Annotated in this window: 49 protein-coding genes and 2 tRNA genes (2 of these 51 cut by a window edge); 36 read left to right on the top strand and 15 right to left on the bottom strand. The window is 61.4% G+C overall.

Annotation, left to right across the window (positions count from 1 at the left end; translation table 11 throughout):
• Positions 1 to 2,003: the 5' portion of an FUSC family protein gene (locus PQR40_RS05235; protein WP_408508554.1), read on the bottom strand. 208 nt of this gene lie to the left of the window's left edge; only the first 2,003 of its 2,211 coding nucleotides appear in the window; its start codon is at positions 2,001 to 2,003; the stop codon falls past the left edge of the window.
• 11 nt (positions 2,004 to 2,014) lie between these two features.
• On the bottom strand, positions 2,015 to 3,652 hold the full coding sequence (locus tag PQR40_RS05230; RefSeq protein ID WP_408508553.1) for an efflux transporter outer membrane subunit: 1,638 nt from the start codon (positions 3,650 to 3,652) through the stop codon (positions 2,015 to 2,017).
• 155 nt (positions 3,653 to 3,807) lie between these two features.
• On the opposite strand from PQR40_RS05230, the gene PQR40_RS05225 reads away from it, so the two are divergent.
• Positions 3,808 to 4,746: a LysR family transcriptional regulator gene (locus PQR40_RS05225; RefSeq protein WP_408228695.1), complete on the top strand. Its 939-nt coding sequence runs from the start codon at positions 3,808 to 3,810 to the stop codon at positions 4,744 to 4,746.
• 234 nt (positions 4,747 to 4,980) lie between these two features.
• Positions 4,981 to 5,139 (top strand): hypothetical protein, encoded by a 159-nt coding sequence (locus PQR40_RS05220; RefSeq protein ID WP_408228698.1) that lies wholly within the window; start codon positions 4,981 to 4,983, stop codon positions 5,137 to 5,139.
• 130 nt (positions 5,140 to 5,269) lie between these two features.
• On the opposite strand, the gene PQR40_RS05215 is transcribed toward PQR40_RS05220, so the two are convergent.
• The 5 genes from PQR40_RS05215 to wrbA all read right to left on the bottom strand — a co-directional run bounded on the left by PQR40_RS05215 (position 5,270) and on the right by wrbA (position 9,687).
• Positions 5,270 to 5,989 (bottom strand): SOS response-associated peptidase, encoded by a 720-nt coding sequence (locus PQR40_RS05215; protein ID WP_408228701.1) that lies wholly within the window; start codon positions 5,987 to 5,989, stop codon positions 5,270 to 5,272.
• A 225-nt stretch (positions 5,990 to 6,214) separates the two neighbouring features.
• Complete coding sequence (locus tag PQR40_RS05210; RefSeq protein ID WP_408228703.1) at positions 6,215 to 7,021, bottom strand: metallophosphoesterase; 807 nt, start codon at positions 7,019 to 7,021, stop codon at positions 6,215 to 6,217.
• Between the two features lie 51 nt (positions 7,022 to 7,072).
• Positions 7,073 to 8,491 (bottom strand): FAD-binding oxidoreductase, encoded by a 1,419-nt coding sequence (locus PQR40_RS05205; protein WP_408508552.1) that lies wholly within the window; start codon positions 8,489 to 8,491, stop codon positions 7,073 to 7,075.
• Between the two features lie 51 nt (positions 8,492 to 8,542).
• Positions 8,543 to 9,034 carry a DUF2069 domain-containing protein gene (locus PQR40_RS05200; protein WP_408508567.1) on the bottom strand — a complete coding sequence of 164 codons (492 nt, stop codon included), beginning with the start codon at positions 9,032 to 9,034 and terminating at the stop codon, positions 8,543 to 8,545.
• 50 nt (positions 9,035 to 9,084) lie between these two features.
• On the bottom strand, positions 9,085 to 9,687 hold the full coding sequence (gene wrbA / locus PQR40_RS05195) for an NAD(P)H:quinone oxidoreductase (RefSeq protein WP_408228712.1): 603 nt from the start codon (positions 9,685 to 9,687) through the stop codon (positions 9,085 to 9,087).
• Between the two features lie 119 nt (positions 9,688 to 9,806).
• Here wrbA and PQR40_RS05190 point away from each other — a divergent pair, with 119 nt between their 5' ends.
• Positions 9,807 to 11,120 carry a YihY family inner membrane protein gene (locus PQR40_RS05190; protein ID WP_408333592.1) on the top strand — a complete coding sequence of 438 codons (1,314 nt, stop codon included), beginning with the start codon at positions 9,807 to 9,809 and terminating at the stop codon, positions 11,118 to 11,120.
• 26 nt (positions 11,121 to 11,146) lie between these two features.
• Here the strand turns inward: PQR40_RS05190 and PQR40_RS05185 are convergent, their stop codons facing one another.
• The 3 genes from PQR40_RS05185 to PQR40_RS05175 form a co-directional block, all read right to left on the bottom strand.
• Positions 11,147 to 11,467 carry an Mpo1-like protein gene (locus PQR40_RS05185; RefSeq protein WP_012433756.1) on the bottom strand — a complete coding sequence of 107 codons (321 nt, stop codon included), beginning with the start codon at positions 11,465 to 11,467 and terminating at the stop codon, positions 11,147 to 11,149.
• A 199-nt stretch (positions 11,468 to 11,666) separates the two neighbouring features.
• Positions 11,667 to 12,512 carry an alpha/beta fold hydrolase gene (locus PQR40_RS05180; RefSeq protein ID WP_408508551.1) on the bottom strand — a complete coding sequence of 282 codons (846 nt, stop codon included), beginning with the start codon at positions 12,510 to 12,512 and terminating at the stop codon, positions 11,667 to 11,669.
• Complete coding sequence (locus tag PQR40_RS05175) at positions 12,509 to 13,933, bottom strand: O-acetylhomoserine aminocarboxypropyltransferase (protein WP_408508550.1); 1,425 nt, start codon at positions 13,931 to 13,933, stop codon at positions 12,509 to 12,511. The genes PQR40_RS05180 and PQR40_RS05175 overlap by 4 nt, the downstream gene beginning before the upstream one ends.
• Before the next feature lie 250 nt (positions 13,934 to 14,183).
• Here PQR40_RS05175 and PQR40_RS05170 point away from each other — a divergent pair, with 250 nt between their 5' ends.
• The 4 genes from PQR40_RS05170 (at position 14,184) to PQR40_RS05155 (ending at position 19,574) form a co-directional block, all read left to right on the top strand.
• Positions 14,184 to 14,648, top strand: coding sequence for a CBS domain-containing protein (locus PQR40_RS05170; protein WP_408205742.1), 465 nt, complete (start codon positions 14,184 to 14,186; stop codon positions 14,646 to 14,648).
• Between the two features lie 145 nt (positions 14,649 to 14,793).
• Positions 14,794 to 16,731, top strand: a complete 1,938-nt coding sequence (locus tag PQR40_RS05165) for an MFS transporter (protein WP_408228725.1) — start codon at positions 14,794 to 14,796, stop codon at positions 16,729 to 16,731.
• Between the two features lie 219 nt (positions 16,732 to 16,950).
• A complete protein-coding gene (aroC, locus tag PQR40_RS05160; protein WP_408333589.1) occupies positions 16,951 to 18,051 on the top strand; it encodes a chorismate synthase in 1,101 nt (366 codons plus the stop codon).
• Between the two features lie 47 nt (positions 18,052 to 18,098).
• Positions 18,099 to 19,574, top strand: coding sequence for a tetratricopeptide repeat protein (locus PQR40_RS05155; protein ID WP_408333586.1), 1,476 nt, complete (start codon positions 18,099 to 18,101; stop codon positions 19,572 to 19,574).
• A 135-nt stretch (positions 19,575 to 19,709) separates the two neighbouring features.
• On the opposite strand, the gene PQR40_RS05150 is transcribed toward PQR40_RS05155, so the two are convergent.
• Positions 19,710 to 21,383, bottom strand: coding sequence for an electron transfer flavoprotein-ubiquinone oxidoreductase (locus PQR40_RS05150; protein ID WP_408228734.1), 1,674 nt, complete (start codon positions 21,381 to 21,383; stop codon positions 19,710 to 19,712).
• Positions 21,384 to 21,571: 188 nt separating this feature from the next.
• Here PQR40_RS05150 and PQR40_RS05145 point away from each other — a divergent pair, with 188 nt between their 5' ends.
• On the top strand, positions 21,572 to 22,348 hold the full coding sequence (locus tag PQR40_RS05145) for an SDR family oxidoreductase (protein ID WP_408228737.1): 777 nt from the start codon (positions 21,572 to 21,574) through the stop codon (positions 22,346 to 22,348).
• Between the two features lie 246 nt (positions 22,349 to 22,594).
• Complete coding sequence (locus tag PQR40_RS05140) at positions 22,595 to 23,026, top strand: acyl-CoA thioesterase (RefSeq protein ID WP_408228740.1); 432 nt, start codon at positions 22,595 to 22,597, stop codon at positions 23,024 to 23,026.
• Between the two features lie 129 nt (positions 23,027 to 23,155).
• Here PQR40_RS05140 and PQR40_RS05135 read toward each other — a convergent pair whose 3' ends face one another.
• Positions 23,156 to 23,701: a LuxR C-terminal-related transcriptional regulator gene (locus tag PQR40_RS05135; protein WP_408228743.1), complete on the bottom strand. Its 546-nt coding sequence runs from the start codon at positions 23,699 to 23,701 to the stop codon at positions 23,156 to 23,158.
• Positions 23,702 to 23,974: 273 nt separating this feature from the next.
• On the opposite strand from PQR40_RS05135, the gene PQR40_RS05130 reads away from it, so the two are divergent.
• The 27 genes from PQR40_RS05130 (at position 23,975) to PQR40_RS05000 (ending at position 53,035) form a co-directional block, all read left to right on the top strand.
• Positions 23,975 to 24,679, top strand: coding sequence for a CoA transferase subunit A (locus PQR40_RS05130; RefSeq protein ID WP_408228746.1), 705 nt, complete (start codon positions 23,975 to 23,977; stop codon positions 24,677 to 24,679).
• Between the two features lie 2 nt (positions 24,680 to 24,681).
• Positions 24,682 to 25,323: a CoA transferase subunit B gene (locus tag PQR40_RS05125; RefSeq protein ID WP_074282763.1), complete on the top strand. Its 642-nt coding sequence runs from the start codon at positions 24,682 to 24,684 to the stop codon at positions 25,321 to 25,323.
• Positions 25,324 to 25,671: 348 nt separating this feature from the next.
• Entirely contained in the window at positions 25,672 to 26,583 is a 912-nt protein-coding gene (locus PQR40_RS05120; protein WP_408508549.1) for an alpha/beta fold hydrolase, read from the top strand.
• 96 nt (positions 26,584 to 26,679) lie between these two features.
• A complete protein-coding gene (locus tag PQR40_RS05115; protein ID WP_028200195.1) occupies positions 26,680 to 27,033 on the top strand; it encodes a RidA family protein in 354 nt (117 codons plus the stop codon).
• 73 nt (positions 27,034 to 27,106) lie between these two features.
• Positions 27,107 to 29,350, top strand: coding sequence for a RelA/SpoT family protein (locus PQR40_RS05110; RefSeq protein WP_408508548.1), 2,244 nt, complete (start codon positions 27,107 to 27,109; stop codon positions 29,348 to 29,350).
• Positions 29,351 to 29,491: 141 nt separating this feature from the next.
• Positions 29,492 to 29,568: transfer RNA gene (locus PQR40_RS05105), tRNA-Val, on the top strand.
• Between the two features lie 250 nt (positions 29,569 to 29,818).
• Positions 29,819 to 31,726, top strand: a complete 1,908-nt coding sequence (gene thrS, locus PQR40_RS05100; RefSeq protein WP_408228758.1) for a threonine--tRNA ligase — start codon at positions 29,819 to 29,821, stop codon at positions 31,724 to 31,726.
• 49 nt (positions 31,727 to 31,775) lie between these two features.
• Positions 31,776 to 32,300: a translation initiation factor IF-3 gene (gene infC / locus PQR40_RS05095; protein ID WP_325044246.1), complete on the top strand. Its 525-nt coding sequence runs from the start codon at positions 31,776 to 31,778 to the stop codon at positions 32,298 to 32,300.
• 248 nt (positions 32,301 to 32,548) lie between these two features.
• Positions 32,549 to 32,746, top strand: a complete 198-nt coding sequence (gene rpmI / locus PQR40_RS05090; RefSeq protein WP_074282768.1) for a 50S ribosomal protein L35 — start codon at positions 32,549 to 32,551, stop codon at positions 32,744 to 32,746.
• Between the two features lie 29 nt (positions 32,747 to 32,775).
• Positions 32,776 to 33,135 carry a 50S ribosomal protein L20 gene (rplT, locus tag PQR40_RS05085; protein WP_006052502.1) on the top strand — a complete coding sequence of 120 codons (360 nt, stop codon included), beginning with the start codon at positions 32,776 to 32,778 and terminating at the stop codon, positions 33,133 to 33,135.
• Between the two features lie 157 nt (positions 33,136 to 33,292).
• Complete coding sequence (gene pheS, locus PQR40_RS05080) at positions 33,293 to 34,306, top strand: phenylalanine--tRNA ligase subunit alpha (protein ID WP_074282769.1); 1,014 nt, start codon at positions 33,293 to 33,295, stop codon at positions 34,304 to 34,306.
• Positions 34,307 to 34,448: 142 nt separating this feature from the next.
• Complete coding sequence (pheT, locus tag PQR40_RS05075) at positions 34,449 to 36,884, top strand: phenylalanine--tRNA ligase subunit beta (RefSeq protein ID WP_408333575.1); 2,436 nt, start codon at positions 34,449 to 34,451, stop codon at positions 36,882 to 36,884.
• A 69-nt stretch (positions 36,885 to 36,953) separates the two neighbouring features.
• On the top strand, positions 36,954 to 37,364 hold the full coding sequence (locus PQR40_RS05070) for an integration host factor subunit alpha (protein ID WP_325044244.1): 411 nt from the start codon (positions 36,954 to 36,956) through the stop codon (positions 37,362 to 37,364).
• Positions 37,365 to 37,410: 46 nt separating this feature from the next.
• Positions 37,411 to 37,812 (top strand): MerR family transcriptional regulator, encoded by a 402-nt coding sequence (locus tag PQR40_RS05065; protein ID WP_408228764.1) that lies wholly within the window; start codon positions 37,411 to 37,413, stop codon positions 37,810 to 37,812.
• Positions 37,813 to 37,875: 63 nt separating this feature from the next.
• Positions 37,876 to 37,952, top strand: a tRNA-Pro gene (locus PQR40_RS05060).
• A gap of 500 nt (positions 37,953 to 38,452) precedes the next feature.
• Positions 38,453 to 39,031 carry a UbiX family flavin prenyltransferase gene (locus PQR40_RS05055; RefSeq protein ID WP_408228767.1) on the top strand — a complete coding sequence of 193 codons (579 nt, stop codon included), beginning with the start codon at positions 38,453 to 38,455 and terminating at the stop codon, positions 39,029 to 39,031.
• A 421-nt stretch (positions 39,032 to 39,452) separates the two neighbouring features.
• Positions 39,453 to 40,541 (top strand): BTAD domain-containing putative transcriptional regulator, encoded by a 1,089-nt coding sequence (locus PQR40_RS05050; protein ID WP_408508547.1) that lies wholly within the window; start codon positions 39,453 to 39,455, stop codon positions 40,539 to 40,541.
• 597 nt (positions 40,542 to 41,138) lie between these two features.
• Positions 41,139 to 41,933, top strand: a complete 795-nt coding sequence (locus PQR40_RS05045; RefSeq protein ID WP_408508546.1) for an alpha/beta fold hydrolase — start codon at positions 41,139 to 41,141, stop codon at positions 41,931 to 41,933.
• 115 nt (positions 41,934 to 42,048) lie between these two features.
• Positions 42,049 to 43,578, top strand: a complete 1,530-nt coding sequence (locus PQR40_RS05040; protein WP_408508545.1) for a class I adenylate-forming enzyme family protein — start codon at positions 42,049 to 42,051, stop codon at positions 43,576 to 43,578.
• Positions 43,575 to 45,116, top strand: a complete 1,542-nt coding sequence (locus PQR40_RS05035; RefSeq protein ID WP_408508544.1) for a UbiD family decarboxylase — start codon at positions 43,575 to 43,577, stop codon at positions 45,114 to 45,116. Before PQR40_RS05040 ends, PQR40_RS05035 begins: the two co-directional genes overlap by 4 nt.
• A gap of 82 nt (positions 45,117 to 45,198) precedes the next feature.
• Positions 45,199 to 46,059, top strand: a complete 861-nt coding sequence (locus PQR40_RS05030; RefSeq protein WP_408228782.1) for an enoyl-CoA hydratase/isomerase family protein — start codon at positions 45,199 to 45,201, stop codon at positions 46,057 to 46,059.
• Positions 46,060 to 46,219: 160 nt separating this feature from the next.
• Entirely contained in the window at positions 46,220 to 47,521 is a 1,302-nt protein-coding gene (locus PQR40_RS05025) for an MFS transporter (RefSeq protein ID WP_408333564.1), read from the top strand.
• A gap of 87 nt (positions 47,522 to 47,608) precedes the next feature.
• Positions 47,609 to 48,766, top strand: a complete 1,158-nt coding sequence (locus tag PQR40_RS05020) for a porin (RefSeq protein WP_408508566.1) — start codon at positions 47,609 to 47,611, stop codon at positions 48,764 to 48,766.
• 63 nt (positions 48,767 to 48,829) lie between these two features.
• Positions 48,830 to 49,822 carry a fumarylacetoacetate hydrolase family protein gene (locus PQR40_RS05015; protein WP_408228788.1) on the top strand — a complete coding sequence of 331 codons (993 nt, stop codon included), beginning with the start codon at positions 48,830 to 48,832 and terminating at the stop codon, positions 49,820 to 49,822.
• Positions 49,819 to 50,433: a VOC family protein gene (locus PQR40_RS05010; RefSeq protein WP_408508543.1), complete on the top strand. Its 615-nt coding sequence runs from the start codon at positions 49,819 to 49,821 to the stop codon at positions 50,431 to 50,433. Before PQR40_RS05015 ends, PQR40_RS05010 begins: the two co-directional genes overlap by 4 nt.
• Positions 50,434 to 50,449: 16 nt before the next feature.
• Positions 50,450 to 52,405, top strand: coding sequence for a thiamine pyrophosphate-binding protein (locus PQR40_RS05005; protein WP_408333558.1), 1,956 nt, complete (start codon positions 50,450 to 50,452; stop codon positions 52,403 to 52,405).
• A 9-nt stretch (positions 52,406 to 52,414) separates the two neighbouring features.
• Positions 52,415 to 53,035 (top strand): c-type cytochrome, encoded by a 621-nt coding sequence (locus PQR40_RS05000; protein ID WP_408333555.1) that lies wholly within the window; start codon positions 52,415 to 52,417, stop codon positions 53,033 to 53,035.
• 181 nt (positions 53,036 to 53,216) lie between these two features.
• On the opposite strand, the gene PQR40_RS04995 is transcribed toward PQR40_RS05000, so the two are convergent.
• The 3 genes from PQR40_RS04995 to PQR40_RS04985 all read right to left on the bottom strand — a co-directional run.
• On the bottom strand, positions 53,217 to 54,347 hold the full coding sequence (locus tag PQR40_RS04995) for an acyl-CoA dehydrogenase family protein (RefSeq protein ID WP_408228800.1): 1,131 nt from the start codon (positions 54,345 to 54,347) through the stop codon (positions 53,217 to 53,219).
• Between the two features lie 12 nt (positions 54,348 to 54,359).
• Entirely contained in the window at positions 54,360 to 55,568 is a 1,209-nt protein-coding gene (locus PQR40_RS04990) for an acyl-CoA dehydrogenase family protein (RefSeq protein WP_408228803.1), read from the bottom strand.
• A gap of 98 nt (positions 55,569 to 55,666) precedes the next feature.
• On the bottom strand, positions 55,667 to 57,671 hold the 3' portion of the coding sequence (locus PQR40_RS04985; protein ID WP_408508542.1) for a 3-hydroxyacyl-CoA dehydrogenase NAD-binding domain-containing protein. It continues 116 nt past the right edge of the window; 2,005 of the gene's 2,121 nt are visible here — the last part of the coding sequence; its start codon lies beyond the right edge, outside the window; the stop codon is at positions 55,667 to 55,669.

Below are 57,671 nucleotides of genomic sequence, written 5' to 3'. Positions count from 1 at the left end.
CGGTCGAAGCGGTCCGCGCGCGGACGTTCGAATAGCGCGGACACCGCGTTGCGCATCGCGCGCAATGAGACGCGCCAGGGCATCGTCTGCGCATAGCGCGCGTCGCGGGGCAGGGCCGCCACTTCGCGGCGCAGGTCGATCATCGCGTTACCCACTTCGAGCACCGAGAAGAGCCAGCGCAACGTGTCGCGTTTGAGTTCGGGTTCGTTCTGCGCGAGCGCGTTGATCTGGAACATCAGATCGCGTGCGCCGCTCTCGAAGCGTGAACGTACCCGGCGCATGCCCGTGCGGCTTGCCAGCACCACCTGACGGCGCAGGTCCACCAGCAGGCGGTTGCGCAGCCACGGCGTCGAAGGCGGCAGCAGCACGGCAAAGGCGACCGCGCACACCAGCATCGACAGCACCAGCGCAATCGCGTCGTTAATGGTGCCGCTCGGGTCGTAATGAATCAGGTTGTCCGGACCGGCCAGGAAACAGAAGAAGATGCAGTAGCCGACACCGTAGCCGGCCAGTGCCGGGCGCGTCGTCATGAACACGCCGAGCAGCAGGAATGGCGTGAGCGCGGCGCACAGCAGCGGAAAGCCGTCGATGTGCGGATACACGCCGTACACCGCGATCATGCCCATCACCGAGGCGACCAGCGTGCCGCCCGCCATCTGGAAGGCCGTGCGCTTCGGATTCGGCGACGACGACGCCAGCGCGCAGACCGCCGCGGCGTCCAGCGTCAAGGTCGAGCCGCTCGGCCACGCCGTCGCGATCCAGAATGCGCCGAGCACCATCATGACGATGGTCGCGCGCAAGCCGGCCACGCCCGCGGCGATTGCGTTCGTCTTCGGTTCGTAGCGCTCGATCCAGCGCTCGCGCTCGTGTGTGTCGACAGCAAGCGACGCATAAGTAGCTGCGTACGCGTGCAGATCGTCGATAAAGCGGTACAGCAGTTCAGCGCCGGTGTCGAAGTCGAGCAGCGGTGCGTCCGGCCGCGTTTCCAGGGCGGCGCGTGTCGCGCGGACCCGCTTGGGCAACTCCGCTTTGTACGCGTCGAGCTGCGCGGCGGCGTGGGCGGCATCCGTGGCGCTCAACACCGGTTCGCCGGATTTCGCGAGCAACGGGGCGATTTCCTTGAAGTACGGCTCCAGCGCTTCGATCGCGACGGTCGCGCCGCTCGTGTTCGCGTCGCGCAGCCGGTTCATCAACTGATGCAGCGCGTGAAAGCGTGTCGATGCGGTCATGAACTCGCTGTTCAGACGCGCCAGACGGCCGCCACGCATCCGCGAATCGGGGCCTTCGAATACGGCGACACTGCGCGCCGCTTCGAAACCGACGATGTCGGCGACAAAACTCGCATTGGTCGCTTCGATCTGCGCGCGGTCGTTGCGGCCGGCCAACGAGGCCGACACATACTCGACGAATGCCGAGAAACGCGCGCGCACGGTGCCGCGCATCTGCAAGCCGGCGAATTGCGGAAACACGAGGCCACTAACGGCGCCCGCGCAGACGATGCCGACCACTACTTCAGCCACCCGCGTGAGCGCGCTCAGAAACGCGCCGTCCGGATGCTGCGAAGCGGGGATGCCGATCAGCGCCGCGGTATAGCCGGCCAGCACGAAACCGTACGACTTGAAGTTGCGATTGCGCGCAGCGCCCGCGGTGCAGATGCCGACCCAGATTGCGGTTGTGGCGATGAACAGTTCCGGCTGTTGTGCGAACAGACCGATCAACGCAAGCATGACGACGAGACCGACCAGCGTCCCGCAGATCCGATAGAAGCTCTTGGCGAACACCATCCCGCTTTGCGGCTGCATCACGATGAACACGGTGGTCATCGCGGTGCGCGGCTGGGGCAGGTCGAGTTTCATCGCGATGCCGAGCGCCAGGAAACAGGCGGCGAGCGCTTTGAACAGATACACCCACGTGAGGCCGTCGGTGCGCGCCCAGTCGGCGGCAGCCGAATAGAGCGCGGCAAACGATGCCGGACGCGAGGCGGGAGAGGGGGAGGCTGACATGGTCCGCGTCCTTACTCAGTAGCTGCTGCGGCGGCCGGGCTTTGCGCTTGCGCCGTGGCGGCAGCAGGTGCGGTGCTATCCGCATGACTCGCCGAACCGGCCTGCGTCGGCGCGTCCGAAGGCTTGCCCGTGGCGGTCGAACCTGCCGCCGCCGCTTTACCCTTACCATGCGCCGGCAACGTTTCGTTCGCCTGCGGACCATTAGCCGGTTCGTCGAGTCCACCACCCAAGGCCGTGACCAGCGACGCATGCGCGCCCAGCCGTTCAGCCTGAATCTTCGCGACGCCTTCCTGCGCGCGCAGCAACTGGCTTTGCGCGACCAGCACGTTCAGATAGTCGGTCAAACCGCGCCGATACCCTTCGCGCGACAATTCATAGTTCTTGCGAGCCGCTGCGACCGAACGGTCGGCGTCTTGCGCCTGGGTCGCGAGCGAACGGATCCGGATCACCTGATCGGAGATGTCCTTCAGCGCGCCGACAATCGACTGGTTATAGCGATCGACCGCCTCGTCGTACCCTGCCGATGCCGCACCAAGCTGCGAGCGCAGACGTCCGCCGTCGAGGATCGGCAGCGACAGCGCCGGACCCGCGCTCCAGCTATGCGACGGGTCCTTCAGGAACTGGAACAGCGGTCCCATTGCCGCATAACCGCCGATCGATGCCAGCAGGTTGATGTCCGGATAGAAGCTGGCCTTGGCGACGTCGATGCCACGCGCTTGTGCCGCCACCGTCCAGCGTGCCGCGACCACGTCGGGCCGATGGCCGATCAGGTCCGCGGGCAGTGCGCCTGGCAAAGCGGCGGGTGCGTTGTCGAGCGAGAGCGTCGGACGCTGGATCGCATCGCCCGCGCCCGGCCCCTTGCCGGCCAGTGCGGCCAATTGATTGCGGCCGAGCGCAATCTTTTCCTCGATCGCGTCGATCTGGCGTTCGTATTCCGGCATTGGCGTTTCGGCCTGGCTCACTTCGAGTTGCGTGCCGATGCCGCCTTTCAGACGCCGGTTCGCCAGGTCGACGATCTGCTGCTGTTGTTGCAGCGTGGATTTGGCGATATCGAGCAGCGCATAGTTCATCGACATCTCGATGTACGTGCGCACCACGTTGCCTTCCAGTTCGAGCTGGGCGGCGCGGAAGTCCGCCGCGCTCGCGTGGGCGGCGTCGAGCGCGCGCTCGGCGGCGTTCTTGTCCTTGCCCCAGAGATCGAGGTTGTACGACAGACCCAGCGTGCCGGTGTTGTTCCACGACTGCTCGCCCGCGAGCGGGCCGGGGCCGTAATAGAGGTTGTCGGCCCATTTCTGACGCTGGATCGACAGGCTGCCGTTCACTTGCGGCGACAGCGCCGAACGGGCGACTCCCGCCATCGAAACGGCTTCGCGCACGCGCGCCTGGGCGACAGCGAGATTCGGATTGTCTGCCTGCGCGGTTTCGATCCATTCATTGAGCTGCGGATCGTTATAGGCGCGCCACCAGTCGGCGGCCGGCCATTGGGCGTCCGCGTTGGCGGCCCGGATGGCGTTGCCTGCGTCGAGCGAGGAGGGCTCGATTCCGCGGTCTTGCGGCGCGATGCCTCCGGTACTGGCACAGCCGGCGATTGTTAATAGGATCGTAAGAACCGCGGCTGCGGCGATCCCTTTCTGTACCGGAGACTGCACGATTTCCTCCAAAATTGGCTATAGAAGCATGTGCGTCATTATATTTTTTGATTGATTGGGGAATAACCGGTAAAGATGCAAGGCATTTTTACGCGATATGAGATAATCGCCTTTGCGAATCGTGTAACAATCGCTCCGGGTCAGTAAGGAAAATTATGGATACGCTTCAAAACATGCGCGTATTTGTCCGGGTCGTCGAAGCGGGCAGCTTTACGGGTGCCGCGCAACACCTGAACACGACCACGGCGTACGCGTCGCGCGCGGTTTCCGATCTGGAAGCGCACCTGCGCACGCGTCTGTTGAACCGCACGACGCGCCGTATCGCGCTGACCGAGGCAGGTGAGCGCTATCTGCAGCGCTGCGAGCAGATCCTCGCGTACGTGGATCAGGCTGAAGCGGAAGCCAGCGACGCCCACGCCCGCCCCTCCGGCAAACTCAAGGTCCACGCCATGACCAGCTTCGGCCAGCACTATGTTGTGCCGGCCGTGGGCCGCTATCAGGAGCGCTATCCGGATGTCCATGTCGAGCTGACGCTCGCGCAGCGCATGCCCGATCTGCTCGACGAAGGTTTCGACGTGTCGCTGACGCTGGCAACCGGCCTGCCGGATTCGGGGCTGGTGTCGCAGCGACTGGGCAGCGCGTTCAGCATCGCATGTGCGTCGCCGGCCTATCTGGAGCGGCACGGCGTGCCCCAAACGCCCGCGGACCTCGCGCACCACACCTGCCTGCAATTGGTCACACCGGTGTTTCCGATCGACAAATGGACGTTTGACGGCCCGAACGGCGAGGAAACGATTGCCCTCGGCCCGGCCACCTTCCAGGTGAATGTCGCGGAAGCCATGGCGGTCGCGGCGTGCAAGGGCATGGGGGTCGGACTGATTCCGATTTACTCGGCGATCAGCGGTTTGCGTAGCGGCGAGCTCGTGTGGCTATTGCCGGAATACACGTCGCAGGAAATGAATCTGTATGCGTTGTATCCGTCCCGGCAGTACCTGGACGCGAAAATCCGCACCTGGGTCGAATTCCTGCGCGACGAACTGCCCGGCACGCTGGCCGTCGATCAGGAAGAATTGCGCCAGTTCGCTCGCGGCTGAAGTAGCGCCACGTGGGCGGTTGACCATTGTTGACGGTTCCAGGCCGCTTCAGCGTGACAGCCTGTTACACAAGTGCCGCGTCGCAACATTTCCTTACTTCTGCGTCGCGGTCGATTTGCTAACGTGTCGTTCATGCGCTGCCGCATTCAGCGGGGGGCGCTTAAGCCGGGCGCGCTTAGTTAGCCGCCGTTCGGCAAATCGCAACAACCGCAACAACCGAAGGACGAGGAATTCATGGATACGCATCTGATGATCGGCGTGGCCGTCATGTTGGGACTGATCGGAATCGCCGCATCGCGCGATCTGCTGCGCCGTCTGCGTGACCAGCAGCCGCAACTGGTGCCGATCAAGGTCGAGCGCCCTGATTTGCAGGAACAACGGCGCGATCGTTGAGCCTTGGCGCGTGGCAATTGAGCTTGCCGGTGCGTTTTTTCGGGGCGCCTTTCGCGTTACCGGAATTTACTGCGTAGGTGTGGTCAGGTTCCCAATCAGTTTCGCTCCGCGTTGCGCCGCACCTTCTGCTTCAGTGCAGCGCTTCGATCAGACCCGGCTCGTCAGTGAGCGTGCGGTCTACGTCCGGACTCACCCGGTGCCAGCGAAACCGCGCGGCGGGTAGGCAGGCGCTGCGTGCGAGCTGTTCGAGTTCGTCGGACTGCAGGGCCGGATCCAGCCAGCGGCGTGCCGCCTCCGGCGCTAATACCAGTGGGCGCTGGCCGTGCACATCGATCAGGCCCGCGTCGGCGGTGGCCGTCACGATTACCAATCCCATGCCCTCCGTCTGCGGTTCCGTGCCGCGTACGCTCGACAGGGCCGCGAGGTACATTGGTACGTCGCTTTTCAGATGCACGAAGTAAGGCTGGCGGACCGCTGCGTTGGCTTCCGCCGCACTATCCCCGTTTGATGTTCCGGGCGCTGCTTCCATGCGCCATTCGAACCAGCCGTCTGCCGGCACCAGTACCCGTCCAGTTTTCCATAGGTCTTTGAAGTAGGGCGTATGCGGTGCGGTTTCGGCTCGCGCGTTGATCGTCTGCGGCAGATGCTGCTCGCGCGCCCACGCTGGGCAATAACCCCAGTGGATGGCGTGCAGCGTTTGGTCCGGATAGATCGCCAGCGGGTGAGTGCCCGGCGCGAGGTTGTAGCCGGGGCGGCGGTCGGCGGCGTCGAACAGCATGAGCGGATCGGCGAGGCCAAGCTGTTGCGCGTACAGATGCGGATCGCGGTACTGGCTGATTCGACCACACATGAGTGACCTCCGGAGATGACCGGCCTGGCGGGTTTCACCGATTCGAGCTATCCGGGCGATTTGACGCGATGCTGATGTGCCAGCACGCCAGCACGCCAGCACGCCAGCACGCCAGCACGCCAGCACGCCCACGCGTCCACACGCCGGCAAGACACGAACCCGACGACAGCAACAGCGTAGTGCTTGCCGCCTGGCCGCGCTACCCAGATCGGCCCCAAGCCGACGCTATATCTCTACGACCTTATCCCACGTGAACTGTGGATTCTCCGGCTGACCGGTGCGCCGGTCGAGATAGCCGCGTGGATTGCAGACCACGCGCGTGCCGTTCACGGTGTAATCGAATGGCGTATGCGTATGTCCGTGAATCCACAGTGCGACGGGCGAGCGCACCAGTTCCGGCAAATGATTGACGAACCCGGCCGACACGCGGTCCTCCGCGTAGCGCTCGGCCAGACTCATCCGATGCGGCGCGTGATGCGTGACGACGATCGTCTTGCCGTCGAACGGGCTGGCCAGCTCGCTTTCGAGCCAGGCACGCGCCTGGCGGTGGAGCGCGAAGGAATCGTCAGGGGTGAAGTCGCGTGGCGAGTCCCGGGTGTCGTGTGGCCAATTCATCTGGATCAGGCCGCGGAAGTCGAGCATCACCCGGCGCGATGCCTCGATGGATTCGGCGAGCGAGTCAGGATCCGCGCCGTATAACGCGAAGTCGGTCCACAACGTGGTGCCGAGTACGCGCCAGCGGCCTTGCGGGTCGACCAGCGTGGCATTGTTCAGCACGTGCACGTTGTCGACTTGCGCGGCTGCGTCGTAGAGGGCTGTTTCGAGCGCGCCGAATTCGCCGTCGTAGTACTCGTGATTGCCGGGCACATAGACCACCGGCACGGCGCCGTCGAAAGTCTGCGCGGCCCAGCGCGGGCCGGCTGCGTGATTGTGGATGTCGCCGGCCAGCACGATCAGATCCGCGTGCGCATGCGGGATCAACTCGGGCTCGTCGTTCTCCAGATGCAGATCGGACAGCACGCGAATCTTCACGACGACGACTCCTGCAATGAGCCTCGCACCCAACGGCGAGGGCTTCAAACCTTAGCGTAGCACCTTGCCCGGATTCATCAGGTTCAACGGGTCGAGCGCGCGTTTGACGGCGCGCATCAACTGCACCTCGACGTCCTGCTTGTAATGCATCGCCTCGTCGATCTTCAACTGGCCGAGGCCGTGTTCCGCGCTAATGCTGCCACGATGCCGGTGCACGCTGTCGTAGACGATCTGGTTGATCGGGCTTTGCCAGATGTCGAGGAATGCCTTCGCGTCGTCGCCCTCGGGCGCCTGCACGTTGTAGTGCAGGTTGCCGTCGCCGAGATGGCCGAACGTGACCATGCGCACACCCGGCACGGCCTGCGCGATCGCCGCGTCGGTTTCCTCGATGAAGTGGCCGATGCGCGAAATCGGCACAGCGATATCGTGCTTGATGTTCAGGCCTTCCTCAGCCTGCGCGAGGGGGATGTGTTCGCGCAGATTCCAGAATGCCCGTGACTGTGTGAGATTTTCCGCAACTACCGCGTCTTCGACCAGACCTTCGTCGAGCGCGGTTTCCATCAGGCGTTCAAACAGTCCGCGCGCATGCTCCTCACTCTCGCTATCTGACAGTTCCAATAGCACGACTTGCGCGTGCGATTCGGCGAACGGATAGCGCATCTGCTCGAAATGCCGGCCCACTAGCCGCAGACAGAAATCGGACATCAATTCGAAGCCGGTCAGAAGCGGTCCGGCGACGCGCTGCGTGAGCGACAGGAAATCGAGTGCCGCATGCGGCGATGCGAGCGCGGCGAGCGCCGTGACGCGCGCGGCCGGTTGTGGATGCAGCTTGAGCACGGCGGCGGTGATGATGCCAAGCGTGCCTTCCGCGCCTATGAACAGATCGCGCAGGTCGTAGCCAGTATTGTCCTTGCGCAGTCCGCGCAGGCCGTCCCACAGTTCACCTTGCGGCGTGACTACTTCGAGGCCCAGGCACAGCTCGCGCGTGTTGCCGTAGCGCAGTACGCCGGTGCCGCCCGCGTTGGTGGCGAGATTGCCGCCGATCGTGCAGCTGCCTTCGGCGGCGAGGCTCAGCGGAAACAGGCGGCCGGCTTCCTCGGCGTGCTTCTGTACTTCGGCGAGGATGACGCCGGCTTCGACCGTGACCGTATTGTTGTGCGGATCGATGTCGCGCACGCGATTCAGACGCCGCAGACTGATGATCGCCTGCGCGCCGCTTTCGTCCGGCGTGGCGCCGCCGGCCAGACCGGTGTTGCCGCCTTGCGGCACCAGCGCGATGCTATGTTCGACGGCGAGCTTGACGAGCGACGCGACTTCGCCAGGCGTGGCCGGGCAGAGCACCGCGCAGGCCGCGCCGGTGTAGCGGCGGCGCCAGTCGGTGAGGTAGGGGGCGGTGTCATGCGGGTCGGTCAGCACCTGGGCGGCGCCGATGGCTTCGCGGCAAGCAGTGAGGAAAGCGGCTTGGGTCATGTTTGGTCGGTCTGAATGGTCGGCGGATAGGTTACGCGGAAAACGCTATTTTCATCGTGCGCGTCCCTCGACATGCTCGGCGTTCTGCTTTGCGTTCTCTTTTGCTGCCCGTTTGGCGGCGCGCTTGAACGGTGCGACATATGCCAGCGTGCAGACGAAAAAAACCACGGTTAGGGCGGTTTCGAGCCAGCCGAGGCGCGCGCTCAGACCGCGGTCGCTCCAGCCGCGGACGATGCCCTCGGCAAAATACAGCAGGATCAACATCGACGCCCATTGCAGCGTGTAAAGCCGGTGCCGCCACACGCCGGGCAGGGCGAGCAGCAGCGGCACGGCTTTGAGCACTAGCGCCGAGCCGCCCGGGCGCAGCGGCGCGAGCCACCATTCCCACGCAACGGACAAAACGATCAACGCGAGCAGGGCCGCCGTTGCGCCGAAAGCGGCGGCGCGATTTTTCGGCACGGGCATGACGGTTGCGCGCTTAGGGGCGTTCGTTGCGGAATCCGCCGGGAACGAGCCGGCATGCTGCGGGTTGCGCTCGCTCACGGGCGGCGCAGAATTCGCGTCGTTCGCGGCCTGCGGGGCATTCGGCTCGTTCACGGCCGTTCACTCATGGACGCCGCCGTGCGGGCAACGCGTGCGCCGAGGGCTATTGCAAGCGTCTTTTCGTCGGCGGAGATGCCCTGTTCGGCCGTGCCCGCGCGTGCGAAATGCGACGCGCCGTAGGGCGTGCCGCCGGTTTGCGTGGTGGAGAGCGCACTCTCGGTGTACGGAATGCCGAGGATCAGCATGCCGTGGTGTAGAAGCGGCAGCATCATGGATAGCAGCGTGGATTCCTGGCCCCCGTGCAAACTGCCGGTGGACGTGAACACGCAGGCCGGTTTGCCGGACAGCGCACCCGAAAGCCACTGCGGCGTGGTGCCGTCGAGAAAATATTTCAGCGACGCGGCCATATTGCCGAAGCGGGTAGGCGAACCGAGTGCGAGACCGGCACATTCCTCGAGGTCGCGCAGTTCGACATAGGGCGGCCCTTCCGCGGGAATATCCGGCTGGGTCGCTTCGCAGACGGTGGAAACCGCCGGCACGGTGCGCACGCGCGCCTGCATGCCGGGGACGCTGTCGACGCCGTGCGCGATCGCCAGCGCAAGCTCGCGCGTAGCGCCATGACGGCTGTAATAGAGCACGAGAATGTCTTTCATAGGCCTCATCGGTGAACGGGTATTATAGGGGCTGGGTCCGCTGCACAGGCCATCCATAGCCATTCGGCCAGGCCTCGCGCACTGTCCTGAAACACCGTTTTTGATGCAAGGAGGTGGGTTTGTTGTCCAGGGTGCGTTTCGATCTCGATACGCTCAAACGGCTCGCGCAGTTTGCCGCGAAGCGCAGTAGCGAAGACCGCATTCCACAGGTGGCCGGCAGCCTCACGTTCACCACCATGCTTTCGCTGGTGCCGCTCGCCACGGTCGCGTTCGCGCTGTTCACCGCGTTTCCGATTTTCAGCTCGTTTCAGATGTCGCTGCAGATTTTCCTCGCCGACCATCTGATGCCTGCGCAGCTCAACAGTCAGATTTTCGATTATCTGAATCAGTTCGCGTCGAAGGCCAAGGGCCTCACGACCATCGGCATGATTTTTCTGTTCGTCACCGCCGTCATGACGATGATGACCGTGGAATCCGCTTTCAACGTGATCTGGCGGGTGCGCAAGGCACGGCCGATCGCGCAGCGCATTCTGGTCTACTGGGCGATCATCACGCTCGGCCCGATTCTGATCGGCGTGAGCCTGTCGATTTCTTCCTACCTGTTCACGCGCTCCATGGCGTTCACGGCGGCCCAGCATATTCCGCCGGTGATCGACTGGGCGCTGACCGGCGCCTCGCTGCCATTGACAGCACTCGCCTTCACGATGCTTTACGTGTTTTTGCCGAACTGCCGGGTGGAATGGCGTGACGCGGTGATCGGCGGGATTACTGCCGCGATCGCGTTCGAACTCTCCAAGCGCGGTTTTGGCTATTACGTGCGCCGGATTCCCACTTATACCGCGGTGTACGGCGCATTTGCCGCCGTACCGCTATTCCTGCTGTGGATGTACCTATGCTGGTTCATCGCGCTGGCCGGCGCAATGATCGCGTCGGCGCTGCCGGCGATCCGCATCGGGCAGTTTCACCGGCCGATTTTCGAGGGAAGCGATCTGTTCGATTCGCTTGAACTCCTCGCGCGGCTTTCGGAAGCACGGGAGGCCGGCAAGCGCGGCTACACGGTGCAGGAGCTCTCGCGCATGCTTCGCCGTGAGATGGATACCACGGTCAAGCTGCTGCAAAAACTTGAGGAGATCGAGTGGATTGCGCGCTTGCAGGAGGACGGCGCGCGTCCGCACTTCTTGCTGCTGGCGAATCCGGCGCAGATCACAGTCGAGCGCCTGTTCGATCTGTTTGTGATCGATCGCGCGGAACTCGAATATCAGCTTGAACTGAACTCTACGCGGGTGGATGGCCAAACGCTCCTGGCGGCGCTGGAAAACGACAAGCTGAAGGTAACGCTCGCTGTGCTGCTGGCGGCGCGTGCTGCCGCGCGGGCGGCGCGCGCGCAGGAAAGCGAGCAGGGCACTTCTTCCATGCCGCATCAGGCTGCATGAGCAGGCCGCCTGAAGCGGCAGCGAAACTACAGCGAAATCTTCCCGACGCAGATGTCCTTGAACATCACCCAGTCGCCCATCAGGCTATAGAGCGGATGCCGAAAGGTAGCCGGCCGGTTCTTTTCGAAGAAGAAATGCCCGACCCAGGCAAAGCCATATCCACAGATTACGGCAGCTGGCAGCCATAGCCAGTCACCGGTGGCGAGCGCCATGGCGAGGCAGCCGATCACACCGAGCGAACCCACGAAATGCAGCCGCCGCGATACCGTGTTGCGATGCTCGCTCAGGTAATACGGGTAGAACTCCGCGAAACTCGCGAAGTGATCGGTGTGCGCGGTTTGAGCCATCACGGCCTCCGAATGTCGACGCTACTCGATTCCGTGCCCGTCGCTCCCAGGTTGCTTCGGCGCGCGCCGACATGCCCGGAACGCGCTCAAAACAGGACAGGCTTGACCCATTGTGCGGCTATCGGGCCATGCGTGCAACCTGGCCATTCGGCCGATGGCGGCCCTGTGCCGGTGCGGCTATCGTGACCACTCGCAGCGACTATCGAACGCGGTGTGGAACGGCGCCGGCGGCTTTCGTGGCGAAGCTGAACAGCGCGTCGAGCGTGGCATCGGGCTGCTCGGTCATCAGGGCATGCCCGGCTTCGAGCACAACAGTGTCGACCGGCACGCCGGCTTGAGAGAGCGCGTCGGCGAGCGCTTTGGCCGCGCGTGGCGGCGTCATCGCATCGCGCCGACCCACGATCAATCGCGTCGGGCAACGCACCTGAGCCGCGCGTGCGAGGCCATCCGCGTAGCTATTGCAGGCGGTGAAGTCGGTGTGGAACAGGTGCGGCTCGCCGTGCGCCGAGACACGCTCCATCAGCCGCTGGTTCATGCCGTGCAGCCAGAAGCCCGGGCCGGGGCACGACGGCTTGGCGGCGAGCGTCGAGTGCGACCATTGATTGACCATGCCGATTGCATCGGGCTCGCGATGCAGGGCGGCGTCGAGCAAGGCGTCGGAGACGGCCATCGGCGCGGCGGTGGCGAGCAGCGCCAGGTGCGTTACGCGCTCCGGATAGCGGCCGGCGAAGTCGAGTGCAATCAGCGAGCCCATGCTGTGGCCGGCCGCGAATGCGCGCTGCACGCCGGCGGCGTCAAGAAGAGCGGCCAGCCAGTCGGCCATTGCTGCCACGGTGGTGAGCGCCGGGCCGGCGCTGCGGCAGTGTCCGGGCAGGTCGACCGCCAGTACGCTGAAGCCATGATGCGCGAAGTAACGTGTTTGCAATGCCCACACGCTATGGTCATGTTCGGCGCCGTGGATGAAGACGGCGGTCGGCAGGCTGGGGTCGAATGGTTTGCCGCCGGTGTACGCGTAGGCGGGCTTGCCTTGAACGGTGAGGATCATGCGGACTCCGGGCGGGGTTTGGTGGCGTCGGCGGACGGTCGGCCTGGGTTGCCTTGGGCCGGAGCGGCGGATGAGCCGGATGCGCTATTTTTCGCCGCGCCGGACGGACCGGCTGGCCCACTCCCAGGCGCCCCGCTCGCTTTCTGCGCTGCTTTTAGCGCCCGCTTGAGGTCGTCGATCAGATCGTCGGGGTCTTCAAGGCCGATAGACAGGCGGATCGTGCCTTCGGCGATGCCTGCGGCGGCGAGCGCGGCGGCGTCCATGCGGAAGTGCGTCGTCGATGCGGGATGGATGACCAGCGAGCGCGCGTCGCCGACGTTCGCGAGATGGGAGAACAGCGAAAGCGCTTCAATGAAGCTGCGCCCGGCGGCGCGGTCGCCGCGCAGATTGAAGCTGAACACCGCGCCCGCGCCGCGTGGCAGCAGACGCTTCGCGAGCGCGTGGTCCGGATGCGACGGTAGTTCCGGATAGGCGACGGCTTCGACGGCAGGGTGTGCGCACAGAAATTCGACCACCTTGCGCGTATTCGCGACGTGCCGTTCCATCCGTAGCGGCAGTGTTTCGATGCCTTGCAGTAGTTGCCAGGCAGCCTGGGGATGCAGGCACGCGCCGAAGTCACGCAAGCCCTCCCGGCGCGCGCGCAGGAGGAACGGCGCGACCGTGCTTTCTTCGGCGAACACCATGCCGTGAAAGCCCTCGTACGGCTCGGTAAATTCGGGGAAGCGGCCGGACGCGTCGAAGTCGAACGTGCCGCCGTCCACGAGTACGCCACCGATCGTGGTGCCGTGGCCGCCGAGGAATTTGGTTGCCGAGTGATAGACGAAGTCGGCGCCATGCTCGAACGGCTTGAGCAGGTAGGGTGTGGTGAAGGTCGAATCGACCAGCAGCGGCACGCGGTGTTCGTGCGCGAGTTGCGCCACCGCGGCGATATCGAGCACGTCGAGGCCGGGGTTGCCGAGTGTCTCGCCGAACAGCAGGCGCGTGTTCGGGCGCAGCGCGGCGCGCCACGCGTCGAGGTCGCCCGGTTTGACGAAGGTCGTCTCGATGCCGAAGCGCCGCAGCGTGTAGTGCAGCAGGTTATGTGAGCCGCCGTACAGCGCGCTGGAGGCGACGATATGGGCGCCGGCGCCCATCAACGTGGCGATCGCCAGATGGAGCGCGGCCTGGCCGCTGGCTGTACCGATCGCGCCCGCGCCGTTTTCCAGCGCGGCAACGCGTTCCTCGAACACGGCCACGGTCGGATTCGAGATGCGCGAATAGACGTGGCCGGCGCGTTCCATATTGAAGAGCGCCGCGGCGTGGTCCGAGTCGTGGAACGAAAACGAGGTAGTCTGGTAAATAGGCGTGGCGCGCGCGCCGGTGGTCGGGTCGGGCGCGGCGCCGGCGTGCAGCGCAAGCGTATCGAAACGGTTGGCGGACATCCTGGGCGGCGGGGCCACGGACGGCCTCGCGAAAGGTGAAAGTGGCGGCCATCCTATCACCGGCATGGATCGCTTCAAGCGCGGTTTTCCCGCGGGTTGGCCTATGTTTGTGCGCCGAACGGCGCCGGGCTGACCCTGCAAACGCCCGCGGCGCCTTGGTGGGCGGGCCGCTTTCCTTTTATGGACCTTTCCGCTAGGATCGAAAGTCATTCAGGCAATATCAGCTTAGCGGGTATCACGGAGACAGAACATGCGAGTCAGCGACATTCTTAAAGTCAAAGGCAACACCCTTTTCACGGTTACGCCGGATACCACGCTGCACGACGCAGTCAACACAATGGCCGAGCACGATATCGGCTCGCTGGTCGTGATGGAATACGGCGACCTCGTCGGCATGCTGACGTTTCGTGAAATTATTCTGACCTTGAGCAAGCATGGCGGCAGCCTCGGTACCTCCACGATCCGCAAATTGATGGACGACCATCCGCTGACCTGTACTCCCGAAACGGACGTCAACGAGGTTCGTCGCATGATGCTCGAGCATCACGTGCGCTATTTACCGGTGCTGGAAAGCCGCACGCTGATGGGCGTGATCTCGTTCTACGACGTCGCGAAGGCGGTGGTCGAAGAGCAGGGCTTCGAAAACCGCATGCTCAAGGCCTACATCCGCGACTGGCCGGAAGAACAGCCGGAACAGCAACCGGCGCCGCGCTAACTAACTAACGCGCGGTGGCTCACCGCGGCGCTCGCGCCGTTGCCGTGAGTATGAAGATGCGGTCAAGGCGCGCGCGAAAGCGTGCGCTTTTTTTGTGCCCGGTCCTTTCCCCTTTGTTGCGCTTTTTGGCCGTTCTCCGAACTTCATGAACGATCGTCCGTTACCTGCCGCCCGCCGTGCTGCCCGTTCTCATGAGGCGCACGAGTCCCAGTTCCGCCTGCTCGGCCAGCGCCGCTTCGCGCCGTTTTTCTGGACCCAGTTCCTCGGCGCGATGAACGATAACGTTTTCAAGATCGGCTTCACGTCGCTGGTCACGTATCAGGCCGCGCGCTTTTCCGGTGTCGATCCGAAAACGGCCGCGTTCCTGATCTCGGCGATTTTCATTTTGCCGTTTGTGCTGCTGTCGGCCACTTCCGGGCAGATCGCAGACAAGTACGACAAGGCCATGCTCACGCGTTTCGTCAAGAGCTTCGAAATCGTCGTGATGCTGATCGGCGGCGCGGGCTTCTGGCTGCACAGCGCGCCGTTGCTGTATCTGTGCACGTTTCTGATGGGCGTGCATTCGACCGTGTTCGGACCGGTCAAGTATTCATACCTGCCGCAGCATCTGTCGAAGTCGGAACTCGTCGGCGGTAACGGAATGGTCGAGATGGGCACCTTCGTCGCGATCCTGATCGGCACGATCGTTGGCGGCGTGGGCGCGGGTTTCGTCGAGCATGGCGCCGTGGTGCTGGCCTGCGCATGTGTCGGGATTGCGTTGGGGGGGCGGCTCGTGTCGAACTTCGTGCCGGTCACGGCGGCGCCGCAACCCGATCTGCGCATCAACTGGAATCCGGTCAGCGAAACGTGGCGCAACCTGAAGCTCGCGCGCGAAAACCGGACGGTGTTTCTGAGCCTCCTGGGAATTTCCTGGCTGTGGTTCGTCGGCGCGACCTTTCTGTCTTCATTTTTCAGCTTCGCGAAAAATGTGCTGTCCGCCGATCCGGACGTGGTGACCGTGCTGCTCGGCACGTTCTCGATCGGCATCGGCCTCGGTTCGCTGATGTGCGAAAAGCTCTCGAAGCGGCGCATCGAAATCGGCCTTGTACCGCTCGGCTCGATCGGCATGAGCGTGTTCGCGATCGATCTGTTTTTCGCGAGTCACGCGTTGCCGGCGGCGGGGCATCTGCTGAGCGTCGGCGAATTCCTGGTGCGGCCCGCCCATTGGCGCGTGCTGGCCGATCTGTTCCTGCTGGCCATGTTCGGTGGCTTCTATAGCGTGCCGCTCTATGCGCTGATCCAGAGCCGCAGCCAGCCGACTCATCGCGCGCGCATCATCGCCGCGAACAATATTCTGAATTCGCTGTTCATGATCGTCTCGGCGTTGATGGCGATGGGACTGACCGCAGCGGGTTTCAGCATTCCAGCGATTTTCCTCGTGACCGCGCTGTTGAACATTGTCGTCGCGACCTATATTTATTCGCTCGTGCCCGAGTTTTTGCTGCGTTTTATCGCCTGGGTGCTGGTGCATACGTTCTACCGGATTCGTCTGGTTCATGCCGAACGGATTCCGGAAGAGGGCGCGGCCGTGCTGGTGTGCAACCACGTGAGCTTTGTCGATGCGATCGTCATCATGGCCGAGAGCCCGCGACCGATCCGTTTCGTGATGGACCACCAGATCTTCAAGACGCCGTTCGCCGGCTGGGTGTTCAGGCAAGCGAAGGCGATTCCGATCGCGCCCGCCCACCAGGATCCGGAGCTGCTGACGCGTGCCTATGAGCGCTGCGCTGAGGCGCTCGCCGAGGGCGACCTGGTCTGCATCTTCCCGGAAGGCAAGCTGACGAAGACCGGCGAGATGAATCCGTTCCGCCACGGCGTGACCGAGATCGTCCGTCGCACACCGGCGCCGGTAATACCGATGGCGCTGCGCGGCTTGTGGGGCAGCGTGTTTTCGCGCGCCAACGACGTGCGCTGGCCGCGGCCGATCCAGAAGGGTGTGATGAGCCGGCTGACGCTGGCGGTGGGTGAGCCGATCGAGCCAGCGCAGGCGACGCCGGAGGTGCTGCAGCAGATTGTCACGGAGTTGCGGGGGGCGCGGAAGTAGCGCGGCCGGATGACGGCTTGCCGATCGGGCCCTTGGCGCAAGCTGCGGCGATATGGAATTCGCGGTTGGATTCCGTTGCGGCAGGAATTTCTGCGCATCCATGCGGGCACGCCCCCGTCGGAGACTTGTCCGAAAGGCATAGACCGCTGCGCACGGCGGTCCTAGCCCCTTGAGGGCTGGCATAATAGTGCCTTCCCCGCATTTCTTTGGACGACGCCCATGTCCGGCAACACGCTCGGTACGCTTTTCACTGTCACGACCTTCGGCGAATCGCATGGTCCCGCTATCGGCTGCGTGATTGACGGCTGCCCGCCGGGCATGGCGCTTGGCGAAGCCGATATCCAGCTTGAACTCGACCGCCGCAAGCCCGGCACGTCGCGCCACGTCACGCAGCGTCAGGAAGAAGACAAGGTCGAAATCCTGTCGGGCGTGTTCGAAGGCCAGACCACCGGCGCGCCGATCGCGCTCCTGATTCGCAATACGGACCAGCGCAGCAAAGACTACGGCAACATCGCCGACACCTTCCGCCCTGGCCATGCCGACTACACCTACTGGCAGAAATACGGCATTCGCGACTATCGTGGCGGCGGCCGTTCGTCGGCTCGTCTGACCGCGCCGACGGTGGCGGCCGGCGCGGTAGCGAAGAAATGGCTGCGCGAAAAATTCGGTACCGAGATCCGCGGCTACATGGCGGCGCTCGGCGAGATCGACGTGCCGTTCGTCGACTGGGCACACGTGCGTGAGAACCCGTTCTTCGTGCCGAATGCGGAGATCGTGCCGCAGCTCGAAGCGTACATGGACGCGCTACGCAAAGACGGCGACTCGATCGGCGCACGCATCAACGTCGTGGCTTCCGGCGTGCCGGTCGGACTCGGCGAGCCGCTGTTCGATCGCCTCGATGCGGACATCGCGCACGCCATGATGGGCATCAATGCGGTGAAGGGCGTCGAGATCGGCGCGGGCTTTGCCAGTGTCGCGCAACGCGGTTCGGTGCACGGCGACGAATTGACGCCGGAAGGCTTCGTCGGCAATCACGCGGGCGGCGTGCTCGGTGGCATTTCGACCGGGCAGGACGTCACCGTGTCCATCGCGATCAAGCCGACGTCGAGCATCCGCACGCCGCGCCGCTCGATCGACAAGGCGGGGCAGCCGGCTATCGTCGAAACGTTCGGGCGTCATGACCCGTGTGTCGGTATCCGTGCCACACCAATTGCTGAGTCCATGCTCGCGCTGGTACTGATCGACCACGCGCTGCGCCATCGTGCGCAATGTGGCGATGTTGCAGTGAGCACGCCGAAGATTGCGGCAAGCGCGCCGTAAAGGGCGCTTTCTGAGCGTCTTTGTACTGTGCGCGCAGCATCGTTTCAATGACCGATACGAACATCGAGCCGGTAGATGACTATCTCGCGGACCTGCGTGCGCGTGCTGCCGCGCCGCATGCCGGCGCGGCTGACTGCCTTGCGTTTGGTCAAGCGCTTTTGCAACACGCCGGCCGCGATAAAGCTCGTCGGCGTGAAGCGCTTGCAGCGCTGGTGCGCGCCTATCAGCTCGATCCCTCCTGTGAACCCGCGCTGCTTCACACGATCGCGCAGACGGGGTTCATCGTACGCGACTGGTCCCTCGTCGACTCTGCAACCGCGCGGCTTCTCGAACGAAACAGCGAAGACGCCAACGCGCTGATCTGGCGCGCCGCCGCCGTGCAACAGCGCAATGACTTCGACACGGCCGAGCGGCTACTGCGCGAAGCGGTGCGTGTCGTGCCCGGCAATCCGGTGGCGCTTCACAAACTCGCTTTGTGCATCAAGGAGCAGGCGCGATTTGCCGAGGCGGAAGCGTTGCTCAGACAAGTGCTGGAGTTGTCGCCGGATAACGTGCATGCGCTGTTCGATCTGTCAGAACTCGAAATCCGCACAGGGCGTTTCACCGAAGGCTGGGCGCATTACGAATCGCGCGTTGCATTCGGCGACGATTTGAATAACGCGCAGCATGCGCTCGCTTCGATCAGCGCGCATTGGCAGGGCGAATCGCTGGAAGGCAAAACGCTGATCGTGTACGGCGAGCAAGGCAACGGTGATTGCCTTTGGGCGGTGCGCTTTCTGCCGTTGCTGGCGCAGCGGGCGCGACGCGAGGGCGGCCGGGTGATTTTCGGTCACGACGGGTCGTTGCGGCATCTGTTCGAACGGATGCTGCCTGCTGACTTGCCGCTCGAAACAAGTCTTGAGACGCGGCCTGATTTCCATTGCGGGTTGATGAGCTTGCCGCTGCGGCTTGGCGTTTTCGATGCAACAGGGTGGGGTGCGCGGTATCTGAACGCCGAGCCCGCACTTGTGCAGGCATGGCGTGAGCGGGTCCATGCGCATACGGCCGGCCGGTCCGGTAGTCGAAAAGTCGGTTTGGTGTGGAACGGCAATCCGGAGCATATCCGCGACATGCGGCGGTCAGTGCCTGTCGAGCAATTCGAGCCGTTATTGAGCGTGCCGGGCGTGACGTGGTTTGCGTTGTCGCCGGGGCGCAGCGAGACGGTCGCGCAGTGGCGGGCCAGGCGTCTCGATGTTGTCGATTTGACCCACCATTTTCAGTCCGGCTTCGACGACGTCGCTGCGTTGCTGGCGAATCTGGATCTGGTCGTCACGATTGATAGCGGGCCGGCGCATCTGGCCGGCGCGCTAGGCGTGCCGACGTGCTTAATGATCGACCATGTGTCGGCATGGTTTTGGGGCGATGAATCGCGCACCACGGCCTGGTACGATTCTATTGAGATCTTTCGGCAACCTGAGATTGGTGCGTGGGCGCCTGTGCTGGCTAAAGTGCGGGAGCGGATTGAAATGACGCGGGGCGTTTGAGCTTTTGCCTGGCGGCGCTTTTGACAATACGCCGGCGGCGCATGCCTCGTTATCTTTTTCCTGCTCGAAGCGATTTGACTGCGTGCCGCACGCGGACGGACAAACAAGCTCCGCGTACGGCAATCAAACTCCGAATCACATATTCGGATAGTTAGGCCCGCCGCCGCCCTCAGGCGTCACCCACACGATGTTCTGGGTCGGGTCCTTGATATCGCAGGTCTTGCAGTGCACGCAGTTCTGCGCATTGATCACCAGACGCTCGCTGCCATCATCGTTCTTCACGAACTCATAAACCGCGGCTGGGCAGTAACGCGCTTCCGGACCGGCATAGGTCTGCCAGTTCACGTTCACCGGCACTGAAGGATCTTTCAGCGTCAGGTGAGCCGGCTGGTTCTCTTCATGGTTAGTGTTCGAGATGAACACTGAAGAGAGCCGGTCGAACGTCAGCTTGCCATCCGGCTTCGGATAGACGATCTGCTTGCACTGCGAAGCGGGTTTGAGCATCTCGTGGTCCGAGTGCTGGTGATGCAGCGTCCAGGGCACGTTGCCGCCGAGCAGCTTCTGTTCGACGCCGACCATCAAGGTACCGAGGTACAGGCCCTTGCTCATCCACTGCTTGAAGTTGCGCGCACGATGCAGTTCCGTGTGCAGCCACGAAGTCTTGAACGACTCCGGATAGGCCGTCAGCTCATCGCTGGTGCGGCCGGCTTGCACAGCCTCAAATGCTGCATCAGCCGCCAGCATGCCGGTCTTGATCGCCGCATGCGAACCCTTGATCCGCGACGCGTTCAGGAAGCCGGCATCGTCGCCCACCAGCGCGCCGCCCGGGAACACCAGCTTCGGCAGCGACAGCAGGCCGCCCGCAGTAATCGCCCGTGCGCCGTACGACACGCGTTTGCCGCCTTCGAGCACTGCGCGGATCGCCGGATGGGTCTTATAACGCTGGAATTCCTCGAACGGTGACAGATACGGGTTCGTGTAGCCGAGGCCGACCACGAAGCCCACCACCACTTGGTTGTTGTCCATGTGATAGAGGAACGAGCCACCGTACGTATCGTTTTCGAGCGGCCAGCCGGCGGTATGCATCACCAGACCCGGCTTGTGCTTGCCCGGATCGATTTCCCACAGTTCCTTGATGCCGATCCCGTAGACCTGCGGATCGACGCCTTCGCGCAGCTTGAATTTGTCGTTCAACTGGCGGCCCAGATGCCCGCGCGCGCCTTCGCAGAACAGCGTGTACCTGGCGTGCAATTCCATGCCGAGCTGGAAATTCTCGGTCGGCTCGCCGTCCTTGCCGATGCCCAGGTTGCCGGTGGCGACGCCTTTGACCGACCCATCGTCGTTATACAAAATCTCAGCAGCTGGAAAGCCCGGGAAGATTTCCACGCCCAGTGCTTCGGCCTGCTGACCCAGCCAGCGCGTGACGTTCGCGAGGCTGATCACGTAGTTGCCGTGGTTCTTGAAGTTTTCCGGGAGTGCCCAGGTCGGCACGCTCTTCGAACCGGTTTCGGTAAGGAACAGGAACTTGTCTTCGGTCACGTCCACCGTCAGCGGCGCGCCTTTTTCTTTCCAGTCCGGAATCAGTTCGGTGATGGCGCGCGGATCCATCACCGCGCCCGACAGGATATGAGCCCCGATCTCCGAGCCTTTTTCCAGTACGCACACGCCAATCTCGACGCCTTTTTCAGCCGCCAGCTGCTTCAGGCGGATCGCTGCGGACAGGCCAGCCGGGCCACCGCCGACGATCACCACGTCGTATTCCATCGACTCGCGCGGACCGTACTGCTCAATGAGACTTGCGGGGGTCATTGATGCTCCTCTTACCGTTAGAATGCTTTTTTCGGGATCGTATTGTGGGCGATGGTTTCCGCCACTGCAACCAGATGAGCATAGATTAGCACGATCGTTCTATTTCTATGATGCGGTATGACCCGCAGTGACGGTCCTACCGCACCTGTCAACCGCGTCTGTAACAACAACCGAACAAGGGAACGACTATGGGCCGTTCGATCAATCTGGAAGGCAAGGTCGCGCTGATCACCGGCGCCTCAAGCGGGTTGGGGAAGCGCTTTGCTCAAGTATTGTCGCAGGCCGGCGCTAAGGTCGTGCTGGCGAGCCGCCGAACCGAGCGCCTGAAGGAATTGCGCGCCGAGATCGAAGCCTCCGGCGGTGCCGCCCACGTTGTATCTCTCGACGTTACGGATTACCAGAGCATCAAGTCGGCCGTTGCTCACGCGGAAACCGAGGCGGGCACGATCGACATTCTGGTGAACAATTCAGGCGTGTCGACCACGCAGAAGCTCACGGAAGTCACGCCGGCCGACTTCGAATACGTGTTCGACACTAACACGCGCGGCGCTTTTTTCGTTGCCCAGGAAGTCGCCAAGCGCATGATCATGCGCGGCAATAGCGCGCAGAAGCCGTCATACCGGATCATCAATATCGCGTCGATGGCGGGCTTGCGGGTGCTGCCGCAGATCGGCCTGTACTCGATGAGCAAGGCCGCCGTCGTCCATATGACGAAAGCCATGGCGCTGGAATGGGGCCGGCACGGCATCAACGTGAATGCCATCTGCCCGGGTTATATCGATACCGAGATCAACCATCATCACTGGTCGACCGAGCAGGGACAGAAGCTGGTGTCGTTGCTGCCGCGTCATCGTGTCGGCAAGCCGGAGGATCTGGATGGCCTGTTGCTGTTGCTCGCGGCCGACGAATCGCAGTTCATCAATGGCTCGGTGATTGCCGCCGACGATGGGTTCGGGCTCTCCTGAGCGCGGCTTTTGGGGCGCCCGTTGGTGGGCCTCTATGCAACTTTTGCGCCGCTGCCGTGAGGCTTTGCCGTGCTTCATACCAGTGCCGCTTTGGACTGCCGCCGCCTCGGATTATCCCGCAGTCGAAGAAACTGTTTTACGTGCGCGGACCTTCCGCCGAAAGCATGCCCGCGTTATGTTGTTTGTCATCTCTGCGCCGGCCCACACGCCGGTTTCAACCTCGTTTCAACCCGTTAAAGAAGTACGATGAGCGATTTTCACGCAGTTTTTGAGATGTCGATGCCGATCCGCTGGGGCGACATGGATGCATTCGGCCATGTGAACAACACGGTCTATTTCCGTTACATGGAGCAAGTGCGGATTTCCTGGTTCGAACAACTGGGTCTGGTCGGCAGCAACGCCGATGGGCAGGGACCGGTGATCGTCAATGCGTCGATGGAGTTTCTCAAACAGCTGCACTATCCCGGCGATGTAATCGGCCGGATGTCCGTGGCCACGCCCGGCCGCAGCAGCTTTGACACTGCATTCGAGCTCGTGCGCGCCGACGAGCCGGACACCGTTTATGCCCGTGGCGCTGCGCGTTGCGTGTGGATCGACTACGCCGCAGGCAAGTCGGTGCCGGTTCCGGACATGTTGCGCGCGACCATCGAGCGCGCGGCGCTGGTCAAGGCGGCGTAGTGGCAACTTTGCGTCAAATCCGCAGCGCGAGTTAGCGTCGCGCGCGTTACAGGCCGCCTCAGAGCCGGTTTTCCAGCGCCCGGCTTTATGCCCGAGCCGCCAAAGCCGAGGCGCTCAACGCCCGAGCCCTCAGTGCCCGAGCAAACGCTGCAGCAGCTCGGTCGCGTTCCCCGTATCGTATTTGCGCATCAGCCGCGCGCGGTAGACATCGACCGTGCGCGGGCTGATATCCAGCGCCCGCCCGATCTGCTTGCTGGTTTTACCCGTCACCAGCTGCGCGGCGATTTCCCGTTCGCGCGGCGTCAATTCGACCGCCACGCGCCGCGTCGCGCTCAAATCCTCGAAGGTCCACACACCGGCGGCATGCGCGTCGGCGCGTTCCTGTGCGCGGCCGGTCACGTGGCACCAGAACAATTCCCCGTTGGCCCGCTTCATGATCCGGTCGTCAGCGTAGCTGCCTTGCGCGGTCATGATCGGTGGAATTCGCGCTCCGATCCGCTCGAATTCGTCCGTCGACGGATATAGCACCTGGAACGACTGGCCGAGCAGCGCCTCGCGCGTGCAGCCGAATATCGACGCCAGCTCGTCGTTGCAGTCTTCAATGATCCGTTCGCGTGACAGTACGAGTCCGATCGGGGCGAGGTGAAACGCGGTTTGGTAATCCAGTGCGGGCATGGGTTGGAGGCAAGTACTTATGTATTTTTGCGTATTGTGCCGCATGGCGCGCCCAGCGTACCCTTTCGGGCATATCACAACGCGGCGAAGCGTCCGCAGCAGGCGTAGGCGCCAAGCAGGGCAGCCTGAGCGCATGGGCTGCCGCGGATGACTAGAATGACGTGTCGGGCGTTTGTCCGCTGAACGTCATATCGAGGTCGCAACGATCCGGCAGCCGGCGTACCGGCGGCCGGTGCCCCGGTTTCGGGTTTCCATAAAGGAAGGGACATACTGATGAACAAGGTCTATCCAGGCGCCGCCGAGGCGCTGAAAGACATCGTCAAGGACGGGCAGACGTTTGCCGTCGGCGGTTTCGGGCTGTGCGGCATTCCCGAGGCGCTGATCGCGGCGCTGCGCGATTCGAAGGTGCAAGGCATCACCTGCATCAGCAACAATGCGGGCGTCGACGGTTTCGGCCTCGGTCTGTTGCTCGAAACGCGCCAGGTCAAGAAGATGATTTCGTCGTACGTGGGCGAGAACAAAGAGTTCGAACGCCAGTATCTGGCCGGCGAACTCGAACTCGAATTTACGCCGCAAGGCACGCTCGCCGAAAAGCTGCGCGCCGGTGGTTCGGGCATTCCGGCCTTCTTCACGAACACGGGCTACGGCACGCTGATCGCCGAGGGCAAGGAAACCCGCCAGTTCGGCGAGAACCACTACGTGCTCGAACATTCGCTGACGGCCGATGTCGCTTTGGTCAAGGCATGGAAGGCTGACAAATCGGGCAACCTGATCTATCGCCGCACCGCGCGCAACTTCAACCCGATGTGCGCGATGGCCGGCAAGATTACCGTCGTGGAGGTCGAGGAAATCGTTGAGATGGGCGAACTCGATCCGGATGCGATCCACACGCCGGGCATTTTCGTGCAGCGCATTGTGCTCAATGCGAATCCGGAAAAACGCATTGAACAACGCATCGTGCGCGCGAAAGGAGACTGATCATGGCATGGACTCGTGACGAAATGGCCGCACGCGCGGCGAAGGAATTGCAGGACGGTTTCTACGTCAACCTCGGTATCGGCTTGCCGACGCTGGTGGCGAACCACGTGCCGGCGGGCGTCGAAGTGTGGCTGCAGTCGGAGAACGGCCTGCTCGGCATCGGCCCGTCGCCGACCGAAGAAGAAGTGGATGCCGATCTGATCAACGCCGGCAAGCAGACGGTGACCACGTTGCCGGGTTCGTCGATTTTCTCGTCGGCGGATTCGTTCGCGATGATTCGCGGCGGCCACATCAACCTGGCGATTCTGGGCGCGATGCAGATCAGCAAGAAGGGCGATCTGGCCAACTGGATGATCCCGGGCAAGATGATCAAGGGCATGGGCGGCGCGATGGATCTGGTCGCGGGCGTCAAGCGCGTGGTCGTACTGATGGAACATGTCGCGAAGGGCGACCAGCACAAGATCCTCGAAGAATGCACGTTGCCGCTGACGGGCGTGGGCGTGGTCGATCAGATCATCACTGATCTCGGCGTGATCGAAGTCACGGAAGATGGTCTGAAGCTGACTGAGCTGGCGCCGGGCGTCAGCGTTGAGGAAATCAAGGCGAAGACGGGCGCGCCGCTGGATGTGAGCGCGGTGAGCTGAAGGGTGGTGTGAGCCGTCCACTTCGGTCTTTGTGACGGAAGCTGGCGGCAACGCGAGTTGCCTTGTGGGTCGCGGGGCGGCTTGCGAAGCGAATTGAAGCGAGGTTGTAAACGGGCGAGGCGCGAGTCTCGCCCGTTTTGTTTTGATGCCGTCTTTTCGTGCCGTTTTGCGCTGCCCGCATCGGCGCGCCGGCGCCGCGGCGTTACCCTGGAGCGTCCTGGCGCGTCTTAGGCCGTTTGGCCGATCCTTGCCGCGCGGCAAAGCGGTTTACAATCGTTTCAAGATTCGACGTTCATTCCCCGCCGCTTGGTCTGCGCCGAGCCCATAGCGCTTTTGCAAGGAACCCAGATGACCGAGACGTCCGCTTCCACCGCCGAGCGGCCCGCGCCCCGCCAACGTTATGTGCAGTGCGCGAGCGCCGGTGGCCTGCACCGGATCGCCTACACCGAGTGGGGCGACCCCGCTAATCCACGTGTGCTGCTGTGCGTGCACGGCTTGACGCGCTCCGGGCGCGATTTCGACCGCCTCGCGGCGGAATTCGCCGGCACTTACCGCGTGGTGTGTCCGGATGTGGCGGGGCGGGGCTTGTCTTCGTGGCTCGCCAACCCCAACTTCTATAGCGTGCCGCAGTACGTCGCCGATATGGTTACGCTGATCGCACGCCTGAACGTCGAAACGGTCGACTGGTTCGGTACCTCGATGGGCGGTTTGATCGGGCTCGCGCTGGCCGGCCTGCCGGAAACGCCGATTCGTAAAATGTTGTTGAACGACGTCGGACCGCATCTGGAGCCGGTGGCGGTGCAGCGCATCGGCGAATACCTTGGCAAGCCCGTGCGTTTCGAAACGCTGCAGCAGGGCATCGATTACGCCGCGTTGCTTGCGCAAACCTTCGGTCCGCTCACGCCAGAGGAGTGGCGCGAGATCAATACGCCGCTTTTGCACGAGCAGGACGGCGCATGGTTGTTCCGCTACGACCCGCGGATCGCACAGCCGTTTGCCGCGACAACCGAAGAGGCGGCCAAACTCGGCGAGGCCGCACTGTGGCATTCGCTGGCTGCGTTTCAGGGGCCGGTGCTGGTGGTGCGCGGCGAGCAATCGGATCTGCTCTCGCGCGAGACCGTCGCGAAGATGGTGGAGGCCGGGCGTGCTGTATCCAGCACCGAAATTGCGGGCGTCGGGCATGCGCCGGCGTTTCTGTCGGCCGATCAGATCGACCTCGCGAGGCGGTTCTTTATCGGGCCGCCCGCTGACGCGTCATAATATCGAGTTCCGCGCGGCGTCCTCTATTGGACGCAATGCGTGGGTGCAATGCGGAACGCATTTGCGATCAATTTTCAACCAACCCCAGGATTCTTCATGGCAGTCATTCGTCACCACGTCGGCAAGCGCCTCTCGGAAACCGCTGTGTACAACGGCACCGTGTACCTCGCCGGCCAGATCGCCGAAGACGCGGATCAGGACATCACGGGTCAGACGCGCGAAGTGCTCGGCCACATCGACCGTCTGCTCGAAGAAGTGAACAGTGACAAGTCGCATTTGCTGTCCGTGCAGATCTACATCTCGGACATGGTGCACTTCGCCGGCATGAACGCAGTGTGGGACGAGTGGGTCGCACAAGGTGCCACGCCGCCGCGCGCTACCGTCGAAGCGAAGCTCGCTAACCCGAAGTGCCTCGTCGAAATCGTCGTGGTCGCGGCGCAGCGCGATTGAGCCTGGCTGAGCCTGGCCTCGCAGTTGTTGTTGAAATTCCGTTGATCCGTCTGGCCCAGTGGGCCGTCGCACCATGACTACCGAAATCGTTACGAGCACGCCGTCCCCCATCCCTTCCTTCGACGAAGCGATGGCGTTCGTGCGCGAACACGCGGGCGAAGTGCGGCTCTCATCGGGCGAGTTGCTGGCGGATCATGCGGGGGGTACGGCGTCGATCATGCGCACGCTCAACGTCGATCCGCCAGCTGTGCTGGCGGCGGCCTTGTTTGCGCTGACGCCGCATTTGCAGGACCCTGAGCGCGTGATCGCCGATAACTTCGGCGAAGAAGTCGCGCAACTGGTCGGCGACGTGCGCAAGTTGCTGCGCCTGGGTACGGTGAGCTTGCGCGCCGCGCAGAATGCGATGCCTGAAGCCGGGCGCGATGCGCAGGCCGCGCGCCGAGCGCAGGTCGAGGCGCTGCGCAAGATGCTGCTCGCGTTCGCGCAAGATATTCGCGTGGTGCTGATACGGCTAGCGTCGCGCTTGCAATCGCTGCGTTATTACGCGGCGGCGAAAATCACGCCGTCGCCTGATGTCGCGCGCGAGACGCTCGATATTTACGCGCCGCTCGCCAACCGTCTGGGCATCTGGCAACTGAAATGGGAGCTCGAAGATCTCGCGTTGCGTTTCGAAGAGCCGGTCACTTACAAGCGCATCGCCAAGCTGCTCGACGAGAAGCGCGTGGAGCGCGAGAGTTATGTCGCGCAGGCGATCGAGCGGCTGCAGCGCGAGTTGGCTGCGGCGAATGTGCAGGCCGAAGTTAGCGGCCGACCCAAACATATCTATAGCATCTGGCGCAAGATGCGCGGCAAGGAGCTGGATTTCGCCGAACTGTACGACGTGCGCGCGTTTCGCGTGATCGTGCCGGACATCAAGGATTGCTACACCGTGCTCGGCATCGTGCACAACCTGTGGCAGCCGGTGCCGAAAGAGTTCGACGACTACATCTCGCGGCCGAAGCCGAACGGCTACAAATCGCTGCACACAGTTGTGATCGGCGACGACGGCCGGGCGTTCGAAGTGCAGATCCGAACGCAGGAGATGCATCAGTTCGCCGAGTATGGCGTGGCGGCGCACTGGCGTTATAAGGAAGCGGGCGCGCGTGGTTACGGTGGCCAGTTCAGCGCCAATGAGAAGTACGACGAGAAGATCGCGTGGTTGCGTCAGCTGCTCGCGTGGAAAGACGAAGTCTCGGAAGGCGAGCATGGCGAGAAGCGCGCGGCGCAGCCGTGGGAGCAACTGCGGCAGGCTACGCTCGACGACGACCACATCTACGTGCTCACGCCGCAAGCGCGCGTGATTCCGTTGCCGCACGGCGCGACTCCGGTGGACTTCGCGTATCACCTGCATAGCGAACTGGGGCACCGCTGCCGCGGCGCGCGTGTCGACGGTGCGATGGTGCCGCTCAACACACATCTGCAGAACGGTCAGACTGTCGAGATCGTCGCGGTGAAAGAGGGTGGTCCGTCGCGTGACTGGCTCAACCCGCAACTCGGATATTTGCAGAGCCATCGGGCACGGCAGAAAGTGCGCGCGTGGTTCAACGCGGTCGAAGTGCAGGAGCACATCGCGAGCGGCCGTGCGATGGTCGAAAAAACCCTGCAGCGCGAAGGCAAGACGTCGGTCAATCTCGATCAGCTCGCCGCCAAGCTTGGCTTCAAGGCCACTGACGACCTGTTCTCGGTGGTCGGCAAAGAAGAGTTCAGTCTTCGGCTCGTTGAGCAGGCGCTGCATGATGCGCCGCCGCCTGAGCCCATAGTCGAAGCGCCGGAACACTTCGAGAAGCGTAGTAGCGGCGCGAGCGTCGCACGCGGGGCTTCCACGGGCGTGCTGGTGGTTGGCGTCGACGCGTTGCTTACGCAACTCGCGCGCTGCTGCCGGCCCGCACCGCCTGACGACATCAGCGGGTTTGTCACGCGCGGCAAGGGCATGTCGATTCACCGCAGCGATTGCCCGACCTTCCTGCGCATGGCCGATCGCGCGCCGGAGCGTGTGTTGCAAACCGCATGGTCGGCAGATGTCATGAGCGGCCGCGGGCAATCGGTCTATCCTGTCGACCTCAGCATTGAGGCAACGGATCGGCAAGGTCTGCTACGGGATATCTCCGAAGTTTTCGCGCGCGAGAAGATGAATGTGATCGGCGTGAAAACGCAGTCGCGCCGTAACGCCGCCTTCATGCAATTCACGGTCGAGGTATCGAGCGCGGCGCAAATTCAGCGCGCGTGTGCGTTACTCGGTGAAGTAACGGGCGTGATGCGCGCTTCACGCAAGAATTGAAGCTCGGGCGAGATGGCGGGGGTGCCAGCAGGTATCGATTAGGCGCGGCTAGACGCGCCCGCGCGTGTGAGTAGAAATTTAAAGTCGGTGCATAAAAGTACTTGCCAAGCGGTGTGGCGCTCCATATAATCTCGTTTCTTCAGGCTCGTAGCTCAGCTGGTTAGAGCACCACCTTGACATGGTGGGGGTCGTTGGTTCGAGTCCAATCGAGCCTACCAACGAAAGAGAAATTCCGGTTTTGCCGGGGTTTCGCAAACTGCAGTAAGCGCCTCGGCGCAAAAAGGCGAGTAGGGTATGACACCGCGAACGTTGACCGAAATTACTTCGGAGCGACGCTAGTCGAGGACCACTTTCGCCAATGTAGTTTGCAGGAAATGTGAATGCGGCCCCTCGAAAGCGGGGCCGCATTTTTTTTGGCTTATTTGATGGTTGTATGTGCCGCCGCCGGTCGGCACCACGGAGAACGCAATGGTTTCGATACGTCTGCCTGACGGTTCTGTTCGACAGTACGAGCATCCGGTGACCGTCGCCGAAGTGGCCGCCTCGATCGGCCCCGGCCTCGCGAAGGCCGCGCTCGGCGGCAAGATCGACGGTGAACTGGTCGATACGTCCACGCTGATCGATCACGACGTGGCGCTTGCCATCGTCACCGAAAAAGACGCCGACGGTCTCGACATCATTCGCCACTCCACGGCGCACTTGCTCGCGTACGCGGTGAAGGATCTGTTTCCGGAAGCGCAAGTCACGATCGGTCCGGTTATCGACAACGGCTTCTACTACGACTTCGCGTACAGCCGTCCTTTCACGCCTGAAGATCTCGAGAAGATCGAAAAGCGCATGCAGGAGCTCGCGAAGAAAGACGAGCCGGTTTCGCGCCGCGTGGTGTCGCGCGACGAAGCAGTGGACTACTTCAAGAGCATCGGCGAAAAGTACAAGGCCGAGATCATTGAGTCGATCCCTGTTACCGACGAAATCAAGCTGTACTCGCACGGCAGTTTCACCGACCTGTGCCGCGGTCCGCACGTGCCGTCTACCGGCAAGCTGAAGGTCTTCAAGCTGATGAAGCTTGCGGGCGCCTATTGGCGCGGTGATTCGAAGAACGAGCAGTTGCAGCGCATCTACGGTACGGCCTGGACGAAGAAGGAAGACCAGGAAGCGTATCTGCACATGCTCGAAGAGGCGGAAAAGCGCGACCACCGCAAGCTCGGCAAACAACTCGATCTGTTTCACATGCAAGACGAGTCGCCGGGCATGGTGTTCTGGCATCCGCGTGGCTGGACACTGTGGCAGCAGGTCGAGCAGTACATGCGCCGCCGCGTGAATGACGCCGGCTACCTCGAGATCAAGACCCCGATGATCATGGACCGCTCGCTCTGGGAAGCGTCGGGCCACTGGCAGAACTATCGTGAAAACATGTTCACGACCGAATCGGAAAAGCGCGACTACGCGATCAAGCCGATGAATTGCCCGGGTCATGTGCAGGTGTTCAACCACGGTCTGCGCTCGTATCGCGATCTGCCGCTGCGTTACGCGGAGTTCGGTTCGTGCCACCGTAATGAATCGTCGGGCGCGCTGCATGGACTGATGCGCGTGCGTGGATTCGTGCAGGACGATGCGCACATTTTCTGTACCGAAGACCAGTTCATCAGCGAATCGATCGCGTTCAACACGTTGGCGATGAGTGTCTACAAGGATTTTGGCTTCGACAACGTCGAGATCAAGCTGTCGCTGCGCCCGGATTCACGTGCCGGCACCGATGAGACGTGGGATCGTGCCGAGCAGGGCCTGCGCGACGCGCTGACGGCCTGCGGCGTGACGTGGGAAGAATTGCCGGGCGAGGGCGCATTCTATGGCCCGAAAGTCGAATATCACATCAAGGACGCCCTCGGCCGCTCGTGGCAGTGCGGCACCTTGCAGCTCGATATGGTGTTGCCGGAGCGCCTGGGCGCCGAATACGTCGCCGAAGACAACGGCCGTCGCCGCCCGATCATGCTGCACCGGGCAATCGTCGGATCAATGGAGCGCTTTCTCGGTATTCTGATCGAGCACCATGCTGGTGCAATGCCGTCGTGGCTCGCGCCCATGCAGGTTGTGGTGATGAATATCGCGGAAAATCAGACCGAATATGCACAGTCGCTAGCCCAATCGTTGCAAAAACAAGGGGTTAGAGTAGAGGCCGATTTGCGCAACGAGAAGATTAGCTATAAAATACGGGAGCACACGCTAGAAAAGGTGCCGTACCTGCTCGTGGTCGGCGACAAAGAGCGTGAAGCCCAAACGGTAGCCGTGCGTGCCCGTGGTGGTGTCGATCTGGGTGTGATGCCTCTCGATACCTTCATTGAGCGTCTGCGCCAGGACGTGCAGTCGTTCAACTGAGCCACTTGGCAGCCCGGCTCGTTTTTTTAATTTTTAGAGGAAACGTAACATCGCTACTGATAAGTCTGCGCACCGCATCAACGGTGAGATTACAGCACCCGAGGTGCGTCTGGTCGGAGTCGAGAACGAACCGCTCGGCATCGTGAAACTCGCTGATGCGTTCCGCATGTCGGAACAGCAAGATGTGGATCTGGTCGAAATCGCTCCGCAAGCGGTGCCGCCGGTCTGCCGTTTGATGGATTACGGCAAGTTCAAGTACTCGGAAGCGAAGAAGCAGCACGAGGCCAAGCTCAAGCAGAAGGTCGTCCAGGTCAAGGAAGTCAAGTTCCGCCCGGGCACCGATGACGGCGATTACAACGTCAAGCTGCGCAACCTCATCCGCTTCCTCGACGACGGCGACAAGACGAAAATCACGTTGCGTTTCCGTGGCCGCGAAATGGCTCACCAGGAAATCGGTATGCGCGTGCTTGAGCGCCTGCGCACGGACCTTGACGAAGTCGGTCAGGTCGAGCAGATGCCGAAAATGGAAGGTCGCCAGATGATCATGGTGATCGCTCCGAAGAAAAAGAAGTAAGCGATTGGAGCGGCGGCGCGCCGTACGGTGCGCGCTCCGGTTGTTCGCGATTGAAACGATGCTGTGCCGGGTGTCCGGCGCGGTATCGGCAGGTTTCGGAGCGGTGCCTATGCAAATAGGCGCCGCGTCCTGAAAAGCGGCCGCCGGCGGTATTGGTGGTCTGCATACCAAGTGGAATGGGTTTCGAAGGGCGGGTAATGGCCATCTGGTCGACCGCACACCCATATCCATCTAATAATGGAGTTGTCATGCCGAAGATGAAGACCAAGAAGAGTGCTGCGAAGCGCTTCGTGGTGCGTCCGGGCGGTACCGTCAAGCGCGGTCAAGCCTTCAAGCGCCACATTCTTACCAAGAAGACCACCAAGAACAAACGCCATCTGCGCGGTTCCACGTCAGTTCATGAGTCAGATATGAACTCCGTGCGCGCAATGCTGCCGTTCGCTTAACCCTTAACTAAAACTCACAGGAGCTAATTATGCCTAGAGTCAAACGTGGGGTTACCGCACGGGCCCGTCACAAGAAGATCATCAAGCTGGCCAAGGGTTACCGCGGCCGTCGCAATAACGTCTATCGCATCGCCAAGCAGGCGGTCATGCGCGCAGGCCAATACGCCTACCGCGATCGCCGCAACAAGAAGCGTGTGTTCCGTGCATTGTGGATCACGCGTATCAACGCGGCGGTGCGTCAGCACGACATGACGTACAGCGTGTTCATCAACGGCCTGAAGAAGGCTTCGATCGAACTCGACCGCAAGGTGCTGGCCGACATGGCTGTGTTCGACAAGGCTGCTTTTGCTGCGATCGTTCAGCAGGTGAAAGCCGCCGTTGCAGCCTGATTGCGCTTTGGGCAATTAAACTGCGTGGTTCGTTGCAGTGAATATCCGGTAGTCTCGGTGACGCTGCAGCAAAAACGGGGCTCCTCACCGAGCCCCGTTTTTGTTGGTAGAGCCAGTTTTGCTTCGATAGAACACTGACGTTGAAATGATGGGATCAATGGATCTGGACCAGATTGTCGCCGACGCGCAAAAAGCCTTCGCAGAAGCCTCTGACGTCACCACCCTCGAGAACGAGAAAGCGCGCTTTCTCGGCAAATCGGGTGCGCTGACCGAGCTATTGAAGGGCCTTGGCAAGCTCGATCCCGAAACGCGCAAGACCGAAGGCGCTCGGATCAACCTCGTCAAGCAACAAGTGGAAGCCGCGTTAACGGCCCGCCGTCAGGCGCTGGCCGACGCGTTGCTGAACCAGCGCCTCGCCGCTGAAGCCATCGACGTCACGCTGCCCGGCCGTGGCACCGGTGCAGGCAGTCTGCACCCAGTCATGCGCACATGGGAGCGCGTCGAACAGATTTTCCGGTCGATCGGATTCGACGTGGCCGACGGCCCCGAAATCGAAACCGACTGGTACAACTTCACCTCGCTGAACAGCCCGGAGAACCATCCGGCGCGTTCAATGCAGGACACTTTTTACGTCGACGGCAAAGATGCCGACGGCCGTCAACTGCTGTTGCGCACGCACACCAGCCCGATGCAGGTGCGCTACGCTCGCACCAACACGCCGCCGATCAAGGTGATCGTGCCGGGCCGCACGTATCGTGTGGACAGCGATGCAACGCATTCGCCGATGTTCAACCAGGTCGAAGGGCTGTGGATCGACGAGAACATCAGCTTCGCGGACCTGAAGGGCGTCTACTCCGACTTCCTCAAGAAATTCTTCGAGCGCGACGATATTCAGGTGCGCTTCCGTCCGTCGTACTTTCCGTTCACCGAACCGTCGGCTGAAATCGACATGCTGTTCGAAACGGGCAAGAACGCCGGCAAGTGGCTCGAAATTTCGGGCTCCGGCCAGGTTCACCCCACGGTGATCCGCAACATGGGTCTCGACCCCGAGCGCTATATTGGTTTTGCTTTTGGCAGCGGGCTCGAGCGGCTCACCATGTTGCGTTACGGCGTGCAAGACCTGCGTCTGTTCTTCGAAAACGACCTGCGTTTCCTGCGTCAATTCGCGTGAACTGGCGCGTACGAACGCGACAAGCATAGAGCGCGGCACTGCACGCAGTGCCGCAGCAGCGTCCCCGGCAGTGCTCGTTAATGACGGGCATCGAAGCATCTGCCGGACGTGGACCTAACCTGATCAGAACGTACACAGAACCATGCAATTCCCGGAATCCTGGCTGAGAACCTTTGTCGACCCGCAACTGACGACCGATGAGCTGTCGCACGCGTTGACGATGGCGGGTCTCGAAGTCGAAGACCTGCGGCCGGCTGCGCCGCCGACCTCGAAGATCGTCGTCGGCCAGGTGCTGGAAGTCGTCAAGCACCCCGACGCAGATAAGCTCAACGTGTGTCAGGTCGACGCTGGTACGGGCGTGACGCTGAACATCGTGTGCGGTGCGCCGAATGTCGCGCCCGGCATCAAGGTGCCGGTTGCGTTGGTTGGCGCGCAACTGCCGCCGGCCGAAGAGGGCGGCACGCCGTTCGCGATCAAGCTCTCGAAGCTGCGCGGCGTGGAAAGCCAGGGCATGCTGTGCTCGGCGCGCGAACTGAAGCTCTCGGAAGATCATAGCGGCCTGATGATCCTGCCGGAAGATACGCCGATCGGCCAGGACATCCGCGAAACGCTCAAGCTCGACGACACGGTTTTCGAAATCAAGCTGACGCCGAACAAGGCGGACTGCCTGTCGGTGTTCGGCGTGGCGCGCGAAACCTCGGCCATCACCGGTGCGCCGCTGCGCCCGCTCGAGATCAAACCGGTTGAAGTCAAGCTCAACGAAACGTTGCCCGTCAAAATCTCGGCGCCCGATCTGTGTGGCCGTTTTTCGGGCCGCGTGATTCGCGGCGTGAATGCGCGCGCGAAGTCACCGCAATGGATGGTGCAGCGTCTCGAACGCTCGGGTCAGCGCAGCATCTCCGCGCTCGTCGACATTTCGAACTATGTGATGCTCGAACTGGGCCGCCCGTCGCACGTGTTCGATCTGGATAAGATCCACGGCGGCATGGACGTGCGTTGGGGTCGTAAGGGCGAAACGCTCAAGCTGCTGAACGGCAACACTGTCGAACTCGACGAAACCGTCGGCGTGATTGCCGACGAACAGCACATCGAAAGTCTCGCCGGCATCATGGGCGGCGACAGCACGGCAGTCACGCTCGACACCACCAACATCTATCTCGAAGCTGCGTTCTGGTGGCCCGATAGCATTCGCGGGCGCTCGCGTAAGTACAACTTCTCGACCGATGCAGGCCATCGTTTCGAGCGCGGCGTCGATTACGCGACCACCGTCGAACACATCGAACGTATCACTCAACTGATCCTCGATATCTGCGGCGGCGAAGCCGGCCCCGTCGACGATCAGACCGTCAACGTGCCGAAGCGTGAGCCAGTGAAGATGCGGGTCTCGCGTGCGAACCGCATCATCGGCATCAAGATCGATGCGGACGAAATCGCGCAAATATTCACGCGCCTCGGCCTCACCTTCGAACGCGAGGGCGATACGTTCTCGGTGATGCCGCCGTCGTACCGCTTCGATATCGAAATCGAAGAAGACCTGATCGAAGAAGTTGCGCGAATTTACGGCTTCGAAAAGATTCCCGCACGTCCGCCGGTCGCGACCAGTGAAATGCTGCCGACCAACGAAACGCAGCGCTCGATTCACGTGATCCGTCATGCACTCGCCGCGCGCGACTACGCGGAAACGGTCAACTTCAGTTTCGTGGACGCCGAGTGGGAGTCGGACTTTGCCGGCAACGACAAGCCGGTACGTCTGTTGAATCCGATTGCAAGCCAGTTGTCGGTGATGCGTACCACGCTGTTCGGCAGCCTGATCAATGTGCTGCGCACGAATCTGAACCGTCGCGCGGCCGATCGCGTACGCGTGTTCGAAGCCGGCCGCGTCTTCCTGCACGATCCGTCGATCAAGGCAGGCGAGCTGACGGTAGAAGGTTTCGCGCAGCCGAAGATGATCGGCGGCCTCGCCTACGGTCCCTCGCTCGAAGAGCAGTGGGGCGCGCAAACGCGCACGGTCGATTATTTCGACGTGAAGGGCGATCTGGAAGCCGTGCTCGCGCCGGCCGTGGCACGCTTCGTGAAAGCGGAGCATCCAGCATTGCATCCGGGCCGCAGTGCGCGTATTGAACTGAATGGCCGAGCAGTGGGCTGGATTGGTGAATTGCACCCGCGCTGGATGCAGAAATATGATTTGCCGCATGCGCCGATTCTGTTTGAAATCGAAGCAGAAGCATTAATGCAGCGCGTATTGCCGACTCCGGCGGAAGTGTCTAAATTCCCGCCTGTGCGTCGCGATATTGCGCTGGTCGTCGATCAGAAAATCGAGGTGCAGGCACTGCTGGACGAGCTCCAGAAGGCTCAATCCGAAGAGGCCTGCAAGACTGTCCAGAAGGTTGCGCTTTTTGACGAATTCCGTCCAAAATCAAACACTTCCGGTGGTCTGGCTGCTCATGAGAAAAGCCTTGCGTTCCGTGTGACCTTGCAAGATACTGGCGGGACCCTTCAGGATGAAACGGTCGATCTGGCCATTCAAACTCTGGTGGAACGTCTGGCTCGAGTATATGGCGCACGGTTGCGTGGATAACCCGCATTTAACATTTGCACGGCATTTTTTCGCAACCTCCGTTTCTGCTTGGCGCGCCATTTGATAGATATGAATGAAATGAACTCGAGTGATTTCGAAGCCCTTCTTACGGCGCAACGCAGCGCCATGATTCGCGATATTCCGACATCACCCGCGGCTGTTTCCCCCGAAACGCCGACGCTTACCAAGGCGGAACTTGCCGAGTTGCTGTTCGACAATGTCGGGCTCAACAAGCGGGAAGCGAAAGACATGGTCGAAGCGTTCTTCGAGGTGATCCGCGATGCGCTGGAGAGTGGCGACAGCGTGAAGCTGTCGGGGTTCGGCAACTTTCAGTTGCGCGACAAACCCCAGCGTCCCGGCAGAAACCCGAAGACCGGCGAGGCGATTCCAATCGCCGCGCGCCGCGTTGTGACGTTCCATGCAAGTCAAAAGCTGAAAGCGCTGGTCGAAAACGGCGCTGAAGCGAGCTTCGCGCGCTGATCGATTGGCGCGTTCCTGCGCAACCCACCACGACGGCTAACTGACGATGACAGCGACGATCGAAAAAGTCGTCTTGCCTCCGATTCCGGCGAAGCGCTACTTCACGATTGGTGAGGTCAGCGAACTATGCGGCGTGAAACCGCATGTGTTGCGCTATTGGGAACAGGAATTCACGCAGTTGAGGCCGGTCAAGCGACGCGGCAATCGTCGGTACTACCAGCACCACGAGGTGCTGTTGATCCGGCGGATTCGTGAGCTGCTGTATGAGCAGGGCTTCACGATCAACGGTGCGCGCAACCGGCTTGATTCACATGGCGGTGGCGCGCACGGCGCACCGGCTGATCTGGTCGAGGAAGGCGAGGGCGCAGCGGCGCCGGCAGCCGCCACGGTGGACGTCGAGCAGTTGCGCAAGGAATTGCTGCATGTGATCGATGTGTTGGGCCACTAGTTTGCTTTGTTAGCGCGGGGCGGTTTTAATCGCTTGAAGTGTCTGTTATAATTATTAGCTGTTCGGGGCGTAGCGCAGCCTGGTAGCGCACACGCCTGGGGGGCGTGTGGTCGGAGGTTCAAATCCTCTCGCCCCGACCAAAGAAATCAATGGGTTACAAGTTTCGGCTTGTAACCCATTTTTCGTTTACGGCCTTCGTATCCTAGCGGTGTCCGAAACTCCGAAACTCGTGGGGTTGGACAAATTGGTTGTGGCTACAACGGCCGTCATTCGATCTGGCGTGCGAGTTCGAAGCGCCCGTCCCAGAGGTCACGCGTACGTGATAGACCGCGACGCGATAACTCACGTTGGTGACGCTTCGATACTTCGCCTGCCGTTCGTACGGCAGGCGGTGCTCGATTTACGCGACATCTTTAACTCCTCCGAACTCGGTAACGTTAGCGCGCGATAACCGCGATAGCGAATGACTTTCGTCGACTTCAATGGCGTTTTCCAAACAGGCGGCGAGGCGTTGCGAGGCCTTGAAGAGCGGCGCGATAAGAGACGGAGGAAATAATTTGATATTCGTTTGATGATACGAGACTACGCTGGCGACAGTTATAAGACCAGGACTGCTGTTGACGCGACAAGTGGAGACAAAGTGACGGAGCGCGAGCCAAGACGTCTTATCGTAGGAATCAGCGGGGCAAGCGGCGCTGTGTATGGCGTCCGGGCACTCCAGATATTGCGTGAATGCGATGTTGAAGCGCATCTGGTCGTAAGCAAGGCGGCGGAATTAACATTGAAGCATGAGGTAGGAACAAGCTCCGTCGCCCTGCGGGAGTTAGCCCACGCCTGGTATCCCGCTTCCGATATCGGGGCTGCCATTTCGTCGGGCTCATTCATCACCATGGGCATGCTGGTGCTGCCTTGCTCGGTGCGGACCATGAGTGAAATCTGCACGGGAGTCACCTCATCGCTCCTGAGTCGTGCGGCTGACGTGGTCCTCAAAGAGCGCAGACGTCTCGTACTCGGGATCAGAGAAACACCCCTGCATACGGGCCATTTGCGAACGATGACCAATTTGTCGGAAATGGGTGCGGTTATTGCACCTATTGTTCCGGCGCTTTACGCGCTGCCGCAGTCGCTTGAGGATGTGGTAGATCACACCGTGGGGCGGTTACTTGATTTATTCGGTATCGATAGCGGGCTCGTTAAACGATGGACAGGGCGCCTCTGACGCGGTCTTCCGGTGGTCGGCTTTATTGGACTGGAACCGAATCGCTTGCCTTGCCGCATCGGCAGATGCCACGACGAACAATGGCGTTAACTTTCGCTGCGTTGCAGTAGCGTTAGTACATTCACCGATAGCCGTGAATTCACGGTTGCTCAATTCGCCCCGCTGCCAGGCAAAGGCAGAATCGTACGGCCGCGGCGCCGATGCGTTCACTAATTCATCCGCGGGGATAGCCTACGACAATTTCTTGCGGCGTAAAGCCACCATTGTTAGACTGATTCTTCATTTCAGCGTGGCCCGCCGAGGCCGCCGGGCTCCCTGGCGCAGGATGGCAGGCGGGTAGTCGCTGGACCGGAACGGGTGCGACTGTTGAGGCACACACTTCAATGGTGGCGAGGTCGCGATCACGGGGTGGAGACGCAGCATGAAGATGTTCCAGATGATCACGTTGGGAGGCTTTGCGCTTCTTGATACCGGTGGCGTCCCGCTCGCTATTCAGACTCGCAAGCAAATGGCTTTGCTAGCCTACCTTGCTGTGCATCCAGAGAAGGTTTTCACACGCGCCATCCTTGCACCCATCTTCTGGGGGCGCGATGACGAAGTTCGCTCCCGCCATAGTCTTAGCCAGGCGCTCTATGACCTGAAGCGCGTCGTTGGAAGCGACGTAGTCTGTACGCACGGCCAAATGGTGTGGATCGGCAAGGAAACCATTAAGGTCGACGCGCTGGAACTGATCAGATTGGCCGGTGACTCTACAGCCGAGGCTTCGCACACAGCTGACCGCTTATATCAAGGCGATTTCCTCGCAGGCATGGCGCTCGACGAAGAGCCGTTTGACCACTGGCTGCTCGCAGAACAGGAGCGTTTCCGCCGTATTGCCCAGCGCAGTATCGGTGCATTGATATCGACAGGTGGCGAGCCCTTGGACAATGACGACCTGCTGCGCGTGAGCCGGTCGTTGCTGAAGGTCGACCCGTTCGACGAGCAGGCGCATTGCCGCATCATGGAAATCTACGCCCGGCAGGGCGTCAGGAGTCTGGCCATTGCCCATTTCGAAAAGCTTGCCGCCGACCTGGATCGAGAACTGGATACCCGGCCGTCGGTCAGACTCGTGTCGACCTATCAAGCGATCCGCGATAACGCCGGGCATGTGAGTGCAACCCCTTACAGGATCGAGGACTACGCGTTTATCGTCGAGCAGATCCCACAGCCCGTGGTCGTGACTGATATGAACCACCGGATAGTTGGCTGGAACGAAAGATCCGAGCAGGTATTTGGATTCAGCAAGTCCGAAATGTTTGGCCGCTCGTTGACGATGTTGTATGCACCGAACCGTGACTCCCGTCTGGCCGACGATATCCTGGGTCTGGCACTCGAACGCGGCAGTTGGGCTGGAGACGTCACGCTGGTGACTAAAGGCGGCAGCTGTTCCCGCCAACGGCGTATTGTTGCGCCGCTTTACTCACCAGAAGGCCGGTGCGTCGGGGCTTTTGGTCAAGGGCTTGTGAGCTAGCGCGCCATCTGTTTTCTCCGGTGCAAACCGCAAGACTACGCAAACCGTCAGACCATTCTCCATACCGTGGTCGTGCTCGTCCTGACGAGTCTATGCAGTAGCTATCTGGTTCAGGCGTCAAGTCGTTTGGACAACTGTGCGCCTCGTTCCTCGTGCCTCGCTACAAGGCAATCCAGTCAGACCCAAGGGTTTCCCCCAGACATACCCGATTACCTGACGCATCTCGACGGTCGCCATTTCGCCGCGCCACCGGGTTCTATCCTCGCGTGAGGATACTGAAAATATCTATCCATTTGCATTCAAGGGCTCTCGTGCCAGGGCGGGCGAACTCGAGGGGATCAGTGAGTGATCCTTTGAGAATGCTTTGATAGCCGACATCTATAGTGACGCGAAGAGGCCGTCACCTGTTTGATGCCTGACATGCAACAGATGGCATGTTGAAGCATGCGGTGTCGGCCACAAGAATAGTTCTGGCAGAAAGGAGACACGCTGTATGCACAACGACGGCAGGCTGCGCACGTTGCATGGCGTAGTGGCGCGGTCTACCCACGTGCGAATCTGGGCGCCGCTCGCTTTAATGAAACGGTGCAATTTCCGATGAAAAACTATGGAGCGGGTGAAGCCAGGGAGGACGCCGAATTGTTCACATTGTCGGGTGGCGAAGGTGATGACGTTCTGCTGTTGTTGCATGGTTTAGGCGCCACGGCGGACGTCTGGAGGCCGCTTGTTAGCCGTCTACCAGGGCAATGGAGGGGGCAGTGGCTAGCGCCCGATTTGCCAGGGCATGGCCGTTCGTCGAAAGCGGCGAGCTACGCCGCTGGCTCACAGGCGGCAAGCATTGCTCGTGTGCTGCCTGCCGGCGGCCGGGTGTATGTGCTGGCGCATTCCCTGGGCGGAATCATCGGCGTCCTGCTTGCCAGCCAGTGGTTCGGTGCGGCCGTGTATGCCGTGGCGGCATTTAGTGTCAAGGTAGTCTGGACCGATGAGGAGAAGGACATGGCGGCCCGGCGCGCAAGTGCAACTCCAAAGTATTTCGCGTCACGAGGCGAAGCGCTGAGCTTCTATCTGAAGGTAGCAGGGCTTGCCGGTCTTGTGCCGGAAGACGACCCCGTTGCGGCAACGGGCGTTGTGGAAGACGTGCACGGTTGGCGGCTGGCGGCGGACCCTGCGACGGCGGGCGTGGGTGGACCGCCTCTCGCCCCGATGCTCGCAGCGGCGACTTGCCCCATCGTTCTGGCTGCCGGCCGACGCGACCCAATGGTCAAGCTCGACACGCTGCGCAATATGCATTCGCCCGTTGTCGATCTGGGTGACCTCGGGCACAACCCGCATGTGGAGGCGCCGGACACGATCCTGAAGTTGGTGCGTGATCTCCCCACGAGATCCGGATAAGACGCGATACCGATTCTGATTACGAATTATTTTTTCAATAACTTCGGATGCCGAATCTATCTGAAGTGATCCGGATTTGATAATTGATTGATTCCTTGCAGGCAGAATTTTACCTATGCCCATTTATGACAACCTGCTGGCGCGAGCGCAGTCACTATTTGCCGATCATCCGGCCATTGTCGACGGTCCGGTGCGGCAGACCTATGGTGAACTGGTCGAACGCGTCCTGCGGCTTGCTGGCGCCATGACCAGACTTGGCTTGCAACGTGGCGATCGGGTTGGATTTCTCGGCAGAAACAGCTTTCGCTTCATCGAGGTCAACCTGGCTTGCTCACTCGCTGGATTGATTCATGTGCCAATCAACTTCCGCCTGTCCGATGTCGAGATCGACTATATCGTCGCCGATACGGGGCTGCGTTTGCTGTTTGCCGAAAGCCGCTACCGTGGGCGCGCGGGTCAGACGGTGGTCTGGTCCGACAGTGACCCTATCCGCGGTGACAACGAGTATGAAGCGTTGCTGTATTCGGGCCAGCCGGCCGATTTCGACGCAAGTTCTATCGAAAGCGCCACTGACGACGTTGCGCAAATCTTCTACACAAGCGGCACCACAGGTCATCCGAAGGGCGTTTGTCTGACGCGTGGCAATCTGACAGCGAGTGCGCTCGACGCACTCGTTTCGCTCGAGATGAAACGGCGCGACGGCTGGCTGCACGCGTCGCCGATGTTTCATCTGGTCGATGCGTTTGCAATCTGGGCCATCACGCTTGTGGGAGGGCGACACATCATCAATCATTTTTCACCTGACGAGTTCGGCCCGCTGGTCGAGGCTGAACGCATCACCAAGACCAGCCTGCCACCCACCTTGCTCGACAGAATCGTGCGAGAACCGTCGATCGCGAACTACGACGTGAGCTCGCTCGAGTTGATCAGCTACGGTGGTTCGCCGATGCAGGATGCCGTGTACCAGCGCTGTCATGAGACGCTCGGGTGTTCGATGTTGCAGGCATACGGCCTGACTGAAGGCTCGGGCTTTGTATGTCACGAGGTGCGCGACGATAACCCGACGCCGCAGCAGGCGATGAACACGGTCGGCCACCCGACACTGCATACGCAGATTCGTCTCGTGGATGATGCGGGTAATGGCGTCCCGGATGGTGAACCCGGTGAAATATTGATTCGTGGTCCTCGCGTGTTCAGGCATTACTGGCAGAAGCCCGAGATGACCGATGCCGTATTCACGCACGATGGCTGGTATCGAACTGGGGACATCGGGCGACGTGACCACCACGGCCGCTATCAGATCGCCGGCCGCAGAAAGGAAATGGTCATCAGCGGAGGAGAAAACATCTATCCAGCGGAGGTCCAGAACGTTCTGCTTGGCTGCCCCGGCGTGACCGAGGCAGCGGTGTTTGGCGTGCCTAGTGTCGAGTGGGGAGAGGAGGTTCGCGCGGTGGTCTATGCCGAAGGTGTACAAGCCGGGACCCTTAACGAAGCCGACTTGCTCGGGTATTGCCGGACGCGGATAGGCGGCTACAAGCTGCCCAAGAGAATATACATAAGCGATGCGCCGCTTCCCAAGAGCGGTCCGGGAAAAATTGCGACGAACCAGATTCGGGCCCGGTATATCGAGGAGTCGAAGCCATGATGATCGACGTTGAACAGTTTCGCCTCCGGAATTTTGTTGAGTCGCTCTGCTCGCAAGGAGAGTGTCGGATCTACGAGGAACCCATTGATCTGATCGACGTCGGCAGGATACTCGACGAGAGTGATCAGGCAGTGTGGTTCAAATCCGTCGGCGCCGAGCGGGCCGAGCTGGTGGGTAATGTGATGGGCTCGCGCCGGCGTCTTGCGCTCGCTTTCGGCGTTAGCGAACAGGAATTGCCGGAGGTGTTGCGTCAACGCGGCAACACGGAGATTGCGCCGACGCCGCTCACTTCGGAGCAGGCACCGGTTCAGGCCGTCGTAAAAACCGGTGCTGAGGCCAGCCTCCTCAGTTTGCCCGTACATCTTCAGCATGCCCTCGACGGTGCACCGTATATCTCGGCGAGCATCGACTTTGCACGGGACCCGTCGACGGGCGGCACCAATGTCGGTTGCCGCCGCATGATGCTGCGCGGGCGTCATGAAGCCGGCGTGGATCTGAATGCGCCGAGCGACCTGAGAGCGATCTATCAGGCTGCAACGCAGCGTGGTGAACGCGTGGAAGTAGCTTATGTGGTCGGTTGTCATCCGATTGACTTCCTTGCCGCCACGTTCGCGTCGCGCGCCACTGACGAGCTCGGTTTGATGGGTGCGCTGCGCGGCGCTTCGGTGCCGATCGTCAAATGCCGGAGCATCGACGTCTGGGTACCGGCCGATGCGGAATATGTTCTTGAAGGCTACCTGGACCACCGCGGATTTTCCGCAGCGGAGGGCCCCTATGGCGAGTTCCTCGGCTACTACGGTGAGGTCAAGCGAAATCCCGTCTTTCACCTGACGGCTATCACCCACCGTTCCGATGCGTTATTCCAGACCGTTACTATCGGCGGACGTTCGCTAGGCGGCACCGACACCGCGCAACTCGTGGCCGCAAAAACGGAATCGACAGTCTGGTCGTCGCTCCTGCAGGCGGTACGCGAACCGGTCGCGGTGTGTTCGTCGCCTTCGTGCGGCGGCATGTTTAACGTGCGTGTCTCGATCCGTCAGCGTTATCCCGGCGAAGCCCGTAACGCGATCGCGGCAGTGTTCGGGTCGGTGGCGGACGTCAAGCACGTATTTGTCGTCGACGACGATCTCGATGTCTTTAACGATGGCCACATCGACTGGGCATTGGCCACGCGCTTTCAGGCGGACAAGGATCTGATCGTGGGAGGGGGCTTTCGGGCGGTGCCGATCGACCCCTCGCTTGGCGGGCTTCGATCCGGCGCCAAGGCAGGCTTCGACTGTACGAAGCCACTGACGGCCGCGTCCACGCCGCACTATGTCATACCGGCTCCGCCCCGCCTTGGCACGTCTCCATACGATGGCCTCGGGGAGGCGCTTGCGGCTGGTCCGGCGAGCTTTCTGGAGTTAATGGCCGCCAGCCGTTCCCGCGACGGCCGTGATGTCCTCGAGGCGCTGGAGCCCTTATACGCACAAGGCCGTATCGGCAGGGACGACGACGGCCGCTATCGGCTGCTGGATGCCCCGCCGGCCGGGACATGAGGCACATGTGGCTGGACGCACGCAATTGAGTGCGCAACTGAACACGCAGTCAGGTGGTTAACAATGCAACAGGAGATACACGATGTCATCAAGCAATGGGTCTGTCGTAATCGATAAAGACGGCCACCCCGCTGGTTTTCTGGAGACGGTCGACGAGTTGAAAACCATCAAGGTCCATATGACCGACGACGGCATTGTCACAATCGCCCTTGCGCGTCCGAACAAGCTCAACGCGTTCGACGAGCGGATGATTCGTGAGATGCGTAACGTGATCTGGAAGGCGAATTTCGACGACGAGGTCCGCGTCATTGTCATCACCGGCGAAGGACGCGCATTCTGTGCCGGCAGGGACGTGGCCGGGCTCGACTATGAAAACAACCTGAAGACCTCACAGTATCGCGCCTACGTTCGCGCCAATCACGAACTCTTCGACGAGATCGAGTCGATCGAAAAACCGGTCATTGCCGCGATCAACGGCATCTGCGCCGGCGGCGGCGTGGAAATGGCGATAGCGTGCGACTTCAGGATGGCCGCGCGTTCCGCGACGTTTCTTCTGCCGGAAAACCAGCTCGGCGTTATTCCCGCTTCGGGCGCGTGCTCACGGATGATCCAGATGATCGGCATGGGCCGCCTGAAGGAGATGATCATGGCGGTCGAACCTGTCGACGCCGAGTCGGCGTTCCGGATCGGTCTCGCTACCCGGCTATGCGAGGATGAAGCACTGATGGCCGACACCATGGCGTTTGCGCGCAAACTCCTGACGAAAGCGCCGCAGGCAATGGGCATGGCCAAACACATTATCAATGCTTGTCAGAACGTCGATACCGAAACGGGCCGTATGCTTGAACGCCTGGGTCAATCAGTTCTGATCCGGACCGAGGACAACCAGGAAGGTATGTCCGCGTTCCTGGGCAAGCGGTCGCCTAAATTCCAGGGGCGCTGAATCATGTCATGCGCCTGATGTCCGGCGGCCGCGACGGCGGAGCAGGCGGCTGCGACCGGCCGGACAAACGGTCAAAAAAATGAACTGGAACGATCTGTACCCTCTTGGGGACACGTTAAAGTCCAGTCAGGATACCGGGCCCCCGGGCCAAGGAGACACTATGCACGACAGGGAGGCAGTCAGTCCGCAGGATTCGCCGCGACGGCTGGCGATTGCTCAATGGCGGGTCGTTTTTGCCGCATTGATCGGGCTGGTCGGAGGGGCGAGCACGTTGACAATCTACGGGCTCGGCATGTTTGTCAGGCCATTGCAGGCGGAGTTCGGCTGGTCGCTGACACAGATCTCATTCGCGAATACGCTTGTTTCGTTAAGCGGGATCGTGTCGGCTTTCGCGCAAGGCATCTTGATCGACCGTTTCGGCGCGCGCCGAGTCGTCCTGGTGTCGTTGCCATTGCTCTGTTTGAGTTTCGCCTCGATGTATTTCCTGCCGGACAGCTTGTTGGTCTTTTATATCGGCTGGTTGCTGATTCCTCTACTGGGCGCGGGCACCTGGGTCGGTTCGTATGCCAAAGCCATCGCTGCATGGTTCGACGATCGTCTGGGTTTGGCGCTCGGCGTGGCGGCAATTGGCGCCGGGCTAGGGGCCGCGGTGATTCCTGCATTGACTCACACGTTGTTGGTGGCCTACGGATGGCGTCTCGCTTACGTATGGATTGGCGCGCTGAGCATGGTCGTCGTGCTGCCTATGGTGTACTTCAACCTCTACGATAAACCGGCTGATCGAGGATTCCAGTGGCGCCCTCACATGCGTCGCGCCGGCATGCAGGACCGCGACGTGACGGTGCGGGAAGCACTCAGGCAGCATGCGTTCTGGGCGTTGATCGTCGCGTTCATGCTGCTCGGATTCAACACGACGGGGATTGCGCTACATATGGTTCCGATGCTGCTTCGCGACGGCGTGTCGACGGGGCAAGCCGCGGCTGCGCAATCGATAATGGGCGTGGGGGTGATTCTCGGCCGGCTTGCAGCCGGGTACTTGCTCGACAGGTTACCGCCGGCGCTCGTTACAGCTGTGTCGCTGCTCGGACCGACTCTTGGCTTTGCCGGATTTGCCCTGCTGGGTGCCCATCCGGTTTCAATGAATGTGCTGGCCGCCCTGATTGGTATTGGCATAGGCGCGGAGATCGATCTGCTTGGCTTCTATGTGCGTCGGCACTTTGGCACGTTTGCATACGGAAAGCTCTATTGCAGCATCTTCGCGATCTTCCAGTTTGGCTCCGGGGTGGGCGCAGTCGGAATTGCCTATGGCGCCACTCGCCTGAACGGCTACGGCCCGATGCTGCTTCTGATGGCCGCGTTTTCCGCAGCCGCAATTGGCCTGCTAGCCACGGTGAAAGTAGTTCGGCACCCGGCGTGTGGCACATTCACTGCCGCGGAGAACCCGGTTGCGAAGGCGCCCTGAAAGTAGTCATGCTGTTCCAGTGTAGGTAGTAACGAGGATGATCTGATTCTCGTTATGATCGGAGAAAAATTAGTACAACAAATAAAAATGGAGACGTCAATGAACCGAATTTCTATCGCATCATTTATTGCCGCCGTAGGGTTGGGAGGATGGGGTGCTGCCGCGCAGGCGCAAAGCGTTACGCTCTACGGGATTCTCGACACCGGCGTCGAATACATCAATCATGCCAGCGCGAATGGAAGTTCGGTGGTACGCGTGCCGGGCAATACAGGTGAGTTGCCATCACGTTGGGGCTTGAGAGGGGTAGAGGATCTCGGCGGCGGCTACAAGGCGGTATTCACGCTTGAGAGCGGCATTACGGTTGGAACAGGCGGCCTTGGCCAGGGCGGGCGACTCTTGGGTCGCCAGGCTTTTGTCGGAATCGACGGCCCGCTCGGCTTGCTGACCTTTGGGCGCCAGTACTCCATGCTCTACCGGGCTATCTTCGACGCGGATTTCATCGGTCCCGACATCTACGGCATCGCTTCACTGGATGCGTGGATTGCGAGCGCCCGCAGCGACAATACGGTCGCATACCAGCGTCATTTCGGTCCTGTCACTTTCGGCGCGAGCTATTCATTTGGCCGCGACGCATCGCCTACCGGTGGCACGAACACACCTGGCTCAGGCACGTGCGCGGGAAACCTGGCCGGTAACAACGAAGCATGCCGGGAATGGTCCGCCATGCTCAAGTACGACGTCGCGGCAGGCGGGGTGGCGATCAGTTATGACCGGCAGGATGGAGGGCCCGGTGCGACCGCGAACCTCTTCAACGGCATTGCGCCGGTGGCGCTGGCGGGCAGCGGTAATCGCGACTCACGATTCCTGCTGGACGGCTATTTCAAGCTTGGCAATTTTGAATTGGGCGCGGTATGGCTGAATCGTCAGGTCGAGTTCACCGGACTCGGTGCGAAAAATATCACGTCGAATCAGTACGTACTTGAGGCGAGCTATCAGGTGACGCCCGCATTTGTCGTCGACGGTCTGGTGCAAAAAATAATTGATCGGCAGCAGGATACGCGAGCCTCCATGGAAGTGCTTCGGGCGACCTATTTCCTGTCGGCCCGTACGGCGATATACGCACAGGCGGCCCTTCTGCAGAACAGTACCTACGCGGCCTATTCGGTCAGCGGGGGTGGTAGCTCCACGCCTGGAAAAGGCATGAACCAGTTCGGGATGATGTGCGGCGTCAGGCATTCGTTCTGAACCCGTGGGAATTCGCGTTGCCGCGAGGCATCGATTCAACACTGAAAGTGAGATCAACACACCATGAAACTGGCTTCGTTACGTTCCGGCCGGGACGGAGAACTGCTCGTCGTTAGCCGCGATTTGAGCCGGGCGGTGAATGCGGCACCTGCCGCGCGCACGCTACAGCAGGCACTCGACGACTGGGATGTCATCAGCCCCAGGCTGGAGGCGTTATATGCGGCGCTCAACGCCGGTCATGTCGGAGATAGCTTTACCCTTGAGTATGACAAGTTAGCCGCGCCGCTACCCCGGTCGTATCAGTATCTCGACGGCGCCGCCTACATTAGCCATATCAGGCGTAATCGCGCCGCGCGTGGCGAAGCATTACCTGATGACCTGTACGAGAAGCCGCTCGTGTACCAGGGCATTTCCCACGGTTTTCTTGGGTGGAACGAGGATGTCGTCCTTCCGGCAGATGATCTCGGCATTGATTTCGAGGCCGAAATTGCCGCCCTCACGGGTGACGTACCGATGGGCGTCTCGCCCGATAACGCCAGTTCCACCATTCGCCTCTTTGTGCTCCTCAACGACGTGTCTTTGCGTGCGATCATCCCTGGGGAGTTGAAGAGAACCTTCGGGTTCCTCACCGGAAAGCCGGCATCAAGCATGGGACCGATTGCCGTGACGCCGGATGAACTTGGCGACCTGTGGGACGGCAAACTTGTCTCGGGCACGATGCATTGCTGGGTACGTGGCGAGCAGGTTGGCCGTATCGAAACGGGGATAGATACGCCCTTTCACTATGGGGATCTGATCGCACATGTGGCACGCACTCGTGCATTCGAACCCGGTACGGTGGTTGGTCTGGGGACCGTATCGAATGAAGACGAATCAGCGGGATGCGGCTGCATTGGAGAAATTCGCGCGCTGGAAACCATCCGTGACGGCAATCCGACCACGCCTTTGTTCAGTTTCGGCGAGCGCGTCAAGATCGACCACAGGGACAGGAATGGGCATTCGGTTTTTGGTTGTATCGACCAGCGTTTCGTAGCCCCGGCACATCGTCCGGTTTGATCAACGACGAATTCATCGGAATGGGAGGAGTAAATATGCTCTGCAAAAGTCTTCATCACGCGGCGTTTCGATGTAAAGACGCACGCGCGACGGTTGAGTTCTATACGAACGTGCTCGGACTGGCATTCATTCACGCAATGGGCGAGGACCATGTGCCGTCGACCGGACAATACAGCCCGCATATCCATATTTTTTTCGAAATGGCGGATGGCAGTTGCATCGCCTTCTTCGAGCTACCGAAAGATGAAGGGGTGCCTTCGGGGCGCGATCCAGGCACGCCGGACTGGGTTCAGCATTTCGCGTTTCGTGTGGCCGATAAGGCAACGGTTGATCGAGCGAAAGACAAACTGGCGGCGCTCGGTATTCAGGTCACTGGGCCGACCAACCACGACGATTTTCTGTATTCAATCTACTTCTTCGACCCCTCGGGCCATCGCCTCGAACTAAGCGCGCATACGGCCACGGCCGATCAGGACAAACGCTTCCGGGCTGAAGCAATGGATGTGCTGAATCTATGGGACCGCACTCACGACTGGTCGCAACGCGCCACGCTTTTCGGAGGAGCAAGCGGATATCTTCGCGACGAGTCTCATCGCAACGACACCCGCTAGCACAGGAGACGCTGGAATGGTTGACACATCGAATCATGGCCGCCGTGCATTTTTGAAGGAGGCATTGGTAGCGGGTGCTACGGTCTCGCTAAGCCGCCCAGCCATTGCAACAACCGATGAAAGCAGCTTGCCGCCTGCGCCTGTCGTTCAGCCACCGCATAGCGGGCTGGTTGCATTGGAAACGCAGATGCCGTCATTGTCCGAAGCACCCTCTGCCGACCCGGGTCACATCGGGAATCCAGGATCGGATTTTATGGTGGACGTGATGAACGCCGTGGACATTGACTATGTTGCAGCGATGCCGGGATCGACGTTCAGAGGTTTGCATGAGTCGATCGTCACCTATGGAAGCGATCGGAAGCCCGCCATGATCGTGTGTACGCACGAAGAGGTGTCTGTCGCCATCGCTCACGGCTACGCAAAAGTCGCGGGTAAGCCGATGGCGTGTTTCGTGCACAGCACGGTGGGTCTGCAGCATGCGTCGATGGCGATCTACAACGCGTGGTGCGACCGGGTGCCGATGATGGTCATTGCCGGCAATATCGCCGATACGGATAAACGCAGAAATGGCATCGAGTGGTATCACACTGCTCAGGACCTGGGGGCGCTAGTCAGGGACTTCACGAAGTGGGACGATGCGCCCGCGTCGTTGCAAAGCTACGCCGAGTCGTTCGTGCGCGCATACACGATGTCGGTGACACCGCCCATGGAACCTGTATTGATCGTCGCCGACGCCGAACTTCAGGAAAGGCCGATCGATGATCCTGGCGCCATTGTGATGCCGGCAGTGCGTGCCGTTAGCCCACCTGTTGCAGAGCCGGGCGCTTTGGCGACCGCGGGCCGATGGCTCGCAGGCGCGAGTTCGCCGGTGATCGCGGTGGATCGCGCGATCCGTACGCCGGAGGGCATGAGGAAGCTGATCACGCTCGCGGAAACACTCAACGCACCGGTCATCGATCTGTTGGCGCGCATGAATTTTCCGACGAATCATTATCTGAATCAGTCTGGGCTGCAGAGAACGCTGATTGCGCAGGCGGACGTGATATTGGCGCTTGAGGTTGGCGACCTATGGGGTGTGACGGGGACGGTAAAGGATCTGATCGGGCGACCGTGGTCCCACACGGCAAGGCCTGGTGTCAAGGTAATCAGCATAACCACGTCTTACCTTTACGGGAAATCGAACATGCAGGATGCGCAGCGTTACGCATCTGCCGATTTACCGATCGCGGCAGACGCTGAAACGAGTTTGCCGGGACTGCTGGCACAAATCGATGCTTCGATGACGAAGGAACGGCGGTCTGTAATCGGGGCGCGTACCGAAAATCTCAAGCGCTCGTTCGATGCAATGCGTAGCGCTGATCGGCAGTCGGCCACGCTCGGTTGGGATGCCAGTCCTATCAGTACCGCGCGCTTGTCTCAGGAGGTATGGAACGTCATCAGGAACGAAAACTGGGCGCTGGTTTCATCGACCTATTCGATCAGTCGCTGGCCACACCGGCTTTGGGATTTCACCGAGCCGCATCAATTCATTGGTGGAGAAGGGGGCTTTGGCGTCGGTTACGGAGCGCCTGCCGCGGTCGGCGCCGCGCTGGCTCATCAGAAGGCGGGACGGATCGCTGTCAATATCCAGAACGACGGCGATCTGATGGCGGTTCCTGGCGCATTGTGGACGGCGGCACATCACAAGATTCCGCTGCTGACTGTCATGCATAACAATCGGGCTTATCACCAGGAGACCATGCATGTGCAGCGCATGGCAAGCCGGCGTGATCGTCACCCGGAAAACGGCACGGTTGGAACCGTGTTGACTGGACCTGACATAGATTTCTCTCGCATGGCGCAAAGCATGGGCATGTGGGCGGAGGGCCCCATATCGCGTCCGGAAGACCTGGGACCGTCGCTGGTACGCGCGCTTGCAATCGTCAAGCGCGGCGAGCCGGCGTTAGTCGATGTCGTCACCCAACCGCGCTAGGGGAACGCCATGAGAACTTACGCGATTCAGCGAACCGTACTGTGCGCGTTGTCCTGCATCGGTGCCGCGGCGAGCCTTGCGGCATTCGGGGCTTCTGGCGATATAAATGTCGGCCGTGCGCTGTATGTGAAGGATGGATGTTACGAGTGTCATGGCTATGTCGGACAGGGCAGCCTGATGTCGGGACCCAGTCTTGCTCCGTCACCTATCCCTCTCAGCGCGATGATTGCGTACGTTCATGCGCCGAAAGGACAGATGCCGCCGTACAGTCTGAATATCCTCTCAGACCGGGAGATTGCCGACATCCACGCGTACCTGTCGTCCATTCCGCCTGCTCCCACCGCAGACAGTATTTCCTTGCTCGCGGATAGCGGTACGCAAACGCAGGTGCCAACCCAGGCTGGACGCAGCGAGTCGGTATTCGCTGCCCGCTGCGCCGGTTGCCACGGCGCGCAGGGCGGAGGCGGAGCCGGTCCTTCACTGATCGGCGCGGCTGCGAGGCTTGGCGGTGCCGCCGGCATCGCTGCTTTTGTGAAAGCGCCCTCCGGCGCAATGCCACGACTGTTTCCGGGCGTCATCACGGAACAAGATGTCGCGCTTGTTTCCAGTTACGTGGCAACGCTCAAATAGGCCTGCTTTCCGACTCGATTAACGCAAAGAGACATGAGCGGCCGGTGTCGCTTTCCTGGAGGCAATGAACGAATGAACGTCACACGGAATTCGCGTGTGGCAGCAGAGCTACCCGGAGTCGTCTGCCATTACGCCACGAGTCGACAGAGTTGATGTGCACAGATTGCCGGCAAGCCTGGTCTCAACCTCTGCCGAGCGCGATATAGCGCTCGAGATGATGATCCTCATCCCCCAACTGATGGTCGATCATCACAAGGCGCTTCGCATAGTGAGCCAAGGGCAATTCCCATGTCATGCCGATACCGCCATGCAGCTGAATACATTCCTCGGAGACCATCGCCCCAATTCTGCCAATACTGTATTTAGCCGCCGACACCGCCCGTTCCCGCACCGTGCGTTCAGCCTCGAGTGCCGCAGCGGCATTGATTACCGCCGACCGCGCCTGTTCGATTTCGAGCAGGAGATCCGCCATCCGATGCTGCAAGGCCTGGAAGCTGCCGATTGGCACGCCGAACTGCTTGCGTGTGCGCAGGTACTCAAGCGTGTGGTCCTTTGCGACATCCATGGCGCCGACTGCTTCGGAACACAAGGCCAGCACGCCGCAGCTGATCGCGTATTCGAGCGTCGCAAAAGCTTCTCCGACCCTGCCGAGCACCGCATTATCGGCGAGCGTGACGTTGTCGAACGTGACCTCGGCCGCGCGGCCGCCGTCGATCTTGCGATAGCCGCGTATGCCGACTCCTGGTGCATCGCGAGGCACGAGAAAGAGCGTGATACCGGCTTCGGCATCGTCGGTGCCGGCGGTGCGTGCGGAGACCAGGAAGAGGGAGGCGTTTTCGCCCTGCTGAACCACTGCCTTCGCGCCGTTCAGGTTCCACGCATTGCCGTTGCGTTCCGCACGCGTTGTTACGCGTGAGAGTTCGTAGTAGCCGTCCGGTTCGCCATGCGCGAGGGCAGCCAGACGTGAGCCGTCGATCAGTTCGGCCAGCACGGCTTTCTGCGCTTCGCTGCCGTCACGTGCAATGGCCTGGCCGACGATCAGCGTATCGAGAAACGGCTCGACCACGAGGCCACGGCCCAGGCTCTCGAATACGACAGCGATATCGAAACCGCCCCCGCCAAAGCCACCATCCGTTTCATCGAACAATGCGCCAATAATGCCGAGTTCTGCGAAGCGATTCCACAGGTCGGCACTGAAGCCTTCCGGCGAGCGTGCAATCCGGTCGCGCGTCTCGAAGCCGTATTGCTCAGTGACAAAACGGTTGAGCGTATCCGCCATCATGCGGCGGTCTTCGGTATGCTGAAAATTCATGGCGTGTGCCCCTTACAGTCCCAGGATCATTTTGGAAATGATGTTCTTCTGGATTTCGTTGGAGCCGCCGAAGATCGACAGCTTGCGGTTGTTGAAGTAGAGCGAGGCAGCGCTCGCGGCTTCGTCGGGGCCGACTGGTGTGCCATCGAAATCGTCGTGCAAGGCTTCTTCTACGAATGGCTGCGCGTAGGGTCCCATGGCGCGACGCGTGAGCGAAGAGATTTCCTGACGGATCTCGGTGCCGCGAATCTTCAGCATCGAACTCTCCGCGCCCGGCACGCCGCCGCCGGCTACAGCCGCGATCACGCGCAGGTTGGTGGTCTTCATGTTCTCCAGATCGATCTCGACGCGTGCCATGCGTGTCGCAAACGATGGATCTTCCGCGAGCGGCCTGCCGTTGCGCTGCTGCTTCGCGGCGATCTTGCGCAGCCGGTTGAATGCGGCCACTGAAAAGCCGACGCCCGCGATATTGGTGCGTTCATACGTGAGCAGGTATTTGGCGTACGTCCAGCCCTTGTTCTCTTCGCCCACGAGGTTCTCGACGGGCACGCGCACGTCCGTCAAAAATACTTCGTTGACTTCGTGCTCGCCATCGAGCGTGATGATCGGGCGCACTTCGACACCCGGCGTGTTCATGTCGATCAGCAGGAAGCTGATGCCTTCCTGCTTGCGCACGTCGGTGGCGGTGCGCACGAGGCAGAAGATCATGTTCGCGTAGTGGCCGAGCGTGGTCCACGTTTTCTGACCGTTGACGATGTAGTGTTCGCCTTGTGCATCGCTGCTGCGTAGAGCGGTGGTTTTGACCGCGGCGAGATCGGAACCCGCGCCCGGTTCCGAGTAGCCTTGGCACCACCAGTCCGAGCCGTCGAGAATGCGCGGCAACCAGTGGCGTTTTTGCGCTTCGTTACCGTATTTGATCAACACCGGGCCCAGCATATTGACGCCGAACGGCACCACGCGCGGTGCTCCCGCCAAGGCGCATTCGTTCTCGAAGATGAATTTCTGCACGGCATTCCAGCCGGGGCCGCCGTACTCTTTCGGCCAATGATTGGCGAGCCAGCCTTGCGCGTTGAGAATCGCGTGCCACTCGGCCATGTCGTCGCGCGTGAGGCGGCGTCCGCCGTGTACCTTGCCGGCGAGACGCTGCGGGAGCTTGTCGCGCAAAAAACGCTGTACGTCAGCGCGAAAGGCTTCTTCTTCAGGTGTGAAATTCAGATCCATAACGGGTTCTTCCGTGGATATTTATCGGACCGGCGAAGCGGTGGACCGGCGGCGAGCAGGTGCCCACCGACCGAGCATGCGCCAAATGATGTGCCGTCTCAAGCTGTCTGATTGAGGCTCGCGAAATTGGCGCCGCGCTCAACCAGTTCCACCAGCAGCGGCGACGCTTGCCAGAACAGGGGGTCCTCTTTGGCGAACTCGCGGATGTCCGCGAGAACTGTGGCGAGGCCCACCGTATCGGCGTATTTCATCGGCCCGCCGCGATAACGTGGAAAGCCGTAGCCGTAGAGGAAGGTCACGTCGACGTCGAGCGGCCGCAGCGCGATGCCTTCGTGCACGACATTGGCGCCTTCGTTGATCATGGCGGCCATGTAGCGGCGCATGATCTCCTCATCGGCGAAAGTGCGCGGCGTGACGCCGGCACGTTCACGCTCGGCTTCGATGATTGCGTCGACCTCAGGGTCGGGCGTGCCGCTGCGCGAACCTTCGGGATACAGATAAAAGCCACGGCCGGTCTTCTGGCCGAACCAGCCGCGTTCGCAAAGACGGTCCGCGATCTGCACATAGCGCGCTTCAGGGTTCCGCGTGGCCGCACGCCGTTTGCGGGTGGCCCAACCGATATCGCCGCCCGCCAGATCGACCACCTGGAACGGGCCCATCGGGAAGCCGAACGCGCGCACGGCCGCATCGATCTGATAGGGTGATGCGCCGTCTTCCATCATCGCGTCCGCCGCGCTGCGATATACCGCCAGCACGCGATTACCGATGAAGCCGTCACACACGCCGGCACGCACCGGCGTCTTACGCAGCTTCTTCGCGAGTTCGAACGCAGTGGCGACTACGTCGGCACTGACCTGCTTCGGCACCACCACTTCCAGCAGCTTCATGATATTGGCGGGGGAGAAGAAGTGCAGCCCGATCACATCAGCGGGGCGCGAGATGCTGGCCGCAATCGCGTCGATGTCGAGATACGACGTGTTGGTGGCAAGCACCGCACCGGCTTTGCACACGCGATCGAGTTCGGCGAACACGGCCTGTTTCACCAAGAGGTCCTCGAATACGGCTTCGATCACCAGGTCGGCTTCGGCGAGTGCGTCGTACGAGGTGCTGCCGTGCCAGCGCGTCATCACGTCGGCCTTCTTCTCCGCACTCATGCGGCCTTTGGCGATCAGACCGTCGTAGACCTTTTCGATGTGTGCGCGGCCGCGCGCGAGCGATGCGTCGTCGCGTTCGATCATCGTCACCGGCAAGCCTGCATCGAGCACCGCGACGGCAATGCCCGCGCCCATCGTGCCGCCACCCACCACGCCGATCGTATTCAGCGCGCGGGGTTTTGCATCGCGCGTTTCCGGCGCTTTGAGCACTTCGCGCTCGGCAAAGAACGCGTGAATCAAGCCGGCACGCTGTGGGCTATCGATGCATTGCAGGAACAGTTTGCGTTCGAGTTGCAGGCCGTCTTCGAAAGCTTGTTCTACGGCGGCCTCGACGGCATCGACGATTTTGAGCGGGGAGAAGAGACCGCGCGATTTCTTAGCCGTTTCCGCGCGTGCCGTGGCGACGGCGGCGAGGCACGCGGCGCGGTCGCCAAGCGCAGCGGCATCGCGTGTGCGCCGCACTGGAGCGTGAGCGGCCAGCAATTCGTGCACGTAGGTGAGTCCTTCAGCGAGGATGTCGTCGCTGCGGCCCAGCCGGTCGATGAGGCCGAGTGCCAGCGCTTCTTTCGCGCCGGCGTGGCGGCCGCTCAGGATCAGGTCGAGGGCGGCTTGTGCGCCGATCAAACGCGGTGTGCGCTGCGTGCCGCCTGCGCCCGGTAGCAGGCCGAGTTGCACTTCGGGCAAACCGAGCTTCGCGCCCTCCACGGCGAGCCGGTAGTGTGCCGCGAGCGCCACTTCCAGGCCGCCGCCGAGCGCGGCGCCGTGAATGGCGGCCACCACTGGTTTCGTACAGGTTTCGATGCGGTTGCAGACATCGGGCAGCGAAGGCGGCACCGGCGGTTTGCCGAACTCGCGAATGTCCGCGCCCGCGATGAAGTTGCGCCCGGCGCCGACGATCAGCACGGCCTCGACCGCCTTGTCGGCGTCCGCCGCTTCAATGGCGGCGAGC

The sequence above is a fragment of the Paraburkholderia sediminicola genome (assembly GCF_046026855.1).
GTDB lineage: Bacteria > Pseudomonadota > Gammaproteobacteria > Burkholderiales > Burkholderiaceae > Paraburkholderia > Paraburkholderia sediminicola_A.
Note: the sequence above shows the minus strand (reverse complement) of the source record. Positions and strands in the feature narration are given on the sequence as shown.

Excerpts from the sequence above, each read along its gene's own strand:
- PQR40_RS05125 (WP_074282763.1), top strand. The coding sequence starts at position 24,682 with ATGGCATGGACTCGTGACGAAATGGCCGCACGCGCGGCGAAGGAATTG.
- pheT (WP_408333575.1), top strand. The coding sequence starts at position 34,449 with ATGCAATTCCCGGAATCCTGGCTGAGAACCTTTGTCGACCCGCAACTG.
- PQR40_RS05020 (WP_408508566.1), top strand. The coding sequence starts at position 47,609 with ATGGAGACGTCAATGAACCGAATTTCTATCGCATCATTTATTGCCGCC.
- PQR40_RS05015 (WP_408228788.1), top strand. The coding sequence starts at position 48,830 with ATGAAACTGGCTTCGTTACGTTCCGGCCGGGACGGAGAACTGCTCGTC.
- PQR40_RS05170 (WP_408205742.1), top strand. The coding sequence starts at position 14,184 with ATGCGAGTCAGCGACATTCTTAAAGTCAAAGGCAACACCCTTTTCACG.
- PQR40_RS05180 (WP_408508551.1), bottom strand. The coding sequence starts at position 12,512 with ATGATCCTCACCGTTCAAGGCAAGCCCGCCTACGCGTACACCGGCGGC.
- PQR40_RS05040 (WP_408508545.1), top strand. The coding sequence starts at position 42,049 with ATGCCCATTTATGACAACCTGCTGGCGCGAGCGCAGTCACTATTTGCC.
- rpmI (WP_074282768.1), top strand. The coding sequence starts at position 32,549 with ATGCCGAAGATGAAGACCAAGAAGAGTGCTGCGAAGCGCTTCGTGGTG.
- PQR40_RS05205 (WP_408508552.1), bottom strand. The coding sequence starts at position 8,491 with ATGACCCAAGCCGCTTTCCTCACTGCTTGCCGCGAAGCCATCGGCGCC.
- PQR40_RS05065 (WP_408228764.1), top strand. The coding sequence starts at position 37,411 with ATGACAGCGACGATCGAAAAAGTCGTCTTGCCTCCGATTCCGGCGAAG.
- PQR40_RS05150 (WP_408228734.1), bottom strand. The coding sequence starts at position 21,383 with ATGACCCCCGCAAGTCTCATTGAGCAGTACGGTCCGCGCGAGTCGATG.
- PQR40_RS05005 (WP_408333558.1), top strand. The coding sequence starts at position 50,450 with ATGGTTGACACATCGAATCATGGCCGCCGTGCATTTTTGAAGGAGGCA.
- PQR40_RS05030 (WP_408228782.1), top strand. The coding sequence starts at position 45,199 with ATGTCATCAAGCAATGGGTCTGTCGTAATCGATAAAGACGGCCACCCC.
- PQR40_RS05145 (WP_408228737.1), top strand. The coding sequence starts at position 21,572 with ATGGGCCGTTCGATCAATCTGGAAGGCAAGGTCGCGCTGATCACCGGC.
- PQR40_RS05135 (WP_408228743.1), bottom strand. The coding sequence starts at position 23,701 with ATGCCCGCACTGGATTACCAAACCGCGTTTCACCTCGCCCCGATCGGA.
- PQR40_RS04990 (WP_408228803.1), bottom strand. The coding sequence starts at position 55,568 with ATGGATCTGAATTTCACACCTGAAGAAGAAGCCTTTCGCGCTGACGTA.
- PQR40_RS05165 (WP_408228725.1), top strand. The coding sequence starts at position 14,794 with ATGAACGATCGTCCGTTACCTGCCGCCCGCCGTGCTGCCCGTTCTCAT.
- PQR40_RS04995 (WP_408228800.1), bottom strand. The coding sequence starts at position 54,347 with ATGAATTTTCAGCATACCGAAGACCGCCGCATGATGGCGGATACGCTC.
- PQR40_RS05050 (WP_408508547.1), top strand. The coding sequence starts at position 39,453 with ATGAAGATGTTCCAGATGATCACGTTGGGAGGCTTTGCGCTTCTTGAT.
- PQR40_RS05000 (WP_408333555.1), top strand. The coding sequence starts at position 52,415 with ATGAGAACTTACGCGATTCAGCGAACCGTACTGTGCGCGTTGTCCTGC.
- PQR40_RS05220 (WP_408228698.1), top strand. The coding sequence starts at position 4,981 with ATGGATACGCATCTGATGATCGGCGTGGCCGTCATGTTGGGACTGATC.
- PQR40_RS05045 (WP_408508546.1), top strand. The coding sequence starts at position 41,139 with ATGAAAAACTATGGAGCGGGTGAAGCCAGGGAGGACGCCGAATTGTTC.
- aroC (WP_408333589.1), top strand. The coding sequence starts at position 16,951 with ATGTCCGGCAACACGCTCGGTACGCTTTTCACTGTCACGACCTTCGGC.
- PQR40_RS05175 (WP_408508550.1), bottom strand. The coding sequence starts at position 13,933 with ATGTCCGCCAACCGTTTCGATACGCTTGCGCTGCACGCCGGCGCCGCG.
- pheS (WP_074282769.1), top strand. The coding sequence starts at position 33,293 with ATGGATCTGGACCAGATTGTCGCCGACGCGCAAAAAGCCTTCGCAGAA.
- PQR40_RS05130 (WP_408228746.1), top strand. The coding sequence starts at position 23,975 with ATGAACAAGGTCTATCCAGGCGCCGCCGAGGCGCTGAAAGACATCGTC.
- rplT (WP_006052502.1), top strand. The coding sequence starts at position 32,776 with ATGCCTAGAGTCAAACGTGGGGTTACCGCACGGGCCCGTCACAAGAAG.
- PQR40_RS05025 (WP_408333564.1), top strand. The coding sequence starts at position 46,220 with ATGCACGACAGGGAGGCAGTCAGTCCGCAGGATTCGCCGCGACGGCTG.
- PQR40_RS05115 (WP_028200195.1), top strand. The coding sequence starts at position 26,680 with ATGGCAGTCATTCGTCACCACGTCGGCAAGCGCCTCTCGGAAACCGCT.
- PQR40_RS05225 (WP_408228695.1), top strand. The coding sequence starts at position 3,808 with ATGGATACGCTTCAAAACATGCGCGTATTTGTCCGGGTCGTCGAAGCG.
- PQR40_RS05185 (WP_012433756.1), bottom strand. The coding sequence starts at position 11,467 with ATGGCTCAAACCGCGCACACCGATCACTTCGCGAGTTTCGCGGAGTTC.
- PQR40_RS05035 (WP_408508544.1), top strand. The coding sequence starts at position 43,575 with ATGATGATCGACGTTGAACAGTTTCGCCTCCGGAATTTTGTTGAGTCG.
- PQR40_RS05140 (WP_408228740.1), top strand. The coding sequence starts at position 22,595 with ATGAGCGATTTTCACGCAGTTTTTGAGATGTCGATGCCGATCCGCTGG.
- PQR40_RS05120 (WP_408508549.1), top strand. The coding sequence starts at position 25,672 with ATGACCGAGACGTCCGCTTCCACCGCCGAGCGGCCCGCGCCCCGCCAA.
- PQR40_RS05070 (WP_325044244.1), top strand. The coding sequence starts at position 36,954 with ATGAATGAAATGAACTCGAGTGATTTCGAAGCCCTTCTTACGGCGCAA.
- PQR40_RS05110 (WP_408508548.1), top strand. The coding sequence starts at position 27,107 with ATGACTACCGAAATCGTTACGAGCACGCCGTCCCCCATCCCTTCCTTC.
- wrbA (WP_408228712.1), bottom strand. The coding sequence starts at position 9,687 with ATGAAAGACATTCTCGTGCTCTATTACAGCCGTCATGGCGCTACGCGC.
- PQR40_RS05155 (WP_408333586.1), top strand. The coding sequence starts at position 18,099 with ATGACCGATACGAACATCGAGCCGGTAGATGACTATCTCGCGGACCTG.
- PQR40_RS05215 (WP_408228701.1), bottom strand. The coding sequence starts at position 5,989 with ATGTGTGGTCGAATCAGCCAGTACCGCGATCCGCATCTGTACGCGCAA.
- thrS (WP_408228758.1), top strand. The coding sequence starts at position 29,819 with ATGGTTTCGATACGTCTGCCTGACGGTTCTGTTCGACAGTACGAGCAT.